This is a genomic window from Terriglobales bacterium, assembly GCA_035573675.1.
Taxonomy (GTDB): Bacteria; Acidobacteriota; Terriglobia; order Terriglobales; family Acidobacteriaceae; genus DATMAB01.
On record DATMAB010000020.1, the window covers coordinates 115,344 to 170,345 of the forward strand.

Annotated in this window: 46 protein-coding genes and 2 tRNA genes (1 of these 48 cut by a window edge); 8 read left to right on the top strand and 40 right to left on the bottom strand. The window is 64.6% G+C overall.

Translation table 11 applies throughout. The features are described from left to right. From VNK82_09790 to VNK82_09815, 6 genes are all read right to left on the bottom strand, one after another. On the bottom strand, positions 1-28 hold the beginning of the coding sequence (locus VNK82_09790) for a YbaK/EbsC family protein (GenBank protein ID HXE91241.1). It extends 446 nt beyond the left edge of the window; 28 of the gene's 474 nt are visible here — the first part of the coding sequence; it begins with the start codon at positions 26-28; its stop codon lies off the left edge, out of view. 97 nt (positions 29-125) lie between these two features. Then, positions 126-611: an adenosine-specific kinase gene (locus tag VNK82_09795; GenBank protein ID HXE91242.1), complete on the bottom strand. Its 486-nt coding sequence runs from the start codon at positions 609-611 to the stop codon at positions 126-128. Between the two features lie 142 nt (positions 612-753). After that, positions 754-1,497 carry a hypothetical protein gene (locus tag VNK82_09800; protein HXE91243.1) on the bottom strand — a complete coding sequence of 248 codons (744 nt, stop codon included), beginning with the start codon at positions 1,495-1,497 and terminating at the stop codon, positions 754-756. Between the two features lie 130 nt (positions 1,498-1,627). Then, positions 1,628-2,677: an aldo/keto reductase gene (locus VNK82_09805; protein HXE91244.1), complete on the bottom strand. Its 1,050-nt coding sequence runs from the start codon at positions 2,675-2,677 to the stop codon at positions 1,628-1,630. 39 nt (positions 2,678-2,716) lie between these two features. Next, positions 2,717-4,915 carry a SulP family inorganic anion transporter gene (locus VNK82_09810; GenBank protein HXE91245.1) on the bottom strand — a complete coding sequence of 733 codons (2,199 nt, stop codon included), beginning with the start codon at positions 4,913-4,915 and terminating at the stop codon, positions 2,717-2,719. 163 nt (positions 4,916-5,078) lie between these two features. Next, positions 5,079-6,251, bottom strand: coding sequence for a glycosyltransferase (locus tag VNK82_09815; protein ID HXE91246.1), 1,173 nt, complete (start codon positions 6,249-6,251; stop codon positions 5,079-5,081). A 167-nt stretch (positions 6,252-6,418) separates the two neighbouring features. Between VNK82_09815 and VNK82_09820 the strand changes: the two genes are divergently transcribed. Then, the gene (locus VNK82_09820) at positions 6,419-6,877 is read left to right on the top strand and encodes a hemerythrin domain-containing protein (protein HXE91247.1); all 459 of its coding nucleotides are present in this window, start codon (positions 6,419-6,421) and stop codon (positions 6,875-6,877) included. A gap of 239 nt (positions 6,878-7,116) precedes the next feature. Here VNK82_09820 and VNK82_09825 read toward each other — a convergent pair. The 4 genes from VNK82_09825 to VNK82_09840 all read right to left on the bottom strand — a co-directional run bounded on the left by VNK82_09825 (position 7,117) and on the right by VNK82_09840 (position 11,230). Then, positions 7,117-7,192 (bottom strand) — tRNA-Lys (locus tag VNK82_09825). 96 nt (positions 7,193-7,288) lie between these two features. After that, positions 7,289-7,672 carry a nuclear transport factor 2 family protein gene (locus VNK82_09830; protein HXE91248.1) on the bottom strand — a complete coding sequence of 128 codons (384 nt, stop codon included), beginning with the start codon at positions 7,670-7,672 and terminating at the stop codon, positions 7,289-7,291. A 102-nt stretch (positions 7,673-7,774) separates the two neighbouring features. Further along, the gene (locus VNK82_09835) at positions 7,775-9,466 is read right to left on the bottom strand and encodes a carboxypeptidase-like regulatory domain-containing protein (GenBank protein HXE91249.1); all 1,692 of its coding nucleotides are present in this window, start codon (positions 9,464-9,466) and stop codon (positions 7,775-7,777) included. A gap of 21 nt (positions 9,467-9,487) precedes the next feature. Then, entirely contained in the window at positions 9,488-11,230 is a 1,743-nt protein-coding gene (locus tag VNK82_09840; GenBank protein HXE91250.1) for a GWxTD domain-containing protein, read from the bottom strand. 358 nt (positions 11,231-11,588) lie between these two features. Between VNK82_09840 and VNK82_09845 the strand changes: the two genes are divergently transcribed. Continuing rightward, complete coding sequence (locus tag VNK82_09845; GenBank protein HXE91251.1) at positions 11,589-12,971, top strand: efflux RND transporter periplasmic adaptor subunit; 1,383 nt, start codon at positions 11,589-11,591, stop codon at positions 12,969-12,971. Positions 12,972-13,048: 77 nt separating this feature from the next. Beyond that, a complete protein-coding gene (locus VNK82_09850; protein ID HXE91252.1) occupies positions 13,049-13,804 on the top strand; it encodes an ABC transporter ATP-binding protein in 756 nt (251 codons plus the stop codon). 31 nt (positions 13,805-13,835) lie between these two features. Here the strand turns inward: VNK82_09850 and VNK82_09855 are convergent, their stop codons facing one another. Together VNK82_09855 and VNK82_09860 are read right to left on the bottom strand one after the other, a co-directional pair. Then, positions 13,836-14,546: a PEGA domain-containing protein gene (locus tag VNK82_09855; GenBank protein HXE91253.1), complete on the bottom strand. Its 711-nt coding sequence runs from the start codon at positions 14,544-14,546 to the stop codon at positions 13,836-13,838. A 120-nt stretch (positions 14,547-14,666) separates the two neighbouring features. Next, on the bottom strand, positions 14,667-15,869 hold the full coding sequence (locus tag VNK82_09860; GenBank protein HXE91254.1) for a penicillin-binding transpeptidase domain-containing protein: 1,203 nt from the start codon (positions 15,867-15,869) through the stop codon (positions 14,667-14,669). A gap of 381 nt (positions 15,870-16,250) precedes the next feature. Between VNK82_09860 and VNK82_09865 the strand changes: the two genes are divergently transcribed. Further along, positions 16,251-17,951 carry a protein kinase gene (locus tag VNK82_09865; GenBank protein ID HXE91255.1) on the top strand — a complete coding sequence of 567 codons (1,701 nt, stop codon included), beginning with the start codon at positions 16,251-16,253 and terminating at the stop codon, positions 17,949-17,951. A gap of 25 nt (positions 17,952-17,976) precedes the next feature. Here VNK82_09865 and ftsZ read toward each other — a convergent pair whose 3' ends face one another. The 5 genes from ftsZ to murC form a co-directional block, all read right to left on the bottom strand. Continuing rightward, the gene (gene ftsZ, locus VNK82_09870) at positions 17,977-19,200 is read right to left on the bottom strand and encodes a cell division protein FtsZ (GenBank protein ID HXE91256.1); all 1,224 of its coding nucleotides are present in this window, start codon (positions 19,198-19,200) and stop codon (positions 17,977-17,979) included. A gap of 73 nt (positions 19,201-19,273) precedes the next feature. Continuing rightward, positions 19,274-20,521 carry a cell division protein FtsA gene (gene ftsA, locus VNK82_09875; GenBank protein HXE91257.1) on the bottom strand — a complete coding sequence of 416 codons (1,248 nt, stop codon included), beginning with the start codon at positions 20,519-20,521 and terminating at the stop codon, positions 19,274-19,276. Between the two features lie 4 nt (positions 20,522-20,525). After that, on the bottom strand, positions 20,526-21,554 hold the full coding sequence (locus VNK82_09880; GenBank protein ID HXE91258.1) for an FtsQ-type POTRA domain-containing protein: 1,029 nt from the start codon (positions 21,552-21,554) through the stop codon (positions 20,526-20,528). Between the two features lie 136 nt (positions 21,555-21,690). Then, positions 21,691-22,047 carry a hypothetical protein gene (locus tag VNK82_09885; GenBank protein HXE91259.1) on the bottom strand — a complete coding sequence of 119 codons (357 nt, stop codon included), beginning with the start codon at positions 22,045-22,047 and terminating at the stop codon, positions 21,691-21,693. A 156-nt stretch (positions 22,048-22,203) separates the two neighbouring features. Next, the gene (gene murC, locus VNK82_09890; protein ID HXE91260.1) at positions 22,204-23,628 is read right to left on the bottom strand and encodes a UDP-N-acetylmuramate--L-alanine ligase; all 1,425 of its coding nucleotides are present in this window, start codon (positions 23,626-23,628) and stop codon (positions 22,204-22,206) included. 244 nt (positions 23,629-23,872) lie between these two features. Here murC and VNK82_09895 point away from each other — a divergent pair, with 244 nt between their 5' ends. After that, positions 23,873-24,712, top strand: coding sequence for a DUF3800 domain-containing protein (locus tag VNK82_09895; GenBank protein HXE91261.1), 840 nt, complete (start codon positions 23,873-23,875; stop codon positions 24,710-24,712). Between the two features lie 68 nt (positions 24,713-24,780). Here VNK82_09895 and VNK82_09900 read toward each other — a convergent pair whose 3' ends face one another. The 13 genes from VNK82_09900 to VNK82_09960 form a co-directional block, all read right to left on the bottom strand. Then, positions 24,781-25,533, bottom strand: coding sequence for a hypothetical protein (locus VNK82_09900; protein ID HXE91262.1), 753 nt, complete (start codon positions 25,531-25,533; stop codon positions 24,781-24,783). A 102-nt stretch (positions 25,534-25,635) separates the two neighbouring features. Beyond that, positions 25,636-25,908: a hypothetical protein gene (locus VNK82_09905; GenBank protein HXE91263.1), complete on the bottom strand. Its 273-nt coding sequence runs from the start codon at positions 25,906-25,908 to the stop codon at positions 25,636-25,638. A gap of 258 nt (positions 25,909-26,166) precedes the next feature. Beyond that, positions 26,167-27,240, bottom strand: coding sequence for an undecaprenyldiphospho-muramoylpentapeptide beta-N-acetylglucosaminyltransferase (gene murG / locus VNK82_09910; protein HXE91264.1), 1,074 nt, complete (start codon positions 27,238-27,240; stop codon positions 26,167-26,169). Positions 27,241-27,526: 286 nt separating this feature from the next. After that, positions 27,527-28,618: a putative lipid II flippase FtsW gene (gene ftsW / locus VNK82_09915; GenBank protein ID HXE91265.1), complete on the bottom strand. Its 1,092-nt coding sequence runs from the start codon at positions 28,616-28,618 to the stop codon at positions 27,527-27,529. After that, on the bottom strand, positions 28,611-30,026 hold the full coding sequence (gene murD / locus VNK82_09920; protein ID HXE91266.1) for a UDP-N-acetylmuramoyl-L-alanine--D-glutamate ligase: 1,416 nt from the start codon (positions 30,024-30,026) through the stop codon (positions 28,611-28,613). The genes ftsW and murD overlap by 8 nt, the downstream gene beginning before the upstream one ends. An 87-nt stretch (positions 30,027-30,113) precedes the next feature. Beyond that, on the bottom strand, positions 30,114-31,247 hold the full coding sequence (mraY, locus tag VNK82_09925) for a phospho-N-acetylmuramoyl-pentapeptide-transferase (protein ID HXE91267.1): 1,134 nt from the start codon (positions 31,245-31,247) through the stop codon (positions 30,114-30,116). An 89-nt stretch (positions 31,248-31,336) separates the two neighbouring features. After that, entirely contained in the window at positions 31,337-32,725 is a 1,389-nt protein-coding gene (murF, locus tag VNK82_09930; GenBank protein HXE91268.1) for a UDP-N-acetylmuramoyl-tripeptide--D-alanyl-D-alanine ligase, read from the bottom strand. After that, on the bottom strand, positions 32,722-34,248 hold the full coding sequence (locus VNK82_09935) for a UDP-N-acetylmuramoyl-L-alanyl-D-glutamate--2,6-diaminopimelate ligase (GenBank protein ID HXE91269.1): 1,527 nt from the start codon (positions 34,246-34,248) through the stop codon (positions 32,722-32,724). The genes murF and VNK82_09935 overlap by 4 nt, the downstream gene beginning before the upstream one ends. Before the next feature lie 192 nt (positions 34,249-34,440). Continuing rightward, positions 34,441-36,576 (bottom strand): penicillin-binding protein, encoded by a 2,136-nt coding sequence (locus VNK82_09940; protein ID HXE91270.1) that lies wholly within the window; start codon positions 36,574-36,576, stop codon positions 34,441-34,443. A gap of 151 nt (positions 36,577-36,727) precedes the next feature. Beyond that, positions 36,728-37,222 carry a cell division protein FtsL gene (locus tag VNK82_09945; protein HXE91271.1) on the bottom strand — a complete coding sequence of 165 codons (495 nt, stop codon included), beginning with the start codon at positions 37,220-37,222 and terminating at the stop codon, positions 36,728-36,730. Next, positions 37,222-37,386, bottom strand: a complete 165-nt coding sequence (locus VNK82_09950) for a hypothetical protein (GenBank protein ID HXE91272.1) — start codon at positions 37,384-37,386, stop codon at positions 37,222-37,224. Before VNK82_09950 ends, VNK82_09945 begins: the two co-directional genes overlap by 1 nt. Positions 37,387-37,505: 119 nt before the next feature. After that, positions 37,506-38,453: a 16S rRNA (cytosine(1402)-N(4))-methyltransferase RsmH gene (gene rsmH, locus VNK82_09955; protein ID HXE91273.1), complete on the bottom strand. Its 948-nt coding sequence runs from the start codon at positions 38,451-38,453 to the stop codon at positions 37,506-37,508. A 43-nt stretch (positions 38,454-38,496) separates the two neighbouring features. Next, positions 38,497-38,937: a division/cell wall cluster transcriptional repressor MraZ gene (locus VNK82_09960; protein HXE91274.1), complete on the bottom strand. Its 441-nt coding sequence runs from the start codon at positions 38,935-38,937 to the stop codon at positions 38,497-38,499. Positions 38,938-39,481: 544 nt separating this feature from the next. On the opposite strand from VNK82_09960, the gene VNK82_09965 reads away from it, so the two are divergent. Together VNK82_09965 and VNK82_09970 are read left to right on the top strand one after the other, a co-directional pair. Further along, the gene (locus VNK82_09965) at positions 39,482-40,747 is read left to right on the top strand and encodes a glycosyltransferase family 87 protein (GenBank protein HXE91275.1); all 1,266 of its coding nucleotides are present in this window, start codon (positions 39,482-39,484) and stop codon (positions 40,745-40,747) included. Between the two features lie 15 nt (positions 40,748-40,762). Continuing rightward, on the top strand, positions 40,763-42,103 hold the full coding sequence (locus tag VNK82_09970; protein HXE91276.1) for a glycosyltransferase family 87 protein: 1,341 nt from the start codon (positions 40,763-40,765) through the stop codon (positions 42,101-42,103). 8 nt (positions 42,104-42,111) lie between these two features. Here the strand turns inward: VNK82_09970 and VNK82_09975 are convergent, their stop codons facing one another. From VNK82_09975 to VNK82_09990, 4 genes are all read right to left on the bottom strand, one after another. Beyond that, the gene (locus tag VNK82_09975) at positions 42,112-43,473 is read right to left on the bottom strand and encodes an amidohydrolase family protein (protein ID HXE91277.1); all 1,362 of its coding nucleotides are present in this window, start codon (positions 43,471-43,473) and stop codon (positions 42,112-42,114) included. A gap of 82 nt (positions 43,474-43,555) precedes the next feature. Next, entirely contained in the window at positions 43,556-44,971 is a 1,416-nt protein-coding gene (locus VNK82_09980; protein ID HXE91278.1) for an amino acid permease, read from the bottom strand. 35 nt (positions 44,972-45,006) lie between these two features. After that, positions 45,007-46,233: an aminotransferase class V-fold PLP-dependent enzyme gene (locus VNK82_09985; GenBank protein HXE91279.1), complete on the bottom strand. Its 1,227-nt coding sequence runs from the start codon at positions 46,231-46,233 to the stop codon at positions 45,007-45,009. Positions 46,234-46,363: 130 nt separating this feature from the next. Then, on the bottom strand, positions 46,364-49,354 hold the full coding sequence (locus VNK82_09990) for a TonB-dependent receptor (protein ID HXE91280.1): 2,991 nt from the start codon (positions 49,352-49,354) through the stop codon (positions 46,364-46,366). A 255-nt stretch (positions 49,355-49,609) separates the two neighbouring features. On the opposite strand from VNK82_09990, the gene VNK82_09995 reads away from it, so the two are divergent. Beyond that, complete coding sequence (locus VNK82_09995; GenBank protein HXE91281.1) at positions 49,610-50,197, top strand: VTT domain-containing protein; 588 nt, start codon at positions 49,610-49,612, stop codon at positions 50,195-50,197. Here VNK82_09995 and VNK82_10000 read toward each other — a convergent pair. The 6 genes from VNK82_10000 to VNK82_10025 form a co-directional block, all read right to left on the bottom strand. Further along, complete coding sequence (locus VNK82_10000; GenBank protein ID HXE91282.1) at positions 50,194-50,340, bottom strand: hypothetical protein; 147 nt, start codon at positions 50,338-50,340, stop codon at positions 50,194-50,196. The genes VNK82_09995 and VNK82_10000 overlap by 4 nt on opposite strands. Positions 50,341-50,399: 59 nt before the next feature. Next, positions 50,400-50,489, bottom strand: a tRNA-Ser gene (locus VNK82_10005). A 133-nt stretch (positions 50,490-50,622) separates the two neighbouring features. After that, positions 50,623-51,102, bottom strand: coding sequence for a bacterioferritin (gene bfr / locus VNK82_10010; GenBank protein ID HXE91283.1), 480 nt, complete (start codon positions 51,100-51,102; stop codon positions 50,623-50,625). A 61-nt stretch (positions 51,103-51,163) separates the two neighbouring features. Further along, positions 51,164-52,015: a xanthine dehydrogenase family protein subunit M gene (locus VNK82_10015; protein ID HXE91284.1), complete on the bottom strand. Its 852-nt coding sequence runs from the start codon at positions 52,013-52,015 to the stop codon at positions 51,164-51,166. Next, the gene (gene cutA / locus VNK82_10020) at positions 52,012-54,516 is read right to left on the bottom strand and encodes a glyceraldehyde dehydrogenase subunit alpha (protein ID HXE91285.1); all 2,505 of its coding nucleotides are present in this window, start codon (positions 54,514-54,516) and stop codon (positions 52,012-52,014) included. Before cutA ends, VNK82_10015 begins: the two co-directional genes overlap by 4 nt. Positions 54,517-54,519: 3 nt before the next feature. Beyond that, positions 54,520-55,002: (2Fe-2S)-binding protein (locus VNK82_10025; GenBank protein HXE91286.1), on the bottom strand; the 483-nt coding region annotated here is incomplete at its 5' end.

The following is a 55,002-nucleotide window of genomic DNA, read 5'->3' on the forward strand; positions in this document are numbered from 1 at the left end:
GGAATTCCTTCAGTCTCTGGACCGGCATGGCTACCTCCTTGCTGCCTGTCGGCAGCCTGCACTAAGTCTAGCGCGAAGCGCGTTCGGTTTCAGTGATGCAGGAACCTTGGGCCCGTGCGCTCTGCCTACCTCTTGTATCCGATCTGGCGCAGGAAGCTCTGGCGCGCCGCCTGCTCCGCTGTTCCCTCCACGCCCTTGGGAGAGCTGCCGTCGATCACTCCCAGCACGCCGCGTCCCTGCGAACTTTTCGCTACCACCACCTCCACCGGGTTGGCCGTGGCGCAGAAGATGGAACAGATTTCCGGCACGCGAGCCAGTGCCGGCAGCAGGTTGACGGGATAGGCGCCGCGGATCACCAGCACGAACACGTGTCCGGCAGCCAGCGCTTGTGCATTGCGTACGGCCACCGCACGCAGCTCATCGTCATTGCCTTCGGTGCGCGTCAGGCAGGGACCGGAACTCTCATTGAACGCCAGCCCGAATTTGCACTGCGGCACGGTCCCGACCACGGCCTCGTAGACGTCCTCCACCGTCTTGATGAAGTGCGACTGGCCGACGATGATATTGGCGTCCGCCGGGAATTCCATGCGTACGGCATCCAGGTCGAGCATGGGAAACCTCCTGCTGGCCGCGTGGCGCACATGATATCGCAGGTGGGCGGCTCCGGCGGAAGCCGTGGCATCGCCGACCCGGGGCCACGAGCGCTCCCGGACGCGCCTCCCGCGGCGCGTCCGGAAACGGCTCCCTGGATGTCTACTTGCCCGCCGGAACGTAACTCAGGTCTGCTCGGTAGCGAGAGACGTAGGTTCGGGTGTAGCGGATGTGCTTGCGGAGGTCTTGCACGACCGCAGTTCCCTGCTCCGCACCGTAGACGCTTGCCAGCATATCCGACAGCGACTTCTCCGGCGGCGCGAAGGACGCCCAGTCCTTGCGGCCGACGCTCAGCACGAAGCGCGGACCTTCGCCGCCGCTCACCAACTGGTACCACATCAGTCCTGTTCCCCAGTTCGATTTCTTGATCGCCTCGGAGATCTTTTTCACGTTCTCGGCGAACTCCGTGACGCCTTCCGGCTTCACGTAGAAGTGGGTCACCTGGCTGAACGCTGCCGGCTCGGCGGTGGCAGCCGGAACGCTCATGTCACCCCGCATCACCCACAGCGAGGGATAAGCCGAGTCCTGGTGGGGAGCGAGATTGGCCGCTGCGTCGGCGCTGTCGGCCTGCTCAAAGGCCTCACGTCCGTCGAAATCCTTCCACTCATGGCCGGGTGAACTGATGATGTAGCTCCCCGTGTTCTCCCCCATGATCACTTCGAACACGCGCCAGGTCCAGGTGTCGTTCTGTTTCTTGTGCCACTCCGCATGTTTCTTGCGGCCTTCTTCGTAGGCTTGCTCGTGTCCGGGCTTCGGCTTGGCAATGTACACCTGCGCCACGTTCTGGGCCCCGGCGGGCAGGGCCAACGCTACCAACAGACAGCATGCGAACGTCCACTTGCGCATTCGGGAATCCTCCTGGGATGGTTGGTTGGAATAGGTTGGAAAGCGGGCACGGGCGTGAGGCCCGCAGCGACCGTAGCAAGCTACGCCCTTGCGCAGCAGGAGTCAACTTTGGCTGCCGGGCGGCTTGCGCCTACGCCCGGCGGAAGAACAGCGCCTGCCGTGCAATGGGCTTAGTCCGGGCCACCAGCGCGGCCATCTGCGAATCGCTCAGAGGCGTGAAGCGGCGAGCCAGCTCTACGTTCTCTTCCAGTTGCTGCACTGAGTCGCAGCCGACAATGACCGTGCTCACGGGCAGCGAGAGCACGTAATACAGCGCCTCTCGCATCGTGACCGTTCCCGGCCGGCTGCCTCCCGCCCACGAGGACGAATCACTCGCGGAAGGTTTCCACGAGGAGAGAATGCGCCCGCGGGCCGGCACTTTCATGCCGATGATGCCCATCTCTTTCTCTACCGCCAGGGGAAGCAATCGCTCGATGAAGCTGCGATGGTGCTTGTCTGCAGCATTGAGCGCCAGCAGGATGGTATCGAACGGGAAACGCTGGATGGCCGCAATCAGCACGTCCGGATCAGCGTGACCCGTGACGCCCAGGTAGCGCACCATCTTCTGCGCCCGCGCCTGTTCCAGCGCCTCCATGGCGCCGCCTTTGGCGAAGATCTGTTCCACCTGCTCCATTCTGGAAAGGTTGTGCACCTGCCACAGGTCGAGATGGTCGGTGTTCAGCAGGCGCAGGGATTCTTCCAGCAACCGGAGCGACCCATCGCGGGTGCGGTCATGCGTTTTGGAAGCCAGGAAGACCTGCGCCCGCCGCCGCTTCATCACCTGTCCGATATAGCGCTGGCTCCAGCGCGCTTCACCGCCGTATGCGGCGGCCGTATCCACGTAGTTCACGCCCAGGTCGAGCGCGCGCTCCACAATGGCAGCTGCCGCTGCCTCATTGTTCGGCTGCTCGATGGCGGCCTGCCCGCCCAGGCTGAACAAAGCCGTCCGGTAGCCGGTACGGCCCAGGTTGCGCGTGGACATCGCTGGGGCCGTCGCCGGATTCTCGGGCAGTGGTGGGAACGCGGTCGCCTGTGACCCTGCTACGCTGCCGGCCAGGAAGCCGGCGGTGGCCGCGCCTCCCATCTTCAGGAATTCCCGTCGCGGCCGGTTCGTTTCCCCGCTCGGCTCCTTCTGGCTCATCGCACACCTCGCCCGTGATTATAAGTCCGCGCGGGGCGATTACGATTCTTGCAGAGCGCGCACTTCTGTGTTGGTGTGCCGCAGGCGGATGGCCAGCGCTTTGGCCAGGCCCTCAAGCAGGTTGATGGCCAGCCGCTTGTGTTCCTCGGCCAGTCCATCGAAGCGTTCCCGTGAAAGCACGTAGAGATCGGTGTCGGTGTGCGCCACGGCATCGGCCGAGCGCGGCTGGCGGTCCAGGAACGACATCTCGCCGAAGAAGTCGCCGCGCCCGAAGGTCGCCAGGTGATGGCCGGCCGTGCCCGCCAGCGGTAGCAGGATGCGCACGGCTCCACGCCGGATCAGGAACAACTCGTCGCCCGCGTCGCCGGCCGCGAAGATGCGCTCGCCGGCCTTGTAGGAGCGCTTCTCCATGCACGCTTCCAGCGCCGCGATGGTCTCTTCCTTGCGCGCCTTGAATTGCTCGAACTGGCGCAGCTCGAGCACCGTTTCTTCCTTTTTCTCCAGGCGTTCTTCTTCGAGGATCTGGTTCTCCACCCACTCCAGCGCCTCGTCCAGTTCTCCGAAGATGCGCACGTTGCGCTGGCGCACCAGTCCCACCTGGTCGAAGTACTGCTGCATGTCGCGGCCGCTGGGAACGTAATGCGGAATCTGGCTGAAGATGAGATACCCCTTGCGTTCCGCCATGGTGTCTTCGATGCGGTCGAGCATGTGGGCGGCCGTCACGTCCACCGACTGCACGCGGCGCATGTCCAGGATTACGTACTTTTTGGTCTTCAGCTCCGGCTCCAGTACCGTGTAGAGCTGGTCCGTGGTGCCAAAGAACAGGCTGCCTTGCAGCTCGAAGATGGCGGACTGGTTGCCGCGTTTCTCCAGGATCTCCATCTCCTGCGGCAGGCGCACCTGCTTGGAGAACATCTGATTGCCGTAGGTTTTCCGCCGCACGACCGAACCCCCGATCTGCTCCCGGATGAACAGCAGGATGGCCAGGCCGACCCCCACTGCGGAGGCGGCGATCAGGCTCACCGTCTCCGCCACCACCACCACGATCACAATCACCACGAAGTCAAGGACTGTGGAACGCGACTTGAGCAGATGCAGGCTGTTGCGGTCCATCATGCGGAAACCGACCACCAGCAGGATCCCGGCCAGGGCGGCGATCGGCACCCAGGCGATCAGCCCGCCGAGCAGGAGGAAGGCGCCCAGCGCCAGCACGCCTTCAATCAGTCCGGAGAGGCGGCTTTGCCCGCCGCTGGTCAGGTTGACGAGCGTCGCGCCCATCTGGCCCGCTCCGGGCACGCCGCCGACGATGGTGGAAGCCACGTTGCCCAGGCCCTGCCCGATCAGCTCGCGGTTGGAGTTGTGGCGGCTGCGGGTCAGCGCATCGAGCACGACGCAGGTCTTCAGCGTGTCAATGGAAAGCAGCACGGCCAGAGTCAGCGCCGGGATGAACAGGAACTTCAGGTCCGCGGCCTTCAGCGCCCCGACCGCCCTCCAGCGGCCCAGGGTCGCGTCCAGGAAGCCTCCCTCCGACCCGCCCAGCGGCCCGACAATCAGCTTGTTCCCGGTCAGCTCCAACAGCGACCGGTCGACCAGCGTCAGCGCGAAGTAGGCCGCCACTGCGGCGATCAGCCCCAGGATGGCCGCAGGCACTTTCTTGGTCAGCTTGGGCGCAATCACCATCACCGCCACCGCCACCGCGCCCACCACGATGCTGTACCAGTTCCACTGCCAGGGCGTGGTGATCGCCTGCCAGACCTGCACGCCCTTCGGGACACCCAGGAACTTGGGCACCTGGCTGAGGATGATGATCAGCCCCACACCGCTGAGGTAACCGCTCACCACCGGGTAGGGCATGTACTTGATCAGCCGGCCCAGTCCTACCAGGCCGAATCCCGCCTGCATCAGGCCGCAGAGCAAGGACACGATCACCAGCATCAGCACCGCCGACTCCGGCGTAATACCCTTCTGCGAGAGTTCGATGGCCAACGCCGAAAGCACGGCCGCGGCCGGCGCGCAGGGCGCCGTGATCAGGCGATTCGTCCCTCCCAGGGCCGGAGCCACCAGGCCCAGCGCGGTCGTGCCCAGAATGCCCGCGATCGCCCCCTGCGCGGCATAGGCCGTGCCCAGCGGAGAGAAGATGGTTACGCCGAAGGCTATGGCCGAAGGCAGGGCCACCAGCATGGCGGAAAGGCCGCCCCAGAAGTCGCCGGCCAGGTTTTCGGGCTTCGTGAGGGTCACGGGAAGGCGCGTATCATACCACTGCACTGCACGTGGTGCGATGGCAGGGCCTGCTCCCACTCTTCCCTTCACCCGGGCGGAGCCCGCCTGGCGGGCGAAGTCGAGGGGCAATGCATTTGCTTCTTAATATCCCCTGCGGCAGTTCGCTCCAGGCGCCGCTCTTCTAGTCAGTCGCGCCCTGCCGCATGTCCTGCACCCTGCCCTTCCATTCCCCTCCCCGTCCTGCCCAGTATCGCAGCGCTGAATAAACTGTGGCCCCCATATAGAACAGCGCAACCAGCGGGAGCGCCACCGCCCACCACCAGCCCAGGCCGTAGAAACGAGCCATGGGCAGGTACGCCGTTGTCATCATCGCCCAGGCCAGAATCCCGAGCGCGGCAGGAAGGGGCCGTCCACTCACGACCAAAGCGGGCGGAAGCAAATAGGCCACCACCATTCCTGCCAGCGCTCCCACTAACAGGAGCGTCGAGTGACGCAACTGGTTGAACGCCGTGCGTGAGATCATCCGTCCGATAGACGCCGCTGACCCATACTCCCGTATGCTGAGCGTTCGCGCCGCGAGTCCCAGCCAGACCCTGCCGCCGGTCTTCTTCACCACGCGCGCCAGCGCACAATCGTCGATGATCTCCCCGCGTACAGCCGCGAGGCCTCCGGCGCGCTGCAGCGCTTCAGGGCGGATCAGAAGGCACCCGCCTGCCGCGCCCGCGGTGTCGCGCCGCGGGTCCGCAATCCACGCCGGCGGATAAAGCTTGAAAAAGAAAAACACGAAGGCCGGGATCAGCAGCTTCTCCGCCGGTGTTTCGCAACGCAGCCTGACCATCACCGACGCCAGGTCGTAAGCCTCGCGTTCCGCCTTCCCCACCAGCGTCGCCACGCTGTCCGGCGCGTGCACCACATCCGCGTCCGTGAACAGCAAATATTGCGGGCGGAGTTCGCGCGCCCGCTGCACTCCCTGCTCCAGCGCCCACACCTTGCCGGACCATCCCGGCGGCAGCGGCCGTCCTTCGAGCAGGGTCAGCGCCTCGGCTTTGCCGGTCCGGCCGGCCGCCTGGCGCGCCACGCGGGCCGTGTCGTCGCTGCTGCCGTCATCCACCACGAAGATGTGAAGCGGTCCGCCATATGCCTGCTGCAGCAGCGACTCGACGCTTCGCACGATGACCGCCGCCTCGTCTCTCGCCGGAACCACCACGGCCACGCCAGCCTGGCTGCCGCCTGCCTCTCCACCCGGCGCGAAGAGCGTTCGCACTTGCCAGAACCCGCCGCGCCCCAGCAGTACGTACGTCCAACTGAGGACCGAAAGAGCTCCGCCTACTGCAGCCAGGTCGCGGATTTCCACGGGGCTCAGTCTACGACGATTCTCTCCGGCTCCGGCAACCCGCGCCCTCGGGACGGCAACTAAGAGTGCATAATCAGGAAAGACCGGCAGTATTCATAGGAACGACATTTTCATACCGTCCTCGCTGGTAAGGAGGACACAACTGATCTCGAAGATCAGGAGGCCTTATGGAAAGGCAGGATGAGCGTTGGAACATCCTTATGGAACACAACCGGCTTTTGGACACTCGCTTGCTGGTGTGGGAGATGCTGATCTGCCAACTTGCCCATCGTGATCAGGTCCTGGACGAACGATACGCCAGGATCATGCAATTCGTCCGCGAGGTCCTGGAGCAAGACCTCATCCGTCGTTCCGCCATCAAGGAAGTGCAACTGTATGCGCAGTTGGAGCGCGAGGCGCCGCAACTCCGCCGCCTGCTGGGCGAGCTTTACAAGGAGCACGAGGCCCTGTTCGGCAAGCTGGAGGCCATCCACCGCGAGCTGAGCCATGCCACTCCGGAAAGCGCCGGCGTGATTCGCGAGCTTGGCCTCGGCTTCACCCAGGCCCTGCGCGCCCACATGCGCCGCGAGGAGCAGGAATTGATCCCTGCGGCCGCCGAAACCCTGGAGTACCGGGCCGCAAGCTGACCTACGCTGGAGCACCGCCCTCTGCTTTAACGTGATGGAGTGAGTTTGCGAGTCGGCTTGTCTTTGCCAGCATCGGGCCGGTGGCCACGCTGGACGCCGTTTTGCAGGTCGCACGGCGCACCGAAGCCCTGCAGTGCCCGGCCTGTGGACTATCGAGCGGACTAACCACCACGGTCGCTAAAGACTGTCCACGCCCGCCGCATCCGACGGCACGCCTTCGAACACGGGCCTGGGCAGGCTGGTGAGCGCGGGAGGAATCGAACCTCCAACCTACTGATTAAGAGTCAGTTGCTCTGCCAGTTGAGCTACGCGCCCACGGTGGGAAAGAAGCAGCAGAAGGCAGGACTGGATTATAGCATCCGTCTCGCACGAGGCCGCTTCTTTGCTTGCTCTGCCCGCCGCGCGTCAGCCTCAGTGGGCGCGCGAGAAATGCTCGTGCACTACGCGCCAGTTCTTCCCTTGGCGCACGAACACATGGGTGCCGCGGCCGTGTATGACGTGGCCGCGCCCCAAGCCCACGCTCCAGTAAAAAGTCGCCACCGCCGTATCGCCCGTGACTTGCACGAGCGGCTGCTCGATGCGGTAGGTCATCTTAGGCGATTGCCTGAGGTAGAACTGGAAGGTCTTCCGTTGAGCACCCAGGCCGCGGATGCGGGCGTGCGTTGTGGAAGAGAACCCGACGAACCTGGGGCTGAAGACTCGCATGGCGCCGGAGACATCGCGCCGGTTGAACGCTCGAGCCTGCTCCCGCTCCAAGCGGAGAATCGCCCTCTGAATTGCCCTGGCGTCAGCCATGTCTCAACCTCCTGGCCACGCTCCAAGACATTATACGGCGGCGGATTCGTCCCCTTGATGGAACGCACGTCACGGCTCAGGAAGGAGGCTTGCAGAGGACAACTAGAAAGTGAAGGCGAGGCCGCCGCGCACGGAACGTGCCGCCTGCACCAGGTACAGCGTCTGGCCATCCGAGCCGACGACGGGCACATACCCCTGGGCCAGCAGGTTGCGGACGTCGACCAGCGCTTCGATCTGTCCCGGGCCCCGTACCGGAATGGGCTGGCGGATGAAAAGGCTGAGGTACGGATCCGTCTGTCCCGGCGAAGCGTCGAACATATCCACGGGCGTCAGGGCCCGCCCGCTGGTCCACTTGTAGGAAGCGATCCAGCGCGTCTTGGCGCCGGGCAGGCGTCCGGAGAGCTTGGCGCTGGCGGCGTGACGCCGAACAGTGCGCAGGGAGGCGCGTGCCTCATCCAGGGAGACGCCCGGCTCCAGAAGGTCCAGGACACCCCCGAAGGCATACCCGAACGTGGCCGTCACTTCCGGCATCACCTGGCGCTCAAAGACCACTCGCACGCCGTCGGCGGAGAGATTGCCGCCATTGTAGGCGAAGGTATTGGAGTAGACGTCGGTCAGCACATCGTCGCCGTCCACGTCCGCGTCGCCGACACCCAGAAGCGCCGTGTTCACCAGCCGGTCGGCGAAGGCGGCCACCTGCAGGTTGTTGCCGCCGATGCGCCGCGAAAGCGCGATCTCTTGATGCCGGGCCTGCTCCAGCAGGGGCGCGCCGCCGTGCAGCGTGAAGCGCGGGCCGGATTCGCTCAGGTCAGCCGGCGCGGTGTCAAATCCCTTGGCCATCCGCGTATTGGGCTGCGAAGTGGCGTAGCGGTAGGACAGCACGGTGTACGGCGTAAGATGGAGTTCGGCGCTGCCGAACGGCTTCACCGCGCTGACGCGGCTGCCGAACTGCACGCTCTGCAGTTCGCCGCCGGCATGGACCTGGAGGAAGCTGCCCACGGTGACGGTGTCGCTCAGCGAGAGGGCGAGGGCTTCCAGGGCCGCGCCGTGCTCGACGGTTTCCGCGGTGGCGAAACGTCGCATGGTCAACGCCACCTCGGGCCGCGAGCCGTCGGGCAACCGGTGGGAGTAGCTGGCGCGCAGGACGCCCGGCGTGCCCGGTCCCTGCCCCAGGTTCCCGCCCACAGAAAGCGTGCCGGCGGAGAACAGCGAGCGCTCCACCAGGAAGGACGCGTTCATGTCGCTCGAACCGGGGCCGGGATCGCCGCCGGCCACCAGCGCCAGCCGGGCCTTGAGCACGCGATCCTTCTCGTTCCCCGAACGGCTCACCACCATCAGCGATTCGCCCTCACTCAGCCGCAGCACGGGGCGGTTCACGGTCGAGCGCAAGGTCCACTTCCAGTCGTCCTCATCCTCGCGCGGCCGCGCCTCCGGACTCAGCAACAGGAGAGCCTCGAACAGCGTGTTCAGCGTGAGGTTGAGAATGGCGTGGGTGCCGGAGCGCAGCACCAGGTTCTCGCGCAACGTAGGCAGGAAGGATGGCGCGCTGACCTTGACGTAATAACGGCCCGGCGCCAAGCCGGAGGCGAGGAAGTGGCCGCGCTCATCGGTGAACACCTTGCGCGGCACCTCGGTGGCGGAAGCGAAGATCTCGACCACCGCGCCCATCTGCGGCACCCCGGCGGTGTTGGTGACCGAGCCGCTGACGGTGGCTGGCCGGGGCGCGCCGGCGGAAGCCGGCAGCGCGGCTGCCAGCATCACCAGCATCCAGCCCAGTCTGTGGTTCCTCGACATCCGTTCGCGAATCCTTCTCCGCTACTCGATCGCAAACTTCGCCGTGGGCGCGATCGTTTGCTTGGAAAGATTGTCGTTCACCTTGATGGTGAGCTGGTAGACGCCCGGGGGCAGGTTCTGAATCGGCAGGCTCTTTTCCAGCGTGACCTGCTCGCCGACGTTGCCCAGTTGATCGGTGCTCTCTACCTGCTTCATCAGCGACTGCTTGCTGGCCACGTTGACCAGATCGTACTCGATGGTGGCCGAAGGTTTCTGCGTCTTCTCATCGACCGAGAGGTTATAGACCTGCATCCAGAAGTTCACGCGGTCGTTGGCGCTGCGCTTAAAGGAAGCGGGCTTGCCGTCCGCCGGCTCCACGCGCGGCCGCACTTTGGTGGTGCCGATCACGAAGTTGCCGGAGCCGACCTGGCGCGTGGGCACTTTTTCCATCTGGTCGGCCACGATCAGCGTGGAAGCCGCCAGCTTGTCTTCATCGTAGGACGGTACCAGCAGGCCGCGGCTCCAGGTTCCTACCCGGTCGCCATTCACGTCCTTCACCACGATGTCGAGGCGATAGCGGCCCGGCCGCAGCGGCATCGCCTTCCAGTACACCGACGCGTTCTGAATGGTCTTGGAGAGCAGCGCCTCCGGCACGTCCACCTGCACCGTGTCCTCGAACGTCTGCGCGATGCGCCCGGTCAGCGTGGTCAGCCGCCCGAAGATGTTGGCGACGCCGCGCTGCACGCCTTCCTTGTTTACGAACGTCAGGTCGCGGTTCTTCAACTGGATGGTCACCGGCACCAGCACGGTGTCGGTGGTGACGCGCACAAAGTCCACGCGCACGTCGAACGGCATCAGGTTGTAGCGAACCTTGCTGGTGACGACCTCTTCCAGCTCCTTGAACTTGATCTGCGGAGGCTTCTGCAGCTTGCCGTACAGCTCCAGGCGGTCGAACTGGCTGGTGGGAAGGTTGCGGTTGAAGGGCCCCACGCCCAGCCTTTCCAGGCCGCCGCCGGTGAAGCGGTCGGCCTTGTTGGCCAGACCCATCTCCTCAAACCAGGTCGGGCCCGCGTTGGGCACATACAGGAGCGCGTCCTTTTCCGAGCGGTCGATGGTCATGTGGTAGTCGCCGCACATGCAGGTATCGACGAACTCGATCTCGACTTCCTGCTGCCCCGCGCCCGGCAGGTCCAGATAGCGGTAGCGCCAGACTTCGAACGGGAAGGTCGAAGTCGACCCGCCTCCTTCCTCCATCGGCCGCTGATACATTCCGCCGCTGGGGTGCGCATCGATCTGGTCGGGCGGTCCGAAAATGATGTAGATGCGACCGCGGTCTGTCTTCCACCCCGGCTTGCCGGCCGCGAAGCGTTCATTGGCGTAGGCCATGCGCCGGTAATGCTCTTCCTTGTATTCGTTCTCGACCGTGTCCGGGGTGGGATCGCGGCGCAGCCAGAACTGCTCGATGAACTGGTCGCGTTCCTCATCGTTGGAGAACTGCTTGAAGGCTTGCAGCTCTTCGTCCATGATGATCCAGCGCACGTCTTCGTCGAGCCAGCGCTTGTAGGTCTTGCCCAGCTCCCGCTTCAGGCTCTTTTCCTGCTCTTTGCGCTGTTTTTCGGTGAGAGGACGCTTCAGCGGGTCGGCCTCTTCCCGGGCCGCATCCTGGCCGGAAGTGCTTGGCCCCGCGGGCTTGGCGTCATTCTGCCCCCACACGGGCGCTCCGGCAAAACTCCACAGGGTCAATAGAAGAACAACGAAGAAGGTCCTAAATCGGTCCACAGCCATGCGAGAGACGACTCCTCTAGGCTCCTAGGATTCTAGGTGCATCGGGGGCCAAAATCAAGACTTACCATCCCCTCGGCCCGCCCGCCTAACTGCACCAAAACCAGTGATTTGGATGCCTTCCGGCTGAGAAGCGTCTCGCCGTCGCGAAGTTGCCTGGGACCGTCCGTCCCAGGTGCGCCCGAAGCCCCTTGGCCGTTATAATTCCGGAGAGCCCTGAGGGAGCATTGGCCGCCGCCGGTCCTGCCCTGGAGCGGGAGGAAACTTTTGCGGCGGCCTTCTCGTAACTGTATCCAGGCGGGTTCCCGCTTTGTCGGGAAGTCTTGCAGTCCGGGCCTCCGCAATTATTGAGAAATCCTGAATGAGCCGAAGAAAGAAAATCGCGATCATTGCGGGCGCCGCAGTGGCGGTGCTGGCCATCGTCGGCTTCACGGTCCGCCAGAGCCGCAGGAACGTGGTGGAAGTGCAGGCCGGCAAGGTGGAACGCCGCGACCTGGCTTCGGTGGTCACCGCCTCGGGCGAGATCAAGCCGCAGCGCTACGTCAACATCAGCGCCAACGCATTCGGCAAGATTGTGAAGCTGTACGTGCGCGAAGGCGACCGCGTGCGGCAGGGGCAGCTCCTGGCGCAGCTGGAGAACGTGCAGTCCTCGGCCGATGTGGCCGCCATGCGCTCGTCGCTGGAGGCCGCGCGCACCGATGAAGTCGCCGCCGAAGCCGCCCTGCGCACCGCGCAGGCCGATCTCAGTCGCGCCAGGGCGGAACTGGAGCGCACCAAGCTGGACTACGAGCGCGCCCAGGGCCTGTACCAGGCGGCTCTCATCTCCAAGGCCGAATACGACAGCCGCAAAGCGGCCTATGAGGCCGCCGATGCCGGCCTGGCTCAGGCCCAGGCCCGGGTGGCGCAGGCGCGCGCCCAGCGCGAGTCCGCCAGAGGCCGCGTCGGCCAGGCGGCAGCCACGCTCACCCGCGCCTCGGACGTCCTCAGCAAGACCATCTACACCGCGCCCTTCGACGGCGTGGTCACCAACTTGCCCGTGCGCGAAGGCGAAACCGTCGTGGTCGGCATCCAGAACTCCCCCGGAAGCACGCTCATGACGATCTCGGATCTCTCAGTCATTACGGCTGAGGTCAAAGTGGATGAAACCGACATCGTGAACGTGAAGCTGGGCCAGCCGGCCGACGTCACCATCGACGCCATTCCCGGAAAGACCTTCAAGGGCAAGGTGACGGAGATCGGCAACATCGCGGTCGTGCGCTCCACCGGCCTCGCGACCTCGCAGACCACCACCAGCAGCCAGGAGGCCAAGGACTTCAAGGTCGTGGTCACGCTCGACGATCCGCCCGCGAACTTGCGGCCGGGCTTGTCGTCCACCGCCAAGATTACGACGGCCACTCGCCAGGGCGTTCTGACCATTCCGATCCAGGCCCTCACTATCCGCCAGAAGTCGGATCTGGAGGAGAAGAAGGGCGAGAAGGGCGCCGCCCAGGCGGCCGCCCCGGTTCCGGCGGACAAGAAGAAGGAAGAGCTGCAAGGCGTCTTCGTCATCCGCGACCGCAAAGCCGTATTTGTGCCGGTAGAAACCGGCATCACGGGCGTGACCGAGATCGAAGTCACCAGCGGTCTGCAGGAGGGCGACGAGATCGTGACCGGCAGCTACCGGGTGCTGCGCTCGCTGCGCAACGGCGCCGGCGTCAAGGTGGAAAAGCCCTCGGAGCGCAAGAAAGAGGAAGAAGAATCGTGAGACAAAGCCGCGCTTCCGCCGTCTAACCCGGAGAGCGAGGTCGAGGGTCCGACGGCCGCCCGGCTGCGGAAAGCGTCATGAGCGAGGAGAAGCAGATGGCAACGCAGGTCGAGAGCGTAGTCGAAGCCGGGGTCACGGCGCCGCCGTCCAACTGCATCATCTACACCCACGGTCTGTGGAAGACCTACGACATGGGCGCCGAGGAAGTGCACGCCCTGCGCGGCGTCGATATGCGCATCGACCGCGGCGAGTACGTGGCCATCATGGGACCTTCGGGCTCGGGCAAGTCCACGCTCATGAACCTGATCGGCTGCCTGGATACGCCTACCCGGGGCCAGTACTGGCTCAACGGACAACTGGTCAGCGAGCTGGATGATGACGAGCTGGCCCGCATCCGCAACAAGGAGATCGGCTTCGTCTTCCAGACCTTCAACCTGCTGGCCCGCGCCACCGCGCTGCACAACGTCGAGCTGCCGCTCATCTACAACGGCACGCCGGCTGCCGAGCGCATCCAGAAAGCCAAAGCCGCGCTGGCGGCGGTGGACCTGGCCGACCGCATGCACCACAAGCCCAACGAGCTCTCCGGCGGACAGCGCCAGCGCGTCGCCATCGCCCGCGCCCTGGTGAACAATCCCTCCATCATTCTGGCCGACGAGCCCACCGGCAACCTGGACTCGCAGACCGGCGCCGAGATCATGGCCCTGTTCGACCGCCTGCACCAGCAGGGCAACACCATCATCCTGGTCACCCACGAGCACGATATCGCCGAGCACGCCCATCGCGTCATCCACATCCGCGACGGCAAGGTCGAGCTCGACGAGCGCAAGGCGTAGCAACGTAAGCCGACCGACTCGTGAGTAGGCGTTATTGGTTCTTTTCCAGTTCCGCGTGCAGCCGAATGCTTCCACCGGTGATCTTGAGCTTACGCTCCCAGGCCTTGTATCCGGATTTCTTGACCGAAATCACGTGCTCACCGGGTGCAAGTTCCAAAGTAGACGGTGTGCTTCCGACGAAGGCACCGTCCACCTCGATGTCGGCTCCACTTGGCTCTGAGGACACGTCCACCTTGGCGATCGAGGCGGCCGGAGCGGCGGGTGTCGGTGCTGGAGCAGAGGCTGTGGCGGCGGGCTGCTTTTGCGCGGTGGCGGCGCGTTCAGCGCCGCCGCCAGCCCAGTCCTTCAGGATCGCCCCGCACGCGGTTTCAACCGAACCGCCAAGTGAACGCGTGGACTTGCTGACGATCGAATCCCCTTCGCGGTTGAATACCGCGACCTTGTTGTCCTTGCGGATCCAGCCCTTGCCCCCTTCGTGGTCCAGCAGGACCACATAGTCGGCGCGCTCGGCACGATTGTTGATGGTGACGCCGGAGCACTTCTCCCCGAAGGTCTTGATGATTTCGGCAGTCTGTGGGCGGGCGCCGCCGCTCGTACCGCCGGCGAAGCCTTCGCTGGTGCCGGCAAACCCGCCGGAAATTTCCCAGCTCTTGCTGTCGGTGACGAAGACGCGTGGGTTTTCGCCCAGGCTGACAGTTGGACTAACCAAGAGCAGGCAAAACAGAATCCGTGGAAGATGCATCGCGGGAGTCCTCGGTGGCGGATTGGGGCCGACAGACGGCCGCATTATAGCCGGACCGGCCGGTCAATGAGAGAAAACCCCGTTCATGGTTCTGGGTGACAAGCGTAGCGTGAAAGGGAGCTAGTGCGACGTGCCGCTGCCGCCGGGCTGCTGCTGCTCGGAGGCGGTCTGCGACTGCGCGGTAGCGCGGGCGGCGAAATAATTGCGGTCGTACAGGTTGCGATAGAAGCGACCGGTGATCTCCGCGGCGCGCGGACCGAACGTCGGCCGCCCGCCCTGCAGGAACACCACCGTCACCAGGGGACCGCGCTCGGTCGGCGTCCACGACGCGAACCAGCCGAAGCGCGTGCCGTTGTGCGAGCAGGTGCCCGTTTTGCCCGCGACGGTCTCTTCCCAGAAGCTGTAGCGCAGGCTGCGCGCGCTGCCGTACTCCACCGCGCCCACCATGCCCTCGGAAACCTCCGGGATCAGCGACCCGATGTTCAGCTCGCGCTTGATGCGCGGCTGGAACGACGCCAGCTCCTGCGCCGTCGACGGGTGCTGCAGGTAGTAGAGCGTGCCGCCGTTGGCGACGGCCGCCATGAACGCACCCAGTTGCAGCGGCGTCATCTGGATGCCTTCGCCGTGCGAGCACATCAGCCCCACGCCAGCTTTCGGCTCGGTCTCGGGGAAGACGCCGGGATGCTCGCCTTCAATCCCCCATCCCGCCAGTTCGCCCAGGCCGAACTCGTGCGCGTAGCGGCTCACGCGTTCGAACCCCAGCCTGCGGCCCAGCACCTGGAAGTAGGGATTGTTGGATTCCGCGGTGGCCTTGGTCAGGTTCATGGTGATGGGGCGGCGCGGGACGTAGCGGCGCCGCCGGGTGAATCCCAGCACGATTTCCTCGTCGCGCGTCACCACGCCGTCATTCAGCGCCGCCAGCGCCACCGCCACTTTGAACGTCGAGCACGGTTGCGCGCCCTGGGAGAGCGCCAGCTTCTGATTGACCATCGTCAGGATGCGGCCGGTGAACGAGTCGATCACCACCACCGTCCCGTTCATGCGGCCCAGGGCGTCCAGCGCCGCTTCGCGCACCACCGGGTCTTCCCCTTCGGTGACGTCGCCCGCGGTCACGTCGTCCGCGTAGGAGCTGGTGTAGAAGCGCTCGTAACGGCGATAGCGGCGCTTCTTCCTGGTCGCAGTCTTCCGGGTGGTGGCTTTCTTGGAGCCGCTCCTGGCTTGCGTGGAACCGGATTTTGTTTTGCCCGTTGCGTCGGCTGCCTGGCCGGTAGTAGCCGCTCCGGCAAGGTCGGAAAGCAGCCACAGCACCAACGCTATGGTCACGACGATGCTGCGAGGAGAGCGCGTTCTGATCACGTTCGTCCGGAGCCCGAAAAAATTGACCGCATGGCGCACGGCCCTTGCCGGCCCATACGGGAGAGCAATGCCGTGATGGTACGGGATTCGTGTTCCCGATTCAATACCCAAACGGTGGTGTACTTCCGCGCGGAAAGCCATCCAACCCTCGTGCAATCAACGAATTAGACTTGGCCGCTGCGCGCCTTGGGGTAACCAGAGTGATGACCTGTGCCTGGCACGCACGTGCCTGGGGCAAAATCTCGGCACCCGTGACTTTGGTGCAGGCTCGCGCCTTCACTCCTGACACCTGATGCCTGAACTTGTTTCGGGATACGCTCGCATCTGACCCTTACAGTGGCACCAGCCATGAAGTACTGCGATAGCTGCCGGACCACATATCCGACCGAGTTCACCATCTGTCCCAGGGACAGGAACGCCCTGCGGGATGCAGCCGAACTCGTTCCCGGCATGGTGCTGCGCGGCAAGTACGAAGTGCTGCAAAAGATCGGGGCCGGCGGCATGGCGACCGTCTACCGCGTGCGGCACGTGCACCTGCAGGAGGAAGTGGCGCTCAAAGTAGTGAGCAGCAGCCTGTTGGCGGAGCCGCAGTTCGTGGATCGCTTCCGCACCGAGGCGGTCATCACGCGCAAGCTGCGCCATCCCAACGCCGTCCGCCTGGATGATTTCGATACCACGGAAGACGGGCGTCCGTTCATCGTCATGGAGTTGGTCGAGGGACAGTCGCTGCGCCAGCTCCTGCAGCAGAAGGGATGGCTGGCGCCGGAGCGCGTTGCCGCCATCGCGCGCCAGGCCGCGCTGGCTCTGGACGCGGCCCATCGGCTGGGCATCATCCACCGGGACGTCAAGCCGGAAAACATTCTGCTCATCGCGCAGCCCGACGGCAGCGACCTGGTCAAGGTCCTCGACTTCGGCATCGCCAAGCTCAGCAACGGGTCTCGCCAGGATGCCACGCATACGCAGACCGGTATCATCCTCGGCACGCCGCAATACCTTTCGCCGGAGCAAGCCCGCGCCAGCCGCAGCATCCAGGTGGATGGGCGCGCCGACCTCTATGCGCTGGGCGTCGTGCTCTATGAAATGCTCACCGGCCGCGTGCCGTTTTCGGCCGAAAATCCGTTCGACCTGCTGCAACACCACATCCACACACAGCCCACGCCGCCGCATCAGGCCAGTCCCGGCTTGATCATTTCCGCCGCCATGTCGGAACTTGTGCTGAAGGCGCTGGAAAAGGACCCCGCGCGGCGCTTCCAGACCGGCGAGGAAATGGCGCAGGCGCTGGCGGATCCGGCCGTGCTGATCTCCGCCGAACCTTGCGCCCAGGTTTTCAGCACTGCGGCTCTGGCCGCGGCCGCCATGGCCGATGCTCCACCCGCGGAGCCGGCGCTCTCCGCGCCCACCGAGCGGGCAGTCGCTCCTGAGCTTGCGTTGCAGCAGGTGGAAGCTGTATTGCAGTCCGCGGGCACCAGGACCAAATCCTCGGCGCTCACCCGCACGCTGCTGATGGGCAGCGTCACGCGCACCGATACTCCCGCCGAGCCGGCAGCGCCCGCTTCCCTTCCGCAGCCCAGCCGTTTTGGATGGCGCTCGCGGATGGCCGTGGCGGCAGTGCTCGCGGCACTTCCCATTGCGGCGGGCATTGCTGTATTCGGTGGCGATGGTTCGACCGGCAGCGTCTACGCCGAGGCCACGGAGACGGCACCGGTGTCGAGCACAACCAGCAAGCCCGTTAGTGATCGTTCCATGGTTACGACGACGCGTCCCGCGAGTGAGCCCACTGCGTGGCCGAACTCTCGTTCGGCAGCGGCGCGCGGTAAGGGCAAGGGCAGAGGCCCCAAGTGGAAGAACAGCGGGCAGCGGACGGTCAGTTCCCAGGAATTGACCAACGAAGGTTACCTGCGTATGCAGCGTGGCGACTACGCCGGCGCCGAGGCCGCCTTCTCGGAAGCCCTGGAGATCGATCCTGCGAACGACTCCGCCCGCAAGGGCCTGCAGGCCGCCCGCACCGCTCAGACGGTCCAGGGCGTGGCGCGAGTGCTGGGCCGCTAACCGTAGCTTTCGAATCAACCGCTCCCTAGCGCGCCTCTCCCCTCCTGCGGATGAACGTCGGCACGTCCAGGTCGTCCTGCTCCACCACCGCCGCCACCGATTCCCGCACCGTGTCGAGCGCCGCACCCTCACGGCGTGTCCCGCCCGCTGCGACTGCCGCCGGCACGCGCTGGCCTGCCGCTGCTGGCACATAAGCTGCGGCCATGCGTGTGGCCGCCAGCGCCGCTGCCGCCTGCGACACCACGCTCTCCCGGCGCTGGGGCATCGAGGTCTTGAACCCGGTGGCGATCACCGTGATCTTGACCTCGTCCTTCATCTGCTCATCCTGGACCGCGCCGAAGATGATGTTGGCGTCTTCGTGCGCCGCCGTCTGGATGATGGTGGAAGCTTCGTTCACTTCCGCCAGCCGCAGCGTGCTCGAGCCGGTGATGTTGATCAGGATGCCGCGTGCGCCGTCGATGGCTCCCTCCTCCAGCAGCGGCGAGGCGATGGCCTTCTGCGCCGCTTCCAGCGCGCGCCGTTCTCCCTTGGCCGTGGCCGTGCCCATCACCGCGTGCCCCATACCGGCCATGATGGTCTTCACGTCGGCGAAGTCGCGGTTGATGATGCCCGGGATGGTGATGATGTCGGAGATGCCCTGTACGCCCTGCCGCAGGATGTCGTCGGCGATGCGGAAGGACTCGAAGAACCCTGCGTCCTGGGCCACGCCCAGCAGTTTTTCGTTGGGGATCACCAGGACGGTGTCCACGCACTCCACTAACTCCGCCAGGCCCCGTTCCGCCTGCTGGCGCCGGCGCTTGCCCTCGAAGGCGAATGGCTTGGTCACCACCGCCACGGTCAGCGCGCCCATCTCTGTCGCCAGCGACGCAATGATGGGCGCGGCGCCGGTGCCGGTGCCCCCGCCCAGGCCGGTGGTGACGAACACCATGTCCGCGCCTTCCAGCGCTTCGATGATCTTGTCCGTGTCCTCGAGCGCCGCTTTGCGGCCCACTTCGGGGTTGGCGCCCGCGCCCAGGCCGTTGGTGAGCTTGACGCCGAGCTGGATCTTCACCGGAGCCTTGGAGAGCTCGAGGGCCTGCTGGTCGGTGTTGGCCACGATGAACTCCACGCCTTCCATGCGCGCGGTAATCATGCGGTTCACCGCGTTCCCGCCGCCGCCGCCCACGCCGATCACCTTGAGCCTGGCCTTGTTGCGCGCTTCCTCGTGGAACTTGATGCGGATGTCGCCGTTCCCTGTTCCTTCGCTCATATCCTCCTCGCTTCAGGCTGTGTGCTGGTCTCGCGCGCCCCCGGAGCTCACCCAGGCAGCGCAGGCCGTTCGCTCACCTTGCGTGTCCATTGGTTCCGTTGCCGTTGCCGTTTTTTCCGAACATCGCTTTCAACCGCGCCAGCAGGCTTTCCGGCTGCGGGCCACGAGCCGCCAGAGCACGGTGCCCATAAAAGATCATTCCCAAGGCCGTGGAGAACTCGGGCTCCGCCAGCGCCGCGGGCATCTTGTCCAAAACTGCGGGAGCCGCCGCGCGCACCGGGCGCTTGAGGATCTCCTCGGCTACCTGCGCCATGCCGCGCAGGCGGGAGCCGCCGCCGGTCAGCACCAGCCCGGCGCCACAGAGTTCGAGCACGCCGGCGTGCGCCAGATTGTCCCGCAGCATCTCGAAGAGTTCCTGCGCCCGTGGCTCCAGGATCTCCGCCAGCGAGCGCTGCGGCATGAGACGTGATGGGCGGTCGCCCACCGAAGGCACCTCGATCTCGTTGCCTTCGGGTACGCGGCTGACCAGCGCGCTGCCGGAGGCGCACTTGATCTTCTCGGCGTCGGCCAGCGGAGTCCGCAGACCGACGGCTACATCATTGGTGAAATGATCGCCGCCGATGGGCACCACCGCGGTATGCACAACCGCGCCTTCGTGATAGACGATGATGTCCGTCGAGCCCGCTCCGATATCGGCCAGGCACACGCCCAGTTCGCGCTCGTCGGGACGCAGGATGGCATCAGCCGAAGCCAAGGGCTCGAACACAGTGTCGTCCACCTGTACGCCGGCCCGGTTCACGGCGCTCACCACCGTCTGGGTGGCGGCTGCGGCTGCCGTCACCATGTGAACTTTCGCTTCCAGGCGGCTGCCCAGCATGCCCAGCGGGTCACGGATGCTGCTCTGTTCGTCGAGCAGGAACTCCTGTGGCAGCAGGTGCAGGACTTCGCGGTCGGCAGGCAGCACCACCCCGCGCGCTTTCTCCACCGCCAGGCGCACATCCTCGCGGGTGATCTCGCGCGGCCTCGCCGCCACACTGACGCCACCGCGGCTGTTGATGCCGCGGATGTGCGCCCCGGAAACGCCCACCAGAGCGCGTTCGACCGGGGCTCCGGCCGCTTCCTCGGCCAGTTCGCAGGCGCGCTGGATTCCGGCCACGGCTTTCTCCAGATCCACGATGGCGCCTTTGCGCGTCCCGCGTGACTCGGTGACGCCGTGGCCGCGGTAGCGCAGACCGCTCTCCCCGATCTCCGCCACCAGCACACAGGTCTTCGAGCTGCCCATGTCGATGGCGGTGACGAAACTCCCTTGTGCCTGCGGCATGGGCCTAGCGTTTTCCTTTCCTGGTCGCCGTGCGGGAGGTCTGGACCGTAGGTTTCGGCGGAGCGGCGGACTTCACCGGCGACGTCGAGCGCGAATCCGGGTTGACGATGATCTGCCGGTCGTAGCGCAGGTCCACCGACTCCAGCTTCTGGAACTGCTGCCGCCACTCGGCGGCGTGCGCGATGTAGACCTTGTAGCGCTTGAGGTAGTGCGCTGAGCCCAGGTGGATGAGCACCGCGCCGGCCGGATCCGCCACCAGCACCTTCACGTCCTCCGGGTCGCTGAGGTCCACTTCGCTCAGATCCCGGGAGTAGTTGCCGCCCTCGGAATCCAGGTCGCGCACCAGTTCGTCGTAGATCTTCATGCGCGCGGCGCGAGTCGAGAGCGGCTCGTTCTCGTTCATCCCCAGGATGACGGGGAAAGAATATCCGGCGGCGCGGCCGGGCGGCATTTCCATGATGACGCCGGCGCCATCGACCAGGGCGATGCGCGAGCCCGTGCGCGTGAACGCGACGGGCGTGCGCTCGCGCACTTCGACCTTAATGCGGTCGGGAAGCAGGCGCATCACCGTCGCGGATTCCACCCAGGAAATCTCCTGCAGCTCCTTCTTGCGTTCTTCCAGGGGGACGGAAAAGACCTGGCGTCCGATGTCGGAACGGAAAACGGCGAGCACCTGGGCGGGCGCGACTTTCTCGATGCCCGCGATCTCGATGTGATCGGCGGAGTCCATTCGGAAGCGCGCGGAACGCGCTCCGTACCCGTAGACCAGCGTCACCGCGCTGCTCACCAGTCCCACAAGCGTCAGGACCATGAGCATCTGCTTCAAGCGGTCGGCGGTGCGTCTGGGAAGGGGCGCGCGGCGGACCGGGATGCGCTTCTCGGCCCGCAGGAACGGCGATTCTTCCTCGGCGTCAAGGTCCAGTTCGCGAGGGAATTCGTCTTCGCCGGATTCGTCTGCTGGGCGCGCGTAACGGCCGCGCGCTGGAACCGGAGACCTGCCCGTTCGGGCAATGAAACCTTCGTCTCGCGCCATGCGCTAGGTCGAGTTGTCGCGCGGAAGAATCGCCACTGACACTATAACTTCATTTGCTCAAAATCCGCACAGAAATTTTCCACGCCGGTGATGTTTTCGGATGGGTAACGCGGGCGGCCTGGAATCAGCCGCTCGCTTAGAGCCTGTAGCCCTGCTGTGGCAGCGGGCGGGCCTGGGCGCGCAGGTTGCGGCTCTGGTTATTGCACGGCGGGATGCCCTCGGCGGGCTGGGGCGCTTCCCGCTCGAGGTTCCGTTCGACCCGAGAAGCGCGGTCGGCCAGGCGCACGGCCGAGTCGATGTCTCCCAGCGCCATCTCCATCTGGGAGAACAGGTACAGTACCCGGGGATCATCCACCTGGCTGGCGGGAGGGGCGCTGAAGTCGGCGGCGTGCGCGGTTTCCGAAGCGGGCACCGGAAGGAACGGTTGCGCCGCAGTGAAGATGACCGCGAAAGCCGCCACCAGGATCACCAGCCGGATTGCGATCGGATTCACGTGCCGTTCTCCCTCGTACCCCCTTTGCGCTGGGTTACGCATCGGGTGAGCTTCCGGTTCCAGAACCGTGCTCCCTTCTATAGACGCTGCAGGGACGAAATCGTATGAGCCAATTCCAGAGTGGACTGCGTTTTTTTCGGACACATGGAAGCCGAACTATGGTTTCTGGGAGACAGGCTGCGCCTGTGCCCGTAGTTGCTCCAGGATTTGGGAGCCGAGGTGAGAAACATTGCCCGCGCCCAAGGTGAGGATCATGTCGCCCTCCTGGGCTCGCGACGCAACCGCTGCCGCGGCTTCCGCGAAGGAAGGCGCATAGATCGCTTCTCTGCCGCCCTTTTCGCGGATACACTGCGCCAGAGCTTCGCCGGTGACGCCGGGAATGGGGCTTTCGCTGGCGGCGTAGATATCCAGGATGAACAGAGAATCAGCCGCCGCGAAGGCGGTGGCGAATTCGTCCAGCAGCAGTTGGGTTCGGGTGTAACGGTGGGGCTGGAAGATGACGTGGATGCGGCCGTAGCCGCAGGAACGGGCCGCAGCCAGCGTCGCGCGCACCTCGGTGGGATGGTGGCCGTAATCGTCGATCACGGCGACGCCGCGGACGGCGCCACGCAACTGGAACCGGCGATCCACGCCGCGAAAGCCTTCCAGCGCGTCACGAATCTGCGCGGACGGGATGTCGAGGCCCACACCGACGGCCACGGCTGCGGTGGCATTCAGCACATTGTGGGCGCCGGGAACGCGTACGCGGAATTCGCCCAGGTTCTGCCCGCGGTAACGCACGGTGAAGCGGCTCACCGGGCGTTCCTGCACGGTGCCGGGTTCGACGGCGCCAAGCGTGAGGCAGAAATCAGCATCGTCGCCGGTGCCATAGGTGACCACGCGACGGGAGAGCCGTGGCACCAGCTTGCGCAGATGGCGGTCGTCCCGGCACAGGATAGCCATGCCGTAGAAGGGCAGGCGCTCGATGAAGTCACGGAAGGCGCGCAGCACGTCCCGCATGTCGCGATAGCAGTCCATGTGCTCGCGGTCGAGGTTGGTCACCACGGCGAGGATGGGAGAGAGCTTGAGAAAGGAGCGGTCACTCTCATCGGCTTCGGCCACGAGGTACTGGGATTTGCCCAGACGGGCGTTAGAGCCCATGGCATCCACGCGTCCGCCGACGACTACCGTGGGATCCAAACCACCTGCGGCCAGAACCGCCGCGACCATGGAAGTGGTGGTGGTCTTGCCGTGCATGCCGGCGATGGCGATGCCGTACTTCAGGCGCATCAACTCAGCCAGCATCTCCGCGCGCGGGATGACCGGAATGTGATAGCGGTGCGCTTCCAGCACTTCCGGGTTGTCGGGGGCGATAGCCGAACTGGTGACGACGACTTCGGCACCCTGCACGTTTTCCGCACGATGACCTTCGAGGACGGTGGCGCCCAGCGTGCGGAGACGCTCGGTCACAGCGGACAGCTTGAGGTCGGAGCCGGAAACCTTGTAACCCAGCGTCAGCAGGACCTCGGCGATGCCACTCATGCCGATGCCGCCGATGCCGACAAAATGAACGCGTTGGATGCGAGCGAACGTAGCTACCAGCTCCTAGCGGCTAGCTTCCAGCTTTGGCTCCTAGCCATTGGCTCTCAGCTTAAACCCTCATCAACATAGCCTAAGACATCGCCGGCCACAGGTGGGTCAACTCCGAAGTACCGAAGACTGGGCTACCCCCTACCCCGTCCAATGGAATCAACCAGTTAGGGGGGCAATAATATAGTTGACTAACCACGCTCAGAATCGGAAGCGCGGTGACAGGGTGCGCGATGGGTGTGTGGCCAGGCAGTACATGCGGGTACTCGCCCAGCTCGTGCATCCCGCCGCTGGCCCGGATACTCTGTTCGTTGTGCTTAAGGTGTATTTGGACGAAAGCGGAATTAACCGGGATGCGTTCGTCTGTGTGGTGGCTGGGTACGCCGCCAATACCGCCAGATGGAAGAAATTTGAGAAGGACTGGGCCTCGATCCTTAAGCGTTACAGAGTTGCCGAGTTTCACGCCAAGGACTTCTTCCGTCGAGATGAGGACGGGAATCCTCTGCACGAGCATTACCGACACCTGGGGCGCGACGGGGCAAATGCCTTCCTGAATGATTTGATAAACGCAATCAACAAGGCCAAGCCCAAAATGATTGGCAAGGCGGTTCTGGTCGAGGACTTTTTCTCGTTCAGCCTAGGGGAGAGGCGGTATCTGACTGGCGCACAGTACGACCCGACTGCCAAGAAGTTCCTTAGCAGCGGTGCTCCCGAGACGCACTTCCATGTGCCCATGCAGGCTGTCGTAATCAATGCGGCCCTGGGGGCGAAGAGGCTCAAAGAGAAGGCCCACTTCGTGTGTGACCGTCAAGACGAATACGCTCCGCTAGTGGTGGAGAGGTTCGCGGAGATTGCGAAGCGGAATCCCGATTTGCCGCTAGGCGATTTGGTTCACTCCGACAGCAGGGATGTGTGTGCCTTGCAGGCCGCAGATTTGGCTTGCTGGGGAGCAAGCGTCTACGCCAAGAAACGCTTCAAGAAGAACGAAACGGAGACGGATTATATGGTCCGCCGCCTTCTGGAGCGCGAGGCTGATTTTGAACTGATGGATGCACGAAAGCTGCGCCTTCTTCTTGAGGGCTTTCATGGGCAATAATATAGGTGACTAACCAAGCCAGTCCCGCCCAAAATCGGAAGCGCCGTGACAGGGGACGCGATGGGTGTCTACAGAAGTCCAATCTTGAGGCACTCCGCTTTTGTCGCGGCGATGATCCCCGAGACTTTGCGGATAAGAGCGTCCAGTTTAGCCTCGACTGGTTTGCCTTTCATGATCTCGATTTCCCCGAACGCTACCGCAAAGGAGACGTGTACCTTGTAGCGGATTTTCGTTCCCGGTCTGACGGCAGCGTATATCAACTCGTCTTTGTCGCCGTCCCATCCGCAGTAGGGGATGCGGAACGGTCCACTCACCTCCATCCGTTCAACGTGAAGCGGCCCAGTGCTCATTCCGATAGGCACAATCAGGCGGTGCTTCGAAGCATTACAAAGTTCGTTCAATGCCCAAAGGGCATCATCCCCTCCCTTGTAAGGCTTGAAGCTCGCAAAAAGCGCATGAATCTCCTTCGGGAAATTTTTGCAGGCACTACCCAGGCGGCTTTTGAAGTCAGCTTCCGTAGCGGAGAACGGAAAGTGAACGTTACCAGAATCGCCGCCAGCAAGCGTAGCAACACTAGAAGCCGCGAGGTCAAGAGCTGCCCGGAGACTCTCCAGGACACCGGAAACTCGGTGGGTCAGGACTTCCGGCAAGGGTTTAGCGAGTTTGATCTTGTGGAGTTCATAGATTCCTTCGTCATCCATCTCGGTCACGGCAATGTGGGGGTTACTCTTGAGGAATCTGCGACATCTCCCCTTGAACTGCTTGAAGTCGCGCTTTGCCCACGCGATTCGTTTCCGGGAATCATCGAAGGGTCGCTTCATGGCATGACCGGAGAAACTGCCACAATGCGCACGGGTGACCCAGGCAGGCGGGGCAGTAGCAGCGGATGGCTTCTTGGAGGGGCTTAGGTTTCATCATGGCACCTAGTTCACAGGATCAGTCTCAGCCTTCAGTCGCAGAATTGCTTGCTCAAGCAAGTGCAGCGCTTGAACAGGATTTTCAAGACTCGCTGAGGAAACTTCGGCTGCGCTATGTCCCTGGAAACGCTGAACAGCATCCGCGATTCCAGCCTCTTGAGCAATGCGAAGAAGCGCCCCCATGCCAGCCTTTAGCAGCACGATCTCCCGTTGCTGGTGGAACACAAGCTCAAGCAGCCGAAGAGTCTCCAGCTTCGATAGAAACATCGGAGGTTGCATCGGAGAGTTCGTCATGACCCCACACTACACGAAGGGGCAGGGTTAGTCAGGTACATTATTGCCGTTAGGGGCGGAGATCTCGACAGGTCTCGGAATCTAAAGGAGTTACGGGCAAAGTCTCGTCCGCAAAGTACTTAGCTTTCCGAGAATAGAACCGGACTTATGTTAGCATTCCGTAATTCACCTGTCAAGCAAGAATATCCGATTGAGTCGTCCCAGGAATCGCTTGTTGGGCACCGCTGGAAGGCGGTCCCGGATTCAACGGCCTGCGGCAGTCATTACTAGGCGCGCGATGGCTCCGGCGGCGTCGTGATGGGCGAGGCGGCGGGCGGCTTCGGACATGGAGCGCAGACGAGCGCGGTCGGCGAGCAAGTCGCGTACCGTTTCCACCAGGCGATGAGCGGTGAGTTCGGACTGCGGCAACAACACAGCGGCCCCGGCTTTCGACAACGCTTCGGCGTTGCGATGCTGGTGGTCATCGGCCGCGCGCGGAAAGGGCACGAAGATGGCGGGCCGGCCGGCAGCGGCGACTTCGGCGACGGTGGAGGCGCCGGAGCGGCACAGCAGCAGGTCGGCCTCAGCGAACGCTTCCCACATGCGCTCGATAAAGCGGGAAACGACGGAGTTGGGGCCGGCGCGCTCGTAGGCCGCAAGCACGGCTTCGAAGTCGCGCTCGCCGGTCTGGTGCAGGACGCGCAGACCGGGAATGTTCCTGTTGAGCAAGGCTGCAGCTTCCATCATGACGCGATTGAGCGGCGCAGCGCCCTGGCTGCCTCCGAAAACCAGGAGCGTAGGCGATCCTGTGCCTTCGCGCGAGCCGAGGCTGAAAAATTCCTTGCGCACGGGCGTGCCGGTGATGTGGGCGTTGCGGAAGTGCCGCGCCGTCTCCGGAAACTGCACCGCCGCAGCCGTGACCCAGCGGGCTACGAGGCGGTTGGCAAAACCGGGCACGACGTTGGATTCGAAAGCAACGCACGGAATGCCGGCCATCACGGCCGCCAGCATGGCGGGACCGGAGGCATATCCGCCCACGCCCAGCACAGCCTGGGCACGGAAGCTGCGCACCAGGCGTCGCGAACGGAGGATGGCGCGCGGGAGCCCCAGGGATGTTGAAAGACGCGTGGCGAGGGTGACGTTCTTGAGGGGACCGACGTCGATCAGTTCGAGGTCAAAACCAGCGGCGGGGACCAGGCGGGTTTCGATGCCCCGGGCGGTGCCGATAAACAAGAGTTCGGCGCCGTGTTCTTCCTTGAGAACACGCGCGATAGCCAGAGCGGGGATGACGTGGCCTCCGGTGCCGCCGCCGGCGATAACGATGCGCGGGGTGTCGATTGGGTGCCGTCCCTTCGGGACTCGATTTCGTTCTCATGCTAACCCGGCACTTACGTACCGGGCTATCGAATTGCCGTCGCTTCGCGACTGACGGGTTGCGGCACCCTCCCCTTGCCGGCTCGCCTACGCTCGCGGCCGGTCGGGCGCAAGTCGTGCACATGGCTCCAGACGGCACGCCTGAAGGCGTGCCCCTCCGAAATCGAGGCTCCTTTGAGGTTTTCCGCAACCTGTGAAGTCATGCCCTGACACGAACCTCAGCCAGGATCACGGAAAGGCCGAATCAACATCAATCCGTGTGCTGGGTGATGTTGAGCAGCACACCGATGGAGGCCAGGGTGACGAACAGCGAAGACCCGCCGTAGGAAACCAGGGGCAGGGGGATACCTTTGGTGGGCATCAGGCCGAGGACCACACTGATGTTCAGGAAAGCCTGCACAGCCACCATGGCGGTGATACCGGCAGCGAGCAGGCGGGCAAAGGGCTCCGAGGCGGCGTTGGCGCAGCGAATGCCGCGGTACAGGAACACGGTGATCAGCGCCAGCAGGATGAGCGCGCCGACCAGGCCGGTTTCTTCCGCGGCCACGGCGAAAATGAAGTCGGTATGCGGCTCCGGCAGGTAGAAGAGCTTCTGCTTCCCTTCCATCAGCCCGGTGCCGAAGACTCCGCCGGCGCCCACGGCAATCAGAGACTGAATGACGTGGAAGCCGCGGCCCAGCGGGTCCGAGTATGGGTCGAGGAAGGCGAGGATGCGCTCGTAGCGCCATTTGACACGGAACACCAAGAAGTACAGGGGCACGAGCGAGGCCGCCGCGGCGATGCCGAAATAGCGCAGGCGCAGTCCGGCGAGGAAGAGAAGAACGGCGGCGATCAGGACCACGACGATGGCGGTGCCGAGATCCGGTTGCTTCACGATGAGCGCGGCGAACAGCAGGATGGGGACAGTGGCGGGCAGCAGCGTGTTGCGCCAGTCATCGAGGGCACGCAGGCGTGTTTCCAGGAACCAGGCCAAATACAGGATGAGCGCGGGCTTGGCCAGTTCCGAAGGCTGGAAGGAGAAAGCGCCCAGGCGGATCCAGCGGTGCGTGTTGGCGGTGCGATCGAGAAAAAAGACCGCAACCAACAGCAGCGTGGTGAGGCCCAACAGCGAGAACACCACCGCCGGGTGCCGCAAACGGCGGTAATCCACGTGCATGAGCGCGACCATGGCGGCCAGGCCCGCAGTGGCCCAGGCCATCTGGCGAAAGAGGAAGTGGTAGGGCGACCCGAAGCGCTCCGCGGCCATGACGGCGGAAGCGCTGAACACCATGACCAAGCCGGAGAAAACCAGCAGCAACGTGGCTGTGAACAGCGTCTTATCCACGCTGACGCGCTTAGCCATGCGCCTGGGCGCCTCCCTCACCGGGGATGGTAGCGGCGGCTGGGCCTTTGGCGCGGGCCTCCAGCGCGGCCACGGCTTCCTTGAAGACCCGGCCACGGTGCTCGTAGTTCTGGAACTGGTCGAAGCTGGCGCAGGCCGGGGCGAGCAGCACGATCTCGCCGGGTGAGGCGGCTTCGGCGGCGCGGCGAACAGCGTTTTCCAGGGTCTCGGCGCGGAGGACGTCGGCCGCCCCTGCGATCTGGCGCTCAATCTTCTCCGCGGCTGCGCCGATGGTATAGACGCGGCGGGCGCGCTCCTTTAAAAGCGGAGCGAGCACGGAGTAGTCGCTGCCCTTATCCTTGCCGCCCAGGATGATGTGGATGCCGCCGGGGAAAGACTCCAGCGCCTTGATGGCGGCATCGACGTTGGTGGCCTTGGAGTCGTTGTAGAACTCGACGCCGTTGAGCGTGGCCACGTACTCCAGGCGGTGCTCGACCGCCTTGAACTCGGAGACGGCGCTGGCCACGCGCCGCGGCTCGGCGCTCACGATGCGGCCGCAGCAGGCCGCCGCCAGCACGTTTTCCAGATTGTGCGCCCCCTTGAGGGGAATGCCGGAGACGGGCATGATCTCCTGCCGGTCGTTCTCGTCATCGCGCCACCAGATCTTGCCGTCGGCGGCCCAGGCGCCGGCTTCGACTTCGCTCTTGCGGCTGAACCAGCGCACCCGCGCGCGCGTCTTCCTGGCCAGATCGCGGCAGGTGGGGTCGTCGAAGTTAAGCACCGCGAAGTCGCTTTCCTTCTGGTTCTCGAAGATACGGGCCTTGGCCGCCACGTAGTTTTCGAAGCTACGGTGGCGGTCGAGATGGTCGGGCGAGACGTTGAGCACTACCGCGATTTCGGGATGAAAGCTGTGGATGGTCTCGAGCTGGAAGCTGGAAATCTCGAGAACAACGTAGGTGTCTGACGTGCAGTCCGCGACCAGGGAAATGGCCGGGGTTCCGATGTTGCCGCCGACCAGGGTCTCGTAGCCGCCCCAGGAGATCACTTCCCCGGTGAGGGCGGTGGTGGTGGTCTTGCCGTTGGAGCCCGTGATGGCGACGATGTGTCCGGCGAGGAAGCGCGAAGCCAGCTCGACCTCACCGATCACGGGAACCCCCAGGGCGCGGGCCTGCTCGAGTTGGGGCACGTCCACGGGCACGCCGGGACTGACCACGATGAGGTCCTGGTCGCGGAAGGTGCGCTCGCCGTGGCCGCCGGCCTCGACGGCGATGCCGGCATCGAGCAGGGCGGGGATTTCCTGGCGCAGTTCCTCCTCAGTCTTGGCGTCGCTCACGGTGACGCGCGCCCCGCGGGCCTTCAGGAACAAGGCTGAGGCCACGCCCGACTTGCCCAGGCCGACGACGAGGATGCGTTGGTTGTTAACGTCCACGTGCAGTTCTCAGTTCTCGGTTCTCAGTTCTCAGATTTCAGCCGTCCGTTTGCCAGCCACGCATCATTCTGACACGAGTCGGTGAGGTCATCGCAGCTTCAAGGTGGTCAGAGCAAAGAGTGCAAACACCAGGGAGGAGATCCAGAAACGCACGATGATCTTGGACTCCGACCAGCCCAGCAGCTCGAAATGATGGTGCAGAGGGGCCATTTTGAAGATGCGTTTCTTGCGCGTCTTGTAGGAGGCCACCTGCAGGATGACCGAGAGCGCCTCGATCACGAAGATGCCGCCAATAAAGGGCAGCAACAGCTCCTGCTTGATGAGTACCGCCACGGTGCCGATGGCGCCGCCCAGGGCGAGCGAGCCCACGTCGCCCATGAAGATCTCCGCCGGGTGGGCGTTGTACCAGAGGAAGCCGATACAGGCGCCGACCATGGCACCGCAGAAGATGGTGAGCTCGTGAATCTGCGGGATGCGCTGCAGCTCCAAGTAGCTGGCAAAGACGGCGTGCCCGCTCACATAGCTCAGGACCGCCAGGGCGCCGGCGGCAATCACGCTGCAACCGATGGCCAGGCCGTCGAGGCCGTCGGTGAGGTTGACGGCGTTCGAGGAGCCGACGATGACCAGCGCCACAAAAGCGATGAAGGGGAGGTAAGCCAGCGGCCACAGGTGCGGGTCGGAAAGCAGCGGGGGAATGGCCATGTCCGGGCGCAGGTTCTTGAAGAAGGGCACCAGCAGCACCGTGGAGTACTCGCCGCGTGCACGCAGAAGAACCAGAGCGACCGCGACCATCACGCTGACCAGGATCTGCAGGGTGAGCTTGGTGCGGCCGGTCAGTCCCAGATTGCGGTGATGGACGACCTTCAGATAATCATCGGCAAAGCCGATGGCGGCGAAGGCCAGCGTGGCGACGACGGCGATCCAGATGAACTTGTTGCTGAGATCGGCCCACAGGAGCGTGGGCACGACTACCGCAATGGTGATGAGCACGCCGCCCATGGTGGGCGTACCCGCCTTCTTCTGATGGGCCTGGGGACCCTCTTCGCGGATGTACTGGCCGATCTGAAACTGGCGCAGGCGGCGGATGACGGCCGGGCCGATGATGAGCGTGATGGCCAGCGCCGTCAGACTGGCGAACGCGGTGCGAAACGTGAGGTAACGGAAAAGGCGGAAGGGCGAGAAGTATTCGAACAGTTGCTGGTAGAGCAGCCAGTAGAGCAATCAAGACCCCGTTTCTCGTTTCTCGTTTCGCGTTTCGCGTTTCTCGTGTCTCGTGGTTGGTTTTTCGAGAAACGAAAAACGAGAAACCTTCAACCTGTTGTCGCAGCCGCTTCGCGGCGTGCTTGCCAGACTTCCAGCGCTTTCTCCAGACGCACCCCGCGGGAGGCCTTCAGCAGCACGACATCGCCTGCGACGACCTCGCGAGCCAGCCACTCACCCGCCTCTTCGGGAGTGGTCAGGAAGCTGGCTTCGACGCCGGCGGCGCGGGCGCCTGCGACGATATGTTCGGCGTTCCCGCGCACGCCGATCAGCACATCGATGCCGGCCTGGGCCAGATGCGCGCCGCAGCGGCGATGCAGTTCCGCCGCCGAAGATCCGAGCTCGAGCATCTCTCCCGCCACCACGATGCGCCGGCGGGCGGAAATGCCGGCCAGCGTATCCACCATCGCGTCCAGCGCACGCGGGTTGGAATTGTAGCAATCGTTGACCACGGTGGCCCCGGCGAGCTCCAGCACCTGGCCGCGCTTTTCGCCCGCCTGCAGGGAGGCTAGAGCTCGGGCGATATCGTCGAGCGGGATGCCGCGCTCCAGCGCCACAGCCACCGCGGCCAGAGCGTTGTAGATGCTGTGACGGCCGAGCAACGGCAGGGAGGCGGAACAACGCGCGCCGCCGGCTACGACCTCGAAACGGCTGCCGCGCAGGCCGAGGTCTTCCACGGCTTCCGCGCGGACATCGGCGGGATGGTTAAGCGCGAAGGTCACGACGCGGCCAGCGAAGTCACGGCCGAAGCGGGAGACGTATTCATCGTCGGCGTTGAGCACAGCCACACCGCTCGCGGGCAGGGATTCGATGAGCTCGTACTTGGCGCGCGCGATCTCGGCCACGGAAGCGAAGAATCCCAGGTGCACGGGCGCGACGTTGGTGACGACTCCCAGATCGGGGCGAGAGATGCGCCCCAAGGCCGCGATCTCGCCTCGATGCGACATCGCCAGCTCGACCACGGCGACCTGGTGCTCCGGCTCCAGGCGGAGCAACTGCAGCGGCAGGCCGAAATGGTTGTTCAGATTGCCCTCCGACTTCATCACGCGAAACTTAAGGGAAAGCAGGGCTGCGATAGCTTCCTTGGTGGTGGTCTTGCCGGTCGAACCGGTGACGGCCACCAGTGGGCCGCCCCAGGTGCGACGCGCGGAGGCGGCCAGGGCCTGCAGGGCAGCCAACGTGTCTTCCACCACCAGTAGGCGGGAACGGGCGCTGAACTCCGAAACCTTGGCACGGCTGACGACGGCGGCCACGGCTCCTGCCGCGAGCGCCTGAGCGACGAAATCGTGGCCGTCGAGCCGCTCGCCCTTGACCGCGAAGAACAGTTCGCCCGGCTTGACGGTGCGGGAATCGATGGAGTAGCCCTCGGCAACGGCGGCGGGATCGAATTCTCCGGTCGCCGCCGTGAACTCCGCCACGCGCTGGAGGGAAAGCTTCATGGGCGGCCTCCGGCAGCAGTGGCCTCCATGCCCTGCGGCGCGAAACCGGCGGCGTGCAGCGCTTCGCGGGCGACTTCGACATCGTCGAAGGGAAGGCTGCCGGCGGCGCTTACCTGCACGCGCTCGTGGCCCTTGCCGGCGATGAGCACGATGTCACCGGGCCGGGCCTCAGCGAGGGCGCGCGCGATGGCGCGGCGGCGGTCGGGCTCCACGACGTGGCGCGTGCCGGTCTTCTGCAGGCCGACCAGGGCGTCGTTGATGATGGCCAGCGGGTCTTCGCTGCGTGGATTGTCCGACGTGAGGATGACGAAATCGCTGCCCCGTCCGGCTGCCTCCCCCATGAGCGGCCGCTTCGTGCGGTCGCGATCGCCGCCGCAACCGAAGAGGGTGATGACGCGTCCGGTGCGGCCTTCCCGGGTGACGAAGGAGCGGGCGAGGGAGGTGAGGTTGCGCAGGGCGTCGTCGGTGTGGGCGTAGTCCACGACGACGGCGAAGGGCTGGCCGCAGTCCACGGATTCGAAGCGGCCCGGCACGCGGCGCACCGCGGCCGCGCCGCGACGGACGGCCTCAAGCGAGCACCCGCGGGCGATCGCCGCCGCAGCCGCCGCCAGGATGTTGTACACGTTGACGCGGCCGATCAGACTGGAAGTCACGGCTACATCGCCGCGGGGCGTGCTGAGGACGAATGCCGTCCCCTGCGGACGCAGTTCGATCCGCATGGCGCGGATGTCGCCGCGCTCGATGCCGTACGTGACCACCTGCGACCCTTGCGATTTTGCGAACGGCACCAGACGCACGCCGTAATCGTCGTCGGCGTTCAGGATGGCGGCGCGCGGCGGCTCCGCTCCGCAGCCGGCGAACAGGGATTTCTTGGCTTCGAAGTAGTCGTCGAAGTCGCGGTGGTAATCCAGGTGGTCACGGGTCAGGTTGGTGAAAACGGCCACGTCGAAGGGCAAGCCGTAGACGCGCTGCTGCGCCAGCGCGTGCGAGGAAACCTCCATCACCATCTCGCTGGCGCCATGCCGCGAAGCCCGGTCGAGCAAGGCGTGGATCTCGAGCGGTTCCGGAGTGGTGTGGGGAGCGGGCAGGACCTCCGGCCCGACGTGGTACTCGACGGTGCCGATCAAAGCCGCCGTCCGGCCCATGGCGCCCAGCATGGCTTCCGCCAGGAAGGCGGTCGTGGTCTTGCCGTTGGTGCCGGTGATGCCGGTGAGCTTCATGCGCACCGCAGGACGCCCATAGAAGTTCGCGGCCAGCCCGGCCAGGGCCTGGCGACCGTGGGGAACGTGGGCCCAGGCGATGCCGGGGTGAGGGGCGCTTTCGGTGGTGTCGCTCACTACCGCCACAGCGCCGCAGGCGATGGCGTCCTCGATAAAGCGGTTGCCGTCCGTGGTCTCGCCGCGCATGGCCACAAACAGGTCGCCGGGCGAGATGCGCCGGGAATCGTACTGCAGGCCGGTGATCTCGGGATTCCCGCGCTGGGCCAGGGTTTCGACGCCGTCGAGGAGCTGGCGAAAAGTCATCGGTTGTTTTCGATTATAGACACCGCAGGACGCGTTTTTCCGGGGCTAACGCCCCGCCTGGCGCCGCACCTACGCGGGCAGAAACCCCGCTCTCGCACCCAAAACCCAAGAGCTGCTTTCCCACCCAAGACCCGAACTCCGCTTTCCTACTCAAAAACCCAAGCCCCGATTTCCCACCTGAACCTGGCTGAGCTAGCGCGTGAAGCGCACCGCCACGCGGGCTCCGGCCGGAATCCGGGTGCCCGGCGGAGGGGCCTGCTCGCGGGCTACTCCACTGCCCACCACATCCAGTTCGATGCCAGCCTGCTGCGCTACGACCAGGGCTTCGCGCAGCGGCTTGCCGATCAGCGACGGCACTAACACGCCGCCTTCGGGATCGAGCATGACGGTGCCGCTGGCAGGCGGCGGAAGGGGCGGCGCCTCAAGCGGCGGAGCGGCATCCGGCCGGCGTTCTGGTTGCGCAGCCACCAGCAAGCGGGCCTGCGGCTGGGCCGCAGGTCGCTCATGCGCCGGCGGCGCGGCAGACGCGGCTTCCAGTCCCTCGCCGCTCCACGCCGGATGGTCGGGCGAGCCTTCGGAAATCTCATCATCGCTGACGGAGGCGGCCGCCCGCAGCATCTGTTGCTGGCGTGGGAGCTCGATATCATGTGGCACGCGCAGGTAGGCCAGCACCTGCTGGGCGACGCGCGCGAACACCGGAGCCGCCACCTGTCCGCCCTGGCGCGGACCTACCGGCGAATCCAGGATCACGGCCACCGCCACGGCCGGCTGGTTCACCGGAGCAAAGCCGGCGAAGGAAGCCACGTGCTTCCAAGAGGAGTAGGCCCGCGTGGAAGGATCGATCTTCTGCGCCGTCCCGGTCTTCCCGGCCGCGGTGTAGCCTTCCAGGATGGCGCGGCGGCCGGTTCCGTGAAGCACCACGCCTTCCATCATGCGCTTCATCTGGATGGCGGTCTCCGGCGATATTACGCGCCGCTGCTCGGCAGGCTGGAAGACGACCTTCTGCAATCCGTCCTTCTCGCGCGTAATTCCCGCCACGATGCGCGGGGCGGTCCACACGCCGTCGTTGGCGATACTGGAGATGAGCGCGATCAGTTGGAGCCCGGTGATGCCGATCTCCTGCCCCATGGAGATGGCCCCGATGGACACCTTGGACCAACGGTTCACCGGCTTGGTGAGGCCGCGGCTCTCGCCCGGCAACTCGATGCCCGTAGGCTGGCCGAATCCGAACCGCCGGATGTACTGGTCGAAACGCTCTTCGCCCAGGCGCAGCCCGAGCTTGATGGTGCCCACATCGCTGGAGTGGGCCAGGACGTCGCTGACGGACAGCACGCCGAAGGGCTTGTGATCGCGGATGCGCATGCTGCCCAGGTAGATGGCGCCCATCTGACAGTCGATCATCTCCGAAGGCCGGGTGAGTTTCTCTTCCAGTGCCCCGGCGATGGTGACCAGCTTGAAGGTGGAACCGGGCTCATAGACATCGCTGACCGCCCGGTTCTTCAGCGCCTCCGGGGAAGACTTGCGGAAAGTGTTGGGATTGAAGGTTGGCCTGCTGGCCAGCGCCAGAATCTCCCCGGTGTGCGGGTTCTGGACGATGATGGTGCCGGCGGCCGAGCGCGTCTGCCGCATGGCTTCATCCAGTTCACGCTCGGCGATGTACTGGATCTTCTCGTCCAGCGTGAGCACCACGTTCTGGCCGGGCGCAGGCTCGCGTTCCACGCGCCCGAACCAGCGGCGGCGGGCGTCCACGGAGATCATCATGCGTCCGGGCGCGCCCCGCAGTTGCTGGTCGAAGGCATACTCGATGCCCCCCAGCCCTTCGTCGTCCATGCCCACGTAGCCCAGAACCTGGGCCGCCAGCTCGCGCTTGGGATAGAAGCGCTTGGACTCCTTCTGGAAGTAGATGCCGCGTAGGTTCAGGGCGCGGATGCGCTGGCTGGTCTCGGCGTCGACCTTGCGCGCGATCCACGCGAAACCGCGCGAGGACTTCAGCTTCGCCTGGATGTCGCCCGCCTCGGTCCCCAGCACGCGCGCCAGAAGCTGGGCCGCCGTTTCCTGATCGGGAATCTCGCTGGGGACGGCGAACACCGAGTCCACAGTGACGGACATGGCCAGTTCCTGGCCGTTGCGGTCATAGACGATGCCGCGGCGAGGCGCGACCTCGATGGTGCGCTGCTGCTGGCGCTGGGCGCGTTCCAGCAGTTCGCCGTACTGCAGGATCTGCAGGTCGATGAGCCGCAGGCCAATCAGCCCGGCCCAGAGAAACAACCCCAGCGCCAGCAGCAGCAGCCGCCGTGGGACGCCGTTGCCGTTCCCGTTGCCTGCCATAGATGCAGATGCGGCCCGGAGTCCGCTCCGGGCCGCTGGGGGTTCTGCAAATCCTTCCCGGCAGGCGCTCGGCGCCGCCGGGTCGCCGGTCTGCAACTTCGGTTCAAGCCAGGCCGGGTCCTGCTCCCCGGAGTTCGTTCCGGAGAATCCTTTAAGGCTGGGGCGAGATCACCAGGACGCCGTCCGCCCGCGCCATCACGGGCGCGCCCAGATCCGTGCCCGGCGCTTCCAGGCGCATCATCTGGCCCACTCGCGGAGCCTCCAAGCCCATCTGGCGGGCGAGGGCGTCAATGCGTTCCGGGCTGCGCAGTGAGGCTTCCTCCAGGCGCAGAGCGCGATTCTGCTCCACCAGCGCGTCGCGTTGCGCTTTCATCGCTTCCAGCTTGTAACCGTATTCAATGGAACTGAAATGCTGGCCGGCATAAACCATGACCAAGGCGAACAGCGCGCAAACGGCGACGGTGAACATGGCCATCTCGCGGTTGCGCTGCCGGTCCACCACCCGCACCAGGCGGGAATTGTCGATGGCCTTGGGGAAGTAAATCTCCGGGGTGCCCGCACGCGGGGGGGAGGGCCGCCGCGCCGCGCGCCCGCTCACCAAGTGCGAGCGCACGGTGCGCGTGGTGGGGATCGCCCCGGCCGCCATTACGCCACCTCGACCAGTTGGGGCGCGTACGCCGCCGAATAGGCGTACGGCACAAACACCTCCGATTTCACCGGCGCCGCCTGCGGCGCCGCCTCCGCGTGGGCCGTCTGCTCAACGCGCTCCACGGTGGCAATCAGCTCGTCAATCATCGTTCCCCTATGCATCCTTCACCTCCGTCCAATCTCTTAGACCTTTTCCGGGACGGCATCGAAAAGGTAGGTTGGTTGTGGAACTGCTTGTCGTTCGCCCAAGTCAAGGTAGGCGATGCCGTCCCGAAACCTGTTCATCCCGCCAGCCTTTCTGCCGCGCGCAGTTTGGCGCTGCGGGCCCGCGGGTTGCGCTCGATCTCCTGTTCGCTGGCCGTGACCGGCTTGGGAGTCAGGATCCTGTAGGCTCCCCGGCGCGCGGCTTCGCGCAGCGCGTCTTTCACCATGCGGTCCTCCAGCGAGTGGAAGCTGATGATGACCAGCCTCCCTCCCGGCCTCAGGACCCGGGGCGCTGCTGCGAGCAGTGCCCCGAGTTCCTCCAGTTCGCGGTTCACGTGAATCCGGATTGCTTGGAAAGTACGCGTCGCAGGATGAATGCGCCCGGGTTTCATTGACCGGAACGCGGCCGATATGACTTGTGCTAGATGAGCGGTACTGCGTATCGGCCGCGCCCGGACAATGGCTCTGGCGATTCTCCGCGACCTCCTTTCCTCACCGAATTCGTAAATCACCTTGGCGAGAGTGACCTCGTCGAGGCGATTTACCACTTGATCGGCGGTGCGCTCGCTGCGCGGGTCCATGCGCATGTCGAGCGGCCCTTCCGCCTGAAAACTGAACCCCCGCCCGGCATCGTCGAGCTGCAATGAGCTGACGCCCAGGTCGGCCAGCAGGCCGTCCGCTGAAGCCGGCGCGACGATGCGCTCCAGTTCGGAGAAGGCGGCATGCTCGACCTGCACCTGCGGCCAATCCTCCCGCAGTTCGGGAGGCGGCTCGAGGCGCCGGCGGGCGATCTCCAGCGCAGCGGGGTCCCTATCGAGCCCAATCAAACGACCCTGAGCGCCGAGGCGTTTTGCGATAGCCAACGCGTGCCCGCCCAGGCCCAGGGTGGCATCGATACAGGTGCCGCCTCGCCGGATGGCCAGGAAATCGATCGCTTCTTTTGAAAGAACCGAGACATGGCCAGACTCCCCACCCGTGCCATGCCCGCCCCCCTGAGGGGCGTTGCTTTCCAACCCTGCTGCCATTCACGCCCGACCCTGCGGCGCGCCGGCCCTGCCGGCAGCGCGGCTAAATGCCCAAGTCGTCCAGGGTCTTTTCATCCTCAAGCGTGAACGGGTTCTCCTCCAACTCCTTGCGGAACGCTTCCATGTTCCGCACTTCCAGATACGTGAGGTTGCCCAGCACCGCCACCTCGCCCCGCAACTGCGCCGCCTGGCGCAGGATGGGCGGAATCAACAGGCGCCCCTGGGCATCCATCTCCACCGCCTGGCCGTAATAATTGGTGCGATTCAAGAGCTTCTTCTTGGTGGGATTGAAGTTCGACAGCCGCGCCAGCTTCTCCTCGATGCGTTCCCACTCCTCGAAGGGGTAGATTTGCGCCCGTTGCCCGTCCACGCTGGTGATGTAGAACCGGTCCGTGTACTTCTCGTCGATCAGGCGCTTGAACTCCGCCGGGACCTTGAGCCTTCCCTTCTCGTCCACGCGGGTTGGATGATTGCCGCGAAACATGCCTGTTTGCCCGGCTTCCCGGGGTGCCTCCTGCTGCCCGGGCCGCGATCACTGCTGCCGCGCCCGTCAATGCCCTCACAATGTCGCTGATCTCACCCGTGCCTGCCTCGTGTTGGGGGGTCTTTTTCTCCATCCTCTGGAGCCCCGATACCCATTCCTTTCCCATCCACCGGTGCCAAGGCCTAGCTCGCGTTTCAACCAGTTGACACCACTTTCTACCACTTTTGACCACTCATGCTACAGCTAAATCGTTGCGTGTCAACAGGAATTTTGACCCCGTAGAAGGGGGTGCTAAAGCACTTGATAAAACCGCGAGGAATCGTGGTTCGCGAGGCTCGAGACCACAAGATGTTGCGTTTACCAGGGTGGTGCCATAAGCGTTACTGGGCTGTTATCAAAGCAGTACCTGTGGAAATTCACCGACATAGGCGCTCCGTGGCAAACACCGTGTTGCTCTGAAATAATCGCGCTCGGCATGAGTGCTCAAAGCGCGCCATCCGGAAGGCGGTCCTGGAAGTTTTGGACGGCAGTGCTCTTGGCTGGCGTGTTCGGGGTTGGGATGCATGCTTATCTCGAACTCGTAAACCGGCGCTATGACCGCGGTTTGGCAAGCCTGGGCTTGCGGGCAAACTTCAACGATCTTTACCCGTATTGGTTGGGTACGCGCTACTTGCTGCGGGAGCACCTCGACCCGTATAGCGACGCGGCCACTCGGCTGATTCAGATTGGCTATTACGGACGTCCTTTGGATCCCACGCGCCCCGGAGATCCCAAAGACGAGCATCGCTTCATTTATCCCGTCCACGTCTGCCTGCTGCTGGCGCCGGTCTCGCTGTTGCCGTTCGCGGTCGTGCGGCTGGTGTTCGTTCTCCTGATCTTGCTGGCAGGAATCTTCAGCGCCCCCTTGTGGAACCGAGCCCTGTCGCTCCATCTCCAGCGCTCCACGCTGATGCTGGCTGCGGTTTTGGTAGTGGGAAGTCTCCAGTTCGGCCGATGGTATACCCTGCTGCAGATTTCCCCCCTGATGATTGCGGTCGTGGCGGCTGCTTCCGTAGCCCTCGCAGCGGGACGTCACTGGACGGCAGGCATGCTCGTGGCGATAGCCACGGTCAAGCCTCATTTAGCCTTGCCTTTCGCGGGATGGTTCGTGGTGTGGTCTCTGGGAGACTGGCCCCGCCGCCGTGGGGCCGTGTTGGGCTTCCTAGCCAGCTTGGGGATTCTGCTCGCCGGCTCGGAAATGATATTGCCGGGATGGCTTCCCCGCTGGTGGTCAACCCTACAGGCATTCAGCCGATACCAGAAGCCTCCGCTGGCCCAAGTCATGTTTGGGGAGACCATTGGCGCCCTGCTGGCTGGGCTGGTGGTCCTGGGTGTTGCGGCCGCGTGCTGGACGCTGCGGCGCCACCCCGCCGGCTCGAAGCAGTTCGCGGCCGTTTTGTCGCTGGTGGCGGTGGGTACCGCCGTCATCCTGCCCAACGCGGATGCAATCTATGACCATCTGATCATGCTGCCGGCGGCCCTCTGGCTGGGGACGTTGGCCGCCGATTGGGCGAAATGGAGACTGGCCAAGCGCATCGTCTTCACCATCACCGTCGGTCTACTTGCCTGGCAGTGGATCACGGCGGCAGCCGTCAGCTTGCTTGCGCTCATCTCGCCGCGCTGGAGTGATGACCCGCTCTTGCTGTCGCTTCCCATCCGCAGCGAACCGGCTCTTCCCTTCGTGGCATTCTTGCTGGTCATCCTTTGTATGCGAGACGAAGTGTTCGGGAGACCCCCTGGAAACGTGTACAGAGGGCAGGAAACCGTCTAAGCTCACAACGGACGAATGGCCACGCCTCCAGACCCGCTCGTTCTTGACTCCCAAGGCAAGGGTGGGTTGAAGTCAGCCCGTTTAGCGCTGCTGCTGGCCATGCTGGCGGCCTTCGGAATGAACGCGTATTTCAATCTGCTGGTGCCGCGTGCCCACCGGCAGCTGGCCAGCGAAGGGCTGTTCGGGCCTCATTCCATTTGGTCGGACCTCTATCCCTACTGGCTGGGTGCACGATACGTCGTCTATCGTCAGGGCGATCCCTACAGCCATGGGTACACCATCACCAACCAGATTGCCAGCTATGGGCGCCCCCTGCATCCGAATGCGGAAAGACGCACGCTCGATGAGCGGCGCTTCATGTATCCCGCTTACGTGTGCCTCTTGCTAGCTCCCATCGCGCCGATTCCCTTCCCCTGGGTGATGGGCGGAAGCATTGTCGTGCTCACTCTGCTCACGGCCATGAGCGTGTTCTGGTGGGCACGAGCCGTGGGCTTGCAGTTTTCTCCCGGGTACCGAGCCGTCGCGGTGATCCTTGCCGTGAGCAGCTATCCGTTTCTGGATGGCCTGTACGTGCAGCAGATGGCCTTTGTTGTAGCGGCGCTGCTCGCGGGCGCAGCCGCCGCGGTTACTGGTGGCCGGTACGGTCTGGCCGGGATCTGCCTCGCGGTCGCCACCATCAAGCCCCACACCGCGGCGCCGCTGGTAGCCCTGCTGATGATCTGGACATTGGGCGACTGGCGCACACGGCGGCGGCTCGCGCTGACCTTTCTCGCAACCTTGGCCATACTCTGGGTAGCGGCAGAGATCGCCGTACCTGGCTGGTTATTCGGCTGGCTGAGTAACCTCACCGCGTGGCGCCAGTACACGCCCCTGCCGCTGGCGCGCACGCTGTTCGGAGAGATCCCGGGACGGGTTGTGGAAATCGCGCTCCTTTTGGCAGCCGCGCTCATGGCTTGGCAGACGCGTCGCGAGGCTGCCGATTCTCCTCGCTTCGTGACCACGCTGCTGTTTGTCCTGGCCGCTGCCATCATTGTGTTTCCCAACGGACTGGCGGCCTACGACCACGTGCTGTTGATTCCCGTCGCCTTGTGGCTGGCCCATCATGCTCGCGAACTGCTGCAAGCTGGGGGTGCGGTGCGCTGGCTGCTGGTGCTGGCGGGTGCGCTGCTGGCCTGGCAGTGGGTCACGGCGCTGGTGGTAGCGCTGGTCGCTCTGGCTTTGCCGGCGGGGCGGGAAGTGGGTCTGCTGCTGCTCTCGCTGCCCATTCGCACCGTAATCGCGTTTCCCTTTGTGCTCACGGCACTGATGGCCGTTCTGGTGAGGCGGGGCTGGATGCCGCCGCGGCAGCCGTCTTAGTGAGCCCACTACTTGTACCGCTTCCCATGCTTGATCACGAGGTCCACCCGCTGCAACAAGTTGATATGCCGCAGCACGTCGCCCCGCACGGCGATGATGTCGGCGTACTTGCCTTCGCTGATGGTGCCCACGTCACTCTCCACCTTCATCATGACCGCCGGCCAGTAAGTGGCGGCGCGGAGGGCCTCCATGGGCTCCACACCCAGCCGGTTCACCCAGACCTCCAGCTCGTTCCACGTGGACTGGCTGTGGAAGTTCATGGGGATGCCGCTGTCGGTGCCGATCAGCAGCACGACACCCGACTCGCGCAACTGCTGGAACTTGCGCTTGAGCGTGGGGCGGCGCAGGGGAGTGATCTGGTAGTACGGCAGCCGGTCGGGATGCGCGAGTGACGCCTTGATGTCCTGGACGATCTCCTCGGGCAGGCCCTCCTGCCAGGAGGGATCGTCGAGCACCTCCGGATGATCGCGCCAGTACTCGTAATTGAACAGGCCTTCAATAGTCGGAGTCCACCACAGCGGGCCCTTGCTCATCTGCGCGGTACGCTCGCGGATGGCCGCGATGATGTCCGCGGGATACTCGGGCGCTGTGGCCAGGCCGGTGTGCTCGAAGTTGTCCACGCCCGCCTCCAGGCCGCGCCGGATTTCCTCCGGCCGATGGGAATGCGCCACCACCGGCAGCTTGTGCTTGTGCGCCTCATCGACCACGGCCTTCACTTCTTCCATCGTCATCTGGTCCTGGTCGATCAGCTTGATGCAGTCCACGCCGGCTTCCGCCAGCTTGCGCACTTTGGCGCGCGCGTCGTCCGCCCCCGTCACTCCCCAGCGGAAAAGTTCGGTGCCCGGGTAAGGCTCGTGCTGGATGAAAGGGCCGGAAACGTAGAGCGTGGGGCCGGGAATCTTTCCCGCACGGATTGCGTTGCGCACGTTGATGCTGGCTTCGAGCGGCGCACCCAGGTCACGCGCGCTGGTCACGCCCGCCAGCAACAATTGTTTGGCCGAGGCCGGCATGATCACGCTCTCGAACAGCGGCGGGTAGGTGCGGTCCCAATGGTCGTAGTCGGCGTGCCCGTTGATCATCAGGTGCACGTGCATGTCCCACAATCCGGGCAGCACGCTCATGCCTTCGGTGGAGATCACTTCGGCGCCGCGCGGCACAGCGAGCGTTCCCACTTGTCCTACAGCCTTGATGCGCTCGCCCTCGATCAGGATCACGCTGTTGCCGATGGGTTGGCCGCCATTGCCGTCAATCAGCGTGCCCCCGACCAGCGCGATGGTTTTCGGTCTCTGTGCGTCGGCTGCGACGGCCCATCCCAGCGAAGCGACCAGGATCAGACAGAGCCGAATGCATCTGGAGTGATGTCGTTTCATCGCGACCTCATACCTCACTGCCGCAAAAGTATTCCTTACGCTACATTCCTCGGTTCACAGTTCGCAGATCGCAGTTCACAGGTCACACACCGCGACGGTTCTTCCTTGCCCACAGCCAGTATGCAGCCGAGATGAACGCCAGCCATGGCAGCCCGGCAAGAAGGGTGATGCGCATCCCTTCCACCCACCACGTGGTGGCGAGAATCCCCGCCAGCATCGCCGCGCCGAGCAACGTCGAGTACGGATAGCCGCGCATGCGGACGGGAAAATCCGCCACTTGTTCTTCGGCCCAGCGGCGTCGGAAGAACAAGTGCGTCACGAAGATCATGAACCACACGAACAGGCCGCCGAACAGGGCGATGCCGAACATGTAGACGTAGGCGCTTTCAGGAAATCGCCAGGCGAAGAGGGTGGCAATCAGCAGCCCCACGGCAGAGACCAGCAACGCAACCACCGGCGTCCCTTTGGCCGAGACCTGGCCGAAGCCGGCCGGCGCATAGCCTCCGCGGGCCAGGGAAAAGACCATGCGCGTGGCCAGGTAGAGATTGCAGTTCATGCTGGAGAGCGCCGCCGTCAGCACCACGAAGTTCACGATGTGCGCCGCGGCCGGCACGCCCATCAGCGAGAACACACGCACGAAGGGGCTGGCGGTGATGCTCTCCCCGGGATGGATCTGGTTCCAGGGGACGACGGCTACCAGCACCGTGATAGCGCCGAGATAGAACAGAATCAGCCGCGCCACCATGGTGCGCATGGCACGCGGTACGGCTTTCTGCGGATCGCGCGCTTCGCCTGCGGTCACCGCCACCACTTCGGTTCCGATGTAACTGAAGATCACGAACACCAGCGCCATCCAAGCGCCCTTCACTCCCAGGGGGAAGAAGCCACCGTGCTCGGTCAGGTTCCTGAGGCCGATGGGCTCAGCCGGTCCCCAACCTAACAACATCGCTGTGCCGAACAAGACGAACAGCATGATGGCTACCACTTTGATCATGGAGAACCAGTACTCGAACTCGCCGAAGTTCCCCACGCTGCGCGCGTTGATGTACACCAAAGCCAGCGAAAATCCCACCACCCAAACCCATTGCGGCACCTGCGGCCACCACCACTGGCAGTAGATGGCCACCGCCACCGCTTCCCCGCCGATGGCGATGGACTGACTCGCCCAGTAGGTGTAACGCATCACGAATCCCGCCCAGCGCGAGACGTAAATCTCCGCGTAGACGCCAAACGAGCCGGCCGTGGGATGCGCTACCGCCATTTCCGCCAGCGTGCCCATCAGGAGCAGGGCCACCAGCGCCCCCAGCACGTAACTCAGAATGACGGCTGGACCGGCCACGCGCACCGCCAGCGCGCTGCCCAGGAACAGTCCCGTGCCGATGGCGCCGCCGATGGCGATCATCGCCAGTTGCCGCTCGCTCAACTGGCGCGCCAGTCCCTTTTCTTTCTCCAGGATTTCCAGCGCCGGAGCGCGCTGCACTTCCGCCGTCGAGTCCACGGGTTTGTTGTGGCCTTTCGCTAATCGCTTGTTGCTTATCGCTTATTGCCTTCTTCCATGGTCTCCAGCAGCCTGTCAATGTCACCTTGCGTGTTGAAAAAATGGCAGGACACCCGCACCCCGCCTACGTGCGACGTGTACCGTACCGAAACCAGAACCTTGCGGTCGAGCAGCCGTTCCATCATCTGCAGGTTCTTCTGCGGCGATCCCATCGAAAAGGTGACGATGCCGGAGCGATGCTGCGGCTCGGTCGGTGTCACTACGGTGACGCCCAGCGTCTGGAGCCCACTGATCAGGTGGTCGGTGAGGCTCTGAATGTGCGCGGCAATGCGCTGCTGTCCCAGTTCATGAATCAGCCGCAAAGAAGCCGCCAGGCCGATGGCGCCGGGATAGTTCGCCGTCCCCCCGATCTCGTAGCCCGTCGCGCCGCCCACGAAGCGGTAGTCGCGCACCGGGGTGATGGAGGGAGTCTGAAAATAATTTCCCCAGCCGCCTTCCGGCGTCTCGACGCTCAGGTAGCCGCGCAGTGGAGGGCGCAGGCGTGCCTGCGCCTCACGTCGGATGTAGAGGAAACCGGCACCGAAGGGCGAGTTGAGCCATTTGTGCCCGCCGCAGGTGAGGATATCGACGGGCGTGGCTGCGACATCGATGGGGAACGCGCCCAACTGCTGGATAGCGTCCACGACCAGCCATACGCCCCGCTCGCGGCACAGCGCCCCGAGCTTCCCGAGGTCGCAGCGGAATCCGTTGGACCACTGCACCGAGCTGAGGACCAGCACGCGCGTCTTCGGTCCCATGCGCGCCGCGACGTCTTCCGGTAGCAGCCTGCCCTCGCGGTGCGGCACCACGTCGATGGCAATCCCTTCGCTCTGCTTCTGGACCCAGGGAATGGCTACCTGCATGAACTCCAGGTCGCAGAGCAACACGCGGTCTCCGCGCTCCAGAGGGATGCGTTCCGCGGCGATGGTCAAGCCGTGGGTGGTGCTTTCGACCAGGGCGATCTCATCTTCGGCGGCGTTCAACAGGCGCGCAATCTCCGGCCGCGCCTCGGCCCGCATCTCGTCCATGGCGATGTGATGCAGCGTCGCCGAACGCGACGGGCAGAGCGCCGCCATCTCCAGGAAGCGGGCAATGGCTTCGCTGGCGCGGCGGGGCGCTACGCTGACGCAGGCCGCGTCAAGAAAGACATTGTCCCGCAGAGCCGGGAACTCCTGCCGCGCTTGCTCCAGACTCGTCGCCGGTGCTGCCTGACCTGCTTCCACCAGATTTCCTCTTCCCCGCGCCGAAAGTCCCCCGATTGTAAAGCGCGAATCACAGTTTGGTTTCCGAACAAACGAACGGCGCCAGAAAGCCCTTAGTCCCTGGCGCCGTTGTGATACTCCGGCTGACCTTCTAAAACCGGAACCTCACGCCCAACTGGATGGTGCGCGGCGGGGTGATGATGTTGATGGGTGTTCCGAAACGGGCCGGATCGCCCAAATCATCGAAGAAGTTCTGACCGAAGTTGGCGGCATTGGTCAGGTTAAACACCTCGAAGATTCCTTCGATGCGCGCCTGCGGTGCCAGACTCTCCAGCGGGAACGACTTGGCCACACGGATGTCCCAACTGTAGGTCGGATCACCGCGAAAGGCCCCGCGGCCACCGACCCGGTCGCAGGACGAAACGTTTTGAGTGCGGGAACCGCCCGGCCCGTTATCAATGGCGCCAAAGACGGTGGGCACGCCGTCCAGGTTGACGTCGCAATTCGAGCTGTCGGAAGCGGTGTAAGGCCTCGCGGAAGCCCCGGTAAAGATGTTCGAGAACTGGACCTTCCATGGCAGCTCGACCAATCCAGAGATGACAACCCGATGCCTCTCGTCCCAGTTAGTGGGCCCGAGTTCTCCCACAGCGTTGGGCTGCAACTGGTTCAGCACCACGAAGGTGAATTGATTGGTGTCAGTAATCGCGCGCGACAGGGTGTAACTGGAGAAGAGCTGCCAACGCTTGGCGAATGCCTTGCGCACCGAGACAATCAATGCCGTGTAGTCGTTCCGCCCCGTAGTATCTTCCAGGAAGATCTGCCGCGGGATGTTGGTGATGGGGTCGTTGGGACCGGCTTGCGGGAAGTTGACTCCGGTGGGCGTCCAGACTCCCGCCAGGCAGTTCGGGTCCGCGTTGACGCAGAAGTTCAGGTTGCGCCCCTGCACCAGCTTGCGAGTGCGGGAGTAAATCCCATCCGCCTCGAAAGTCAGGCCGGCGAGCGGTCCTTCTTGGATCTGGTACGCGGCCCCCAGGTTGAATTGGTCCGCCCGAGCCACTTCCATGTCCGGCGAATTGACGAAACCAATCGGGAAATTAAAGGGAACGCTCGCCGGTCCCGCATCGAATACGGCCGGCTGGCACGGCACCGTAGCGCACGGGATGCCGAAGAAGCCCGCAAACGCGCCCGGAACGAAAACGAAGTTGAAGGGAGGGTTGCCGTTGACCTGTGTCACTTCCAGATCGGCGAACAACGTACTGGCCAGAATGGAGGCCGGGTCGAAAAGGCGCGCATAGCCGCCACGCACCACGAACTGCCCATTGCCTCTCACATCAAAGGCAAAGCCCACTCGGGGCGCAAAGTTGTTCTTGTCGTCGGTGGGAGTGGAACGCGATGGCCCCCCTGGAACCGCTCCGACGTTGTCGCGAACCACGTCCTCGGCCGCAGTACCGCGGTTGTAGAACAGATTGTGCACGTAGTCGTAGCGCAGGCCGAGGGCCAGCGTCAGGCGTCCCAGCTTGATGTCGTCCTGGACGTAGAAGCCCAGGTGGGTCAGGGTGCGGTTCACAATGTCGAACCCCGGCGATGACCAGGAGCGGTAGTTGGCCAGGCTGTTTCCGGCCAGGATGGTGTTGGTCGCCGGGTCGTAATCGTTGGTGGTGAAGCGGTAGCGGTTGTGGCGGAAGTCACCCTCGATCCCGATGTGCGGCTGGACGATCACGTTGCCGCCGAAACGGATGTTGTGCCTCCCATGAGTCCAGGAAAAGTCGTCGCTGAACTGGTAGGTGATCTCCTTGGGCGCCTGTGTTCCGGCCTGACTGGCGCCGAAGGTGGCCGCCGGAAGAATGATGGTGGGAACGTCGTTCGAGCTCAGGTCGTTCTGGATGCGGTTGGAGAAGAACTGGTAGTGGAAACGTACATCATTGACTTTGTTGCTTCCGATGAGGGAACTCAACCCGGCGACTACGTCATGGAACCGATTGAACTCGTCTGCCGTGGAATCGGGCGCGTCCTGATCGTTGAAAAACTCGTTGAGGGAGCCGTTGTCCTGTTCCGCATAGCGGCCAAAGAGCGTGTGATTGTCGGCCACTTTGACGTCCACCCGGGCCAAGTGGAAGTTTTGGCGAAAGGCCTGTGGCGTCACCGTCCCGTCCAGCGTGGGAAACGCGCCTCCGCTGTTAAACACGCGCGAAGTGTCGTTCTGCTGGCGTTCGTAGCTATAGAAGAAGAATGCCCGATCCTTCTTGATGGGTCCGCCGATGGTACCCCCGAACTGGCGGCTGTCGAAGGGCGGCTTGGGATCGCCCAGCATCTCGGAAATGGCGTTGTTGGATTGCAGGCTGTCATCGCGGAAGAAACCGAAGGCTGAGCCGTGGAACTCGTTGCCGCCGCTTTTGGTGACGACGTTAATCACACCGCCGATACCGCGCCCGTACTGGGCTTTGGGATCATGGGTAATCACCTCGAATTCCTGCACCGCCTCCAGCGAGAGCGTGAGGTTCTGGCCGCCCATGAAGATGTCGGTGTTGTCGCCGCCGTCGATGGCCATGAACAGGTTGCGCCCGTTCTGGCCGTTGATGCTGATGGCCGGCACGTTCCTCTTCACCGGGTCGTAATTGGCGTTGATGGCAGTGTTGCCTGCGGTCACGCCTGGCACCAGGATGGCGAGCGTAGAAAAGTCGCGCCCGTTGATGGGCAGGGTCTGCACCTGCTCGGGCGTGATGTTCTTGTGGACGGTGGCGGTGTTGGTCTCGACCAGCGGCGTCTCCGCTTCCACCTTCACTTCTTCCTCACGCGCTGCCGGGGAGAGCGTGAAAATCAGGTCCGCGGACTGCCCCACCAACAGGGTCAGCTCCTTGGCTTGCCCACCGAAGCCGCTCTGCGTCACCGTTACTCGGTAGGGACCGGCGGGAAGGTTGGGCACGGTGAAGGTGCCGTCGCTGCCGCTCTGGGTCTCGCGTTTTTGCCCGGTATGGGTGGCCAGCACCTCGACCCTGGCGCCGCTGATCACGGCGCCGCTCGCGTCCTTGACCTGTCCCAGGATGGTCGAACCACTGACTTGCCCCCACAACGACAGCGAAACGCACAGCATCAGCACCAGCGCCCATCCTGCCACCCACTTTTTCTCCACATCGCCTGTCATATTGCCCCCAAGAAAGTTCGTACAGTACACAAACGGCTGCGATTTATATCGCACTTGTAAGTCTCTGACAAGTAATGTGGTTAAGGTGGGCAGCAGCGAGTCAATCTTTCTAAGATTCGCAAGTAGCTGGGAAGTTTCGGGTGTGCGCAGAATATTCTTGCGCGAGTCCGGCCAGGTCGTGGTACCGGATACTCGGTCCTCGCAATTTCGCGGCTTGCAACTTCTCCCCCGGTGCGGTTTCATATCCGCTCACGCATGACCGAACTGGAAACATTCCTGAGCACCTACGGCCTGTGGGCGCTGTTTTTTGCGGCGGCCGTGGAGGGCGACCTCAGCCTGATGCTGGCGGGCATGCTGGTGCACTTGGGCATTTGGCGCGCCGGACCGGCCCTGGCCGTGGGGGCGGGCGGAGGCCTGGCCGGCGACCTTTTCTACTTCTGGCTGGGGCACGGCACTGCCCGCCGCTGGCTCACCACCGCCCACGGACAGCGCGTGCTGCCGCGCATCGAGCGGGCCGCCCAACGCTACGGCACCTGGTCGCTGTTTTTCGCGCGTTACATCTACGGCGCGCGGGTCGCCATCATGTTCTTCTGGGGGATGCGTCGGCTTCCCTACCACCGCTTTCTCGCGCTCGACGCCGTGAACTGCGTGGTGTGGGCGCTGGTACTGGGCAGCATCGGCTACGGCTTCACGGGCAGCCTGGAGTGGATCACCGGAGAACTGAAGCGCGCCGACACCTGGTTGTTGCTCGGAATCGCCGTTTTTGCCGCGGCGCTCGGCATGCGCCACTACATGGCGGAGTTTCTACGCCCGCACAACTCACCCTCGGACAACGGCCGCTAGCCCAGGATCAAGCCGAAATCGCCAAAGCCCAGATACGCCATCCGCTCGCTGCTGAACGCGGGAGCCGCCTGCAGAACCTGCTCGAACCAGCGGATCGCGGCCTCCAGGTCATGCACGCGGCAATGCACATGGGACACTTTCATTGCGGCTCCTCCAAATCACGATACGAATGTGAAGTCTCACGCAGACGCCCGGAACCTACTGGCGGAGAGAGAGGGATTCGAACCCTCGTTACCCTTTCGAGTAAACACGCTTTCCAAGCGTGCGCCTTCAGCCACTCGGCCATCTCTCCGCGACGTGCTGGGATTAAAAGGGATTCAGGCGGCGCAATCCATTCTAGCGCAGGGAGAGGAGATGCAGCGCCGCGGGGGCAGCGTCCATGCAGCGCCTGCGGCGCCCGGCGGAAAGGGGCGCCGCCGGTATGATCACTCTTCGTCGTTGTGGAGCTGCTGGGCGAGGTAGTTCTCGACACCCATCTCGTCGATGGCGTGGAGCTGAGCCTCGAGCCAGTCGATGTGCCCTTCTTCATCGGTCAGGATGTGCTCCAGCAGCTCACGCGAGCCGCCGTCGCCGTGGGCGTCGCAGGTCTTGATGCCGTCGTTCAGCCGCTTCACCGCCTCGTATTCCAGTTGCAGGTCGTTCTTGAACTGTTCCGGCACGGTCTTGCCGACGTTGATCTTGAAGTACGCGCTCATGTTGGGCGTGGAGTCGAGATACAGGATGCGCTCCATGAGCTGCTCGGCGTGCTTCATCTCGTCGATGGATTCCTTGCGGATGAAGTGGTAGAGCTTCTCGTAGCGCCAGTTGTGGCACATCTCGGCGTGCAGGAAATACTGGTTGATGGCGGTCAGTTCCGCCTTCAGCACTTCGCCCAGCACCGCAATGACCTTGGGATCGCCTTTCACGCTCACTCTCCTTGGCGAAAATGATGACCTACGAAGAATATCAGCTTCCCGCTTCCAGCTCCTAGCCCGCGCGCGCCGCAGCTTCCTCCAGGGCGCGTCGGGTGAAGACCCGCGCCAGGTGCTGGCGGTACTCCGCCGATGCGAAGTTGTCCGCGAGCGCCGCGACGCCGTCGGCGGCGCGCTCGCTGGCGGCGGCGATGGCTGAGGCCGGCTTGCCGCGCAGCGCGTTCTCCACCGCCGTGGCCCGGTAGGCGCGCTCGCCCACCCCGGTGATGCCCACAGCCGCCGACATGATCTTCCCGCTCATCATCCGCACGTTCGCCGCCACGCCGACCACGGCGAAGCCGGAAGCAGGATGCCGGAACTTCTTGTAGGCGGAGCCGGAACCCGCCGTGGAGCGCAGGCGGATCTCGGTCAGGATCTCGTCCGGTTTCAGCGCCGTAGTGAACATGCCGGTGAAGAAATCGCGCGCCGCGATGACGCGGTCGCCGTGCTGGCTCATGGCGACCATCTCGCCGTCCAGCGCCAGCACCGCAGCGGGATAGTCGGCGGCCGGATGCGCCGCAGCCAGCGAGCCGCCGAGGGTGCCGGCGTTGCGCACCTGCACGTCGCCGATTTCCGAAGCGGCCTGCGCCAGCAGGGGACACAGCGCGTGCAACAGGTCGGAACCGGCGATTTCGGCGTGGCGGGTCATAGCGCCGATGGCGAAGCCGTCGCCGGTGTGCCGGATGTAGCTCAAGCCGCTGATTCGTCCCAGGTCGATCAGCGTTCCCGCGCTCGCCAGCCGCAGCTTCATGGCCGGCAGCAAGCTGTGTCCGCCGGCGAGCAGCTTGGCGTCCGGACGCGAAGCCAGCATGGCCAAGGCTTCGCCCAGCGTGCGCGGAGCCTCGTAGTCGAACGGTGCCGGAATCATGAGCGCCTCCTTGCCGTCCGGGTCTTCGCGGCGCGACGGGCCTTCGCCGCGGGCCGTGCTCGCGGCGCCGGCCGCGCTTTCCTCGCAGCCGGCGGACTGGCTTTCGCCGCAGCCGCCGCTTTCTCCGAAACCGCAGCCTTGGCCGCCGGAGACTTGGCTGCATTCCGCTGCTGCGCTTCGCGGATGGCCCGCCAGACTTTCTCCGGCTTGAGGGGCATGTCCAGATGGCGGATGCCGAGCGGCGTCAGCGCATCGCAGACCGCGCCCACGATGGCCGCCGTCGAAGCGATGGTGCCGGCTTCCCCCACGCCCTTGATGCCCATGGGATTCACCGGGGAGGGCGTCACCGTATGGGCCAGCTGGAAGCGCGGCAGGTGTTCCGCCTTGGGCACGGCGTACTCCATCAGTTCGCCGGTCACGGCCTGGCCCGCGGAGTCGTACACCATCTCTTCATAGAGCGCCTGGCCCAGGCCCTGGGCGATGCCGCCGTGAAGCTGGCCTTCCACCAGCAGCGGATTGATGACCTTCCCGCAGTCGTCCACCGCCAGGTACCTGTCGATGCGAATCTGTCCCGTCTCCGGATCCACCTCGACCGCGCACACGTGTGCGCCGAAGGGGAAGGTGAAGTTGGTCGGCTCGAAGAAATGCGTGGCTTCCAGACCCGGATCCACGCCCGGCGGCAGCGTCTTGGCCGTGTACGCGGCCATCACCACTTCGCCAAAGGGCAGCGACTTGCGCGTTCCCCGCGCGCTGAAGCGTCCGTGGGCGTAGGAGACGTTTCCCGGCTTGGTGTTCATCAGGTGGGCGGCGAACGTCATGAGCTTGTGTTTCAGTTTCTGCGTGGCGTAAAGCGCCGCCGTGCCGCCCACGGCCGTGGCCCGCGAGCCGAACGTGCCGATGCCGTAGGGCACGGCCGCCGTATCGCCGTGGACCACCGTAACGCTCTCGGGCGAAACACCGAGTTCATCCGCCACAATCTGCGCGAAGCTGGTCTCCTGCCCCTGCCCGTGCGGCGAGGCCCCGGTCAGCACCGTGACCGCGCCGGTGGGATCGATGCGCACCGTGGCGCTCTCCCAGCCGCCGGCGGGCATGGCCGCGGAAGGACCCAGGGCGCAGATCTCGACGTAGGTCGAAAGGCCGATGCCGTAGTACCTGCCCTGTTTCCAGGCCGCCTTCTGGCGGGCTCGCAGCTTGTCATACCCGCACAGCGCCAGCGCTTTCTTCAGCGTGCCCTGGTAGTTGCCCGAGTCATAGGAAAGCCCGGTCGCGGTGGCGAAGGGAAACTCGGTCGGCTTGGGGAAATTGCGGCGCCGGATCTCGGCGGGATCCATGCCCAGCTCGTCAGCGGCCACATCCATCATGCGCTCGATGAGGTAGGTGGCTTCGGGGCGGCCGGCGCCGCGATAGGCGTCGGTGGACATCTTGTTGGTGAACGCGCCGCGCACCTCCACGTCGATCGCCGGAATCTTGTAGCAGCCGGTGATCATCAACGAGGTCAGCGTGGGAATATTGGGCGTGAGGAGCTGGTGATACGCGCCCAGGTCGGCCAGGATGCGGGCGCGCAGCGCGAGGATGGTGCCGTCCTTCTTCAGCGCCAGCTCGACGTTCTGGATGTGGTCGCGGCCGTGGATCGTGGCCAGCACGTTCTCGCGCCGCGTCTCGCTCCACTTGACCGGACGGCCCAGCTTCATCGCCAGCCAGGGGATGACGCCCTCTTCGCGATACACATTCAGCTTGCTGCCGAAGCCGCCGCCGACTTCGGGCGTGACCACGCGCACGCAATTTTCCGGAATCCCCAGCATCACGGCAATCTGCGTCTTGGCCAGGTGCGGGATTTGCGTCGAGGTCCACACCGTCAGCACATTTTCGCCCGGGCGGTACTCCGCCACCACGCCGCGTGTCTCCATCGCCACCGGCACCAGGCGCTGGTTGGTCATGCGCAGTTGCACCACCTTGTCCGCGCGCTTGAAGCCTGCGGCAGCGTCGCCGGTCTTCAATTCGTGGACGTAGGCCAGGTTGGTCTTGAACTGGGGATGCACCAGCGGGCTGCCCTTCTCGATGGCCTTCTCGACGTCGGTGACGACGGGCAACGCTTCATAGTCCACTTCCACCAGCTCGGCAGCATCGCGCGCGGCGTACGAATCCTCGGCAACCACGACGGCCACCGACTCTCCCACGTGGCGCACGACTTCCTTCGCCAGCGGCGGGTTGGGCGGCGTCTTCAGTCCCGGCATGCCGCCGGCGTAAGGCGCGCCGCCGAGCGTAGGCATATCGGCGGAAGTGAAAACGCCCACCACGCCGGGCGTCGACCGCGCAGCGTCGGTGGAAATGCTGCGGATCTTGGCGTGCGCGTAGGGTGAGCGCACGAAAGCGGCGTACAGCATCCCGGGAAGCTTCAGATCATCGGTGTAGTGGCTGATGCCCTGGATGAGGCGCGGGTCCTCTTTGCGCTTGAAGCGGCGTCCGACCCACCGGGGAGCAGCGGCAGTCTTCGCGGGCATGGCTTACCTCCTCGCCTTCCCGGCCCGCCGCGCCTTGCGCGGGGCCGCCTTGCGGGGCGCTGCCTTGCGCGGCGCCATCTTGGCTGCCGCCGACTGCACCGCGTTGACGATGTGCTGATATCCGGTGCAGCGGCACAGGTTGCCGCCCAGCGCCTCGCGGATCTCATGCTCGCTGGGCGATGCCGAGCGCGCCAGCAGGTCGCTCGAGCACAGGATCATCCCCGGCGTGCAGAAACCGCACTGCAAACCGTGCTCCTCCCAGAAAGCTTCCTGGATGGGGTGGAGCTTCCCGTTCTGCGCCAGGCCTTCGATGGTAGTCACGCTGCGCCCGTCGGCCTGCACCGCCAGCACCGTGCAGGATTTGGTGGCGCGGCCATCGAGCAGCACCGTGCAGGCCCCGCACAGCGAGGTCTCGCAGCCGATGTGCGTGCCGGTCAGGCCCGCCGTCTCGCGCAGGAAGTGGACCAGCAACTGGCGGGGCACGAC

Excerpts from the sequence above, each read along its gene's own strand:
- VNK82_09795 (HXE91242.1), bottom strand. The coding sequence starts at position 611 with ATGCTCGACCTGGATGCCGTACGCATGGAATTCCCGGCGGACGCCAAT.
- VNK82_09800 (HXE91243.1), bottom strand. The coding sequence starts at position 1,497 with ATGCGCAAGTGGACGTTCGCATGCTGTCTGTTGGTAGCGTTGGCCCTG.
- VNK82_09805 (HXE91244.1), bottom strand. The coding sequence starts at position 2,677 with ATGAGCCAGAAGGAGCCGAGCGGGGAAACGAACCGGCCGCGACGGGAA.
- VNK82_09820 (HXE91247.1), top strand. The coding sequence starts at position 6,419 with ATGGAAAGGCAGGATGAGCGTTGGAACATCCTTATGGAACACAACCGG.
- VNK82_09830 (HXE91248.1), bottom strand. The coding sequence starts at position 7,672 with ATGGCTGACGCCAGGGCAATTCAGAGGGCGATTCTCCGCTTGGAGCGG.
- VNK82_09835 (HXE91249.1), bottom strand. The coding sequence starts at position 9,466 with ATGTCGAGGAACCACAGACTGGGCTGGATGCTGGTGATGCTGGCAGCC.
- VNK82_09840 (HXE91250.1), bottom strand. The coding sequence starts at position 11,230 with ATGGCTGTGGACCGATTTAGGACCTTCTTCGTTGTTCTTCTATTGACC.
- VNK82_09845 (HXE91251.1), top strand. The coding sequence starts at position 11,589 with ATGAGCCGAAGAAAGAAAATCGCGATCATTGCGGGCGCCGCAGTGGCG.
- VNK82_09850 (HXE91252.1), top strand. The coding sequence starts at position 13,049 with ATGAGCGAGGAGAAGCAGATGGCAACGCAGGTCGAGAGCGTAGTCGAA.
- VNK82_09855 (HXE91253.1), bottom strand. The coding sequence starts at position 14,546 with ATGCATCTTCCACGGATTCTGTTTTGCCTGCTCTTGGTTAGTCCAACT.
- VNK82_09865 (HXE91255.1), top strand. The coding sequence starts at position 16,251 with ATGAAGTACTGCGATAGCTGCCGGACCACATATCCGACCGAGTTCACC.
- ftsZ (HXE91256.1), bottom strand. The coding sequence starts at position 19,200 with ATGAGCGAAGGAACAGGGAACGGCGACATCCGCATCAAGTTCCACGAG.
- ftsA (HXE91257.1), bottom strand. The coding sequence starts at position 20,521 with ATGCCGCAGGCACAAGGGAGTTTCGTCACCGCCATCGACATGGGCAGC.
- VNK82_09880 (HXE91258.1), bottom strand. The coding sequence starts at position 21,554 with ATGGCGCGAGACGAAGGTTTCATTGCCCGAACGGGCAGGTCTCCGGTT.
- VNK82_09895 (HXE91261.1), top strand. The coding sequence starts at position 23,873 with ATGCGGGTACTCGCCCAGCTCGTGCATCCCGCCGCTGGCCCGGATACT.
- VNK82_09900 (HXE91262.1), bottom strand. The coding sequence starts at position 25,533 with ATGAAGCGACCCTTCGATGATTCCCGGAAACGAATCGCGTGGGCAAAG.
- VNK82_09905 (HXE91263.1), bottom strand. The coding sequence starts at position 25,908 with ATGCAACCTCCGATGTTTCTATCGAAGCTGGAGACTCTTCGGCTGCTT.
- ftsW (HXE91265.1), bottom strand. The coding sequence starts at position 28,618 with ATGGCTAAGCGCGTCAGCGTGGATAAGACGCTGTTCACAGCCACGTTG.
- murF (HXE91268.1), bottom strand. The coding sequence starts at position 32,725 with ATGAAGCTTTCCCTCCAGCGCGTGGCGGAGTTCACGGCGGCGACCGGA.
- VNK82_09935 (HXE91269.1), bottom strand. The coding sequence starts at position 34,248 with ATGACTTTTCGCCAGCTCCTCGACGGCGTCGAAACCCTGGCCCAGCGC.
- VNK82_09940 (HXE91270.1), bottom strand. The coding sequence starts at position 36,576 with ATGGCAGGCAACGGGAACGGCAACGGCGTCCCACGGCGGCTGCTGCTG.
- VNK82_09945 (HXE91271.1), bottom strand. The coding sequence starts at position 37,222 with ATGGCGGCCGGGGCGATCCCCACCACGCGCACCGTGCGCTCGCACTTG.
- VNK82_09950 (HXE91272.1), bottom strand. The coding sequence starts at position 37,386 with ATGCATAGGGGAACGATGATTGACGAGCTGATTGCCACCGTGGAGCGC.
- rsmH (HXE91273.1), bottom strand. The coding sequence starts at position 38,453 with ATGGCAGCAGGGTTGGAAAGCAACGCCCCTCAGGGGGGCGGGCATGGC.
- VNK82_09960 (HXE91274.1), bottom strand. The coding sequence starts at position 38,937 with ATGTTTCGCGGCAATCATCCAACCCGCGTGGACGAGAAGGGAAGGCTC.
- VNK82_09970 (HXE91276.1), top strand. The coding sequence starts at position 40,763 with ATGGCCACGCCTCCAGACCCGCTCGTTCTTGACTCCCAAGGCAAGGGT.
- VNK82_09975 (HXE91277.1), bottom strand. The coding sequence starts at position 43,473 with ATGAAACGACATCACTCCAGATGCATTCGGCTCTGTCTGATCCTGGTC.
- VNK82_09990 (HXE91280.1), bottom strand. The coding sequence starts at position 49,354 with ATGACAGGCGATGTGGAGAAAAAGTGGGTGGCAGGATGGGCGCTGGTG.
- VNK82_09995 (HXE91281.1), top strand. The coding sequence starts at position 49,610 with ATGACCGAACTGGAAACATTCCTGAGCACCTACGGCCTGTGGGCGCTG.
- VNK82_10000 (HXE91282.1), bottom strand. The coding sequence starts at position 50,340 with ATGAAAGTGTCCCATGTGCATTGCCGCGTGCATGACCTGGAGGCCGCG.
- VNK82_10015 (HXE91284.1), bottom strand. The coding sequence starts at position 52,015 with ATGATTCCGGCACCGTTCGACTACGAGGCTCCGCGCACGCTGGGCGAA.
- cutA (HXE91285.1), bottom strand. The coding sequence starts at position 54,516 with ATGCCCGCGAAGACTGCCGCTGCTCCCCGGTGGGTCGGACGCCGCTTC.